The following is a 57,671-nucleotide window of genomic DNA, read 5'->3' as shown; positions in this document are numbered from 1 at the left end:
GCCCATCGAGTCGACGTAACCGCCCGGTGCGCAGAAATCGGTCTGCATGTCGATGACGACGAGGGCGGTGTTGTGCGGTCCCCAGTCGCCGTCGAACGGCCAGGGATAGGGATCGGCGGCGAGTGTCGTGCCGCCCGTAACCATTGCTGCTTCGATACGTTCGTCCATGCTTGCCATGTGCCTGATCTCATTTGTTGACGGAGAGTTCGCCCGGCACTTCGCGTGCCGCCGACTTCGACTGGGCCGAGGCGATCATGATGAAAAGCGTGAGGATATAGGGCGCTGCATTGAAGAAATAATAGCCCTGGGAAATGCCGATCGACTGCAGCGACGGGCCGAGGGCACCGGCGGCGCCGAAGAGAAGCGCCGCAAGCAGGCAACGCAGCGGCCCCCAACGGGCGAAGATCACCAGCGCCACGGCCATCAGGCCCTGGCCGGATGACAAGCCCTGATTCCAGGCGCCGGGATAATAGAGCGACAGGAAGGCGCCGCCGATGCCGGCCATGAAGCCGCCGATCGAGGTGGCGATGAAGCGGACGAGATCGACCGACACGCCCATGGCCTTGGCGGCCGGGGCGCTGTCGCCGGTCATGCGCACGATCAGGCCCCATTTGGTGTTTCTGAGGCCCCACCAGAGCAGGATTCCCAGCGCAATGCCGAGGAAGAACAGCGGATTGACCTGCAGCGCCTCGGCGAGACGCGAGTCGCCCGTCCATTCGCCGAGCGGGATTGCCTGCAGATGCGGTGCGGTCGGCTGGATGTAAGGCTTGCCGAAGAAGAAGGCGAGGCCGGTGCCAAAACTCATGATGGCGATGCCGATCGCCATGTCGTTGACCTTGGGCAGCTTGCAGATATAGCCGTGGATGGCGCCGAGCGCCATGCCGGCGAGGCCGCCGACAAGCACGCCGAACCAAGGGCTGCCGGTCTGGTAGGCGCCGGCATAGGCGACCATGGCACCGAGCACGAGCGAACCTTCGAGGCCGAGATTCACCCGGCCGGATTTCTCCGTCAGGCATTCGCCGAGCGCCACGAACATGAAGGGGGTGGAGACCCGGATCGCACCGCCGAGCATGGCGATCAGTGCAGTGACGAGCATCGATTCCTGCATCAGCGTGTCTCCCCGGATTTCGGTTGAAAGAAGGGAATGCGGCCGTAGAACGTATCGCTGGTCAACAGCACGACGAAAATCAGGCCTTGCAACACCAGCACCGTGGCGTCGGGCAGGCCCATGCGCCGCTGGATGACGCCGCCGGCCGCGGCCAGCGCGCCGAACAGCACCGCGACCGGAATGACCGCAAGCGGCACTTGCCGGGCGAGGAAAGCAACAAGGATGCCGGTGAAACCGTAGCCCGCCACCAGCGAGGCATTGGCCTGTCCATGGATCGCCGCGACCTCAAAGAAGCCGGCGAGCCCGGCGCAGGCGCCGGCAATGGCGCAACAGGAGACCAGCAGGAAGCCGACCGGCAGGCCCTGCGCTTGTGCAGCACGCGGATTGCCGCCGGTCATGCGGGCGGCAAAGCCGAAGGTGGTGCGGGTCATGAGGAAATGCAGGAGAATTGCAACGATGATGCCGACAAGCAGGCCCCAATGCACCTCGGTGCCCGGCATCGAGCCGATGCGATAGGCATCGCCGATCGGCATGGTCGACGGCTTGTTCGCCGACGAAGGATCGCGCAGTGCGCCTTCGACGAAGAAGTTCATGATGGCGATGGCGATGTAGGAGAGCAGCAACGAGGCGATCGTTTCGTTGACGCCGCGATAGTGCCTGAGCCAGCCTGTCAGGCCCAGCCAGAAGGCGCCCGCCGCCATGCCGAAAATCGCCATGACCGGCAGGGTGATGAACGGCCAGACCTGGTGGGTGACCAGCGGTATGGCGATGGCCGCTGACGCGAAGCCGCCGAGCACCAATGCCCCTTCGCCGCCGATCATGGTCAGACCGATGCGGGCGGGGATGGCGAAGGCAAGGCCGGTGAGGATCAAAGGCGCTGCACGCTGCAGCGTGTTCTGGAAGGAGAAGCTGGAGCCGAAGCCGCCGACCCAGATCAATTTGTAGAAGATGATCGGCGACTTGCCGAGCAGCAGAAGGAAGAGCGCGAACAGCACGGCGGAAACCAGCAACGCGGCCACCGGAATGATGATCGCCTCGGCGAATTTCAATCCCGTTACGGATTGGCTGCGGCGCATCATCCCCGCCGTTGTGGCATCGACAGTCATTGTCATGATCCTCTCCTGTCAGCGCTGTCGGAGTTCAATGGGCTTTTTAAGCGGCTGACGGCAGCCGGATGAGAGGCAGACACGGATGCCGACCCCTCAGTCAGCCGTCATCAAAAATCAGGTAATCGACCCCTGGACGCCCTCCAGCAGCCAGTTCATGCCGTCGAGATAGGGATCGTAATTGCCATAGGCCTTGTCGACCACGACCTTGCCCTTGTTGTCCTTGAGCGTGCCCTTGTAGATCGAGTCACCCTTGACCAGGCCGGCGATCGCGGCATCTGCCGCCTTCTTGGCCGCATCGGTGGCGCCGGCGCCGTAGGGGGTTGAGCGCAGCATGTCCTTGTCGTAGCCGCCGACGAGGAAATTCGGCAGTTCCTTACCGCCGGCGATATCAGCGGCATAGGATTTGTAAATCGTCTCCCATTTGTATTCGGCGCCGGTGATGAAGCCCTTGGGTGCGAGGCTTGCCTGCGAGGCATTGTGACCGCAGGTCTTGACGCCGCGGCCTTCGGCGGTCTGGATCACCACTTTCGGGCTGTCGACATGACAGGTGACGACTTCGCAGCCGGCATCGACCAGGGCGTTGGTGGCTTCCGCCTCGCGCACCGGCAGCGACCAGTCGCCGGTGAAGATTACATGCACGGTGGCGGCCGGATTGACGCTGCGGGCGCCAAGCAGCACCGAGTTGATATTGGAGAGCACCGAGGGGATCGGCTTGGCGGCGACGAAGCCGATCTTGCCCGTCTTCGACGACAGGCCGGCGGCGACGCCGTTCACATAATGCGCCTGGTTGAGATAGGGGAAGTAGGAGCCGGCATTCTTCGGATCCGTGTCCTTGTTCCACAGCGGCGCGGCATGGCGGAACTGCACATCCGGATATTTCTTGGCTATGTCGAGCACGAAGGGCTTATAATAGCCGAAGGACGTGGCGAGGATGAGGTTGGCGCCGTCGATGTTGATCATCGATTCCATCGACTTGGAAACGGCATCGGTTTCCGGCACGTTTTCTTCCTCGACGACCGTGACGCCGGAGACCTCCTTAAGCGCCTTGGCGGCGACGGCATGCGCCTGGTTCCAGCCGAAATCGTCACGTGGGCCGACATAGACGATGCCGAGAATGACATTCGTGTCGGCGCGGGCGATGGAGAGCGGCAGGGTGGAGGCGGCGATACCGGCAAGACCGGTTTTCAGCAGTGAGCGGCGGGAAATTTCAAATGACGACATGACAAGCTCCCTCGATAGGGGCGCGGAGGCGCGCCTTGAGGAGAGAGGAGCAAATTGCATGCCAGGACTTTTGCGGAGGAAAACTCTCGGCAACCGATTGATATGGTGAAGATATTTTCTTTTCTCTGGATTCTGCGAACGCAGCAATTGCGCGCTGCTGCGCAACTAAATTAATCATCTAAAAGTATTAGCATATTTTTTATGCAAATTTTCCGTATTGCATACAATGGGAAAAGTTCGCCAGATTTATGGAACAGTCGGATGAATAGCGTTCTCCGCGCATTGAGCATTGATTGCGCGCCGTCGCCGAGGATTTCTCCGGCATCATCCGCATGATCAGGCAGGAGGTCTCTGGCGGCACCTGCTGAAATGACGCGATCATGGGTACAAGACCTCCGGTTCGCCGCGCCGAAGGCATAGGGTCTCTGACGCGGCGGCGGGTTGGCGGCTGCGCTATGGCGAGGTCGATGAATGCGAAGAGCCGGACAAGCCTCTGACCGACGCGTCAATCGTCGATCCGGAAACCGACTTTCATGACCACCTGATAATGCGCGACTTCGCCATTCTCGATATGGCCCCTGATCTGCTCCACTTCAAACCATTCGAGATTTCTCATGGTTTTCGAGGCCCGAGAGATCGCGCCGTCAATCGCCTCGGTCACCGAGGTCTTGGAACTGCCGATAAGCTCCACTTTCTTATAGACATGATCGCTCATAGTAATCCTCCCAAGCTAAGGTTTGGTTGAAGACAATGTCCGTTCGTAGCGTTCGAGATTTGGGCGAAGAAATACGCAAAAGCTCGACGACAGCAACTGGCTGAGATAATTCAGCCGCTGCTCCCTGCGATCTACGTTCCGTCAGCAGATCGACATTGTCAAACGTTGGCTTCTTTTTGAGGCCGCTGACTTTCCTGCGCGAAAACAACTACGACGAGATGCAAGGCGACTATTTCAGCAAACCGGTCTCCGCTTTGGAATTCGGGGCGCCCATCGGCATCGGCAACGCAAGTACGGCTGCTAATGCTCGATGCGTGGGGTCCCGTGCGCCTTGACGATCGCGTCGGCCTCCTTGCCGTAGAGTTCTTCGAAATGATCGAAGCTCTTTGAGAAATAGCCGATGCCTTGCGTCGCCGAACGCAGTGAGCGTGCCAGTTCATCCAGTGCGCCGCCCGGAACCAGGGCGCGGAAAATATCCCATCCCCTGGCGGTCTCGTCCCGGTCGAAGCCGAGAACCTGACCCTTGAGCGCCGAGACGATCTGCACGAGCCCGCCCGAATAGACCGAGGGGACATGGATCTCGCTGCGGAAGATCGGCTGCATCAAAACGGTCGATGCCTCGGAAAGCGCCTGCCTGACGCCCATTTTCGAAGCTGTCCGGAAGGCATGTTCAGAACTGTCGACCGCGTGGTGCTGACCGTCCGAAAGCGTCACGCCGACATCGATGACCTCGAAGCCCAGCGGCCCCTTGTCCATCGCTTCGCGCGCGCCCGCTTCGACGGCGGGAATATAGTTGCGCGGCACGACGCCGCCCTTGACGACTTCGTTGAAGCTGAAGCCTTCGCCGCGCGCATTGGGGCGCACGGTGAGCTTGACGTCGGCAAATTGGCCGGCGCCGCCAGTCTGCTTGCGGTGACGGTAGTGAACGTCGGAGGGTTTCGAGATCGTCTCGCGGTAAATGGGATTGGGTGTGCGGTCCGAGACGGCGATGTGGAAGACATCGGACAGGATTTTGCAGAGATCGCGCAGATGCATAGGTCCTTGAGCGGAAACCAGAAGTGCTCCGGTGCCTTCCTCCTGCGCGACTTTCAGGCCGCGGTCCGCGTCGGAGAGCTTTGCCAGCGTCTCCGGCAATTTGGTCTCATCACGCTCGGTTGCCGGCACCAGGATCCGTTCCAGCATCGGTGTCGGCGGCTCGATCCAATCAGGCGCGGCGGCCACGGCGTCGACCATCAGCAGAGCTGGGACAGGCAGGTGGTCGGACTTGACCGTGGCGAAGATATCTCCCGCCGCCGGGGTGAGAGGCGCATTGGCACGGCCGTTTGCCGGGTCCTGCACGACGCCGAGATTGGCGCCGCCAAGCGGTACCCCCTGGCGCAGCCCGCCGCCGAAGGCGCGGACGAGAACGGTCTTGCCGACATTCTGGCGATAATAAGCGTGGAAGCTCACGGCTGCCAGCTTGGCTGCATCCATCCCGCTCGCCGCGGCCAAACGCTGCCGCAGTGCGTCGGCTTGTGGTGCTTCATGGCGTAGCGCCTTCATCAGCCGCATCATGCCGTTGCCATGGCTCGCCGAGCCGATCAGCACCGGAATGACCCTGTTTTCCCTGAGAACCCGTGTGGAAATAGCATAGAGTTCGTTGCTGGTCGGCTCGCGATCCTCGATCAGTTCTTCGAGAAGGTGGTCGTCGAATTCGGAGAGATGTTCCAGCAGTTCGGCGCGCGCTTCATGCTCGCGCTCGAGGGCACCGTCAGGAATCGCGATCAGGGCCGAGGGCTGGCCTTCGCGATAACGCCACGCCCGTTCCGAGATCAGATCGCAACTGCCGACGATCTTCTCGCCTTCCCGGATCGGCACCTGCCGCAGCAAAAGACTATGATTGGCATAGTCCTGGAGGGCGGCGATGACGTCCCTGAGCCGTCCGCGCGGTTCATCCATCCTGTTGACGAAGATGATGCAGGGCGTGCCGGACGCTTCGATGATCTTGAGATAGGGCGCTGAGAGCACGGCCTGGTCGGGAGCGGGCGAGACGCAGAGGATACAGGCGTCGCTGGCGAGCAATGCATGCTGCACATGCGCCAGCGCTTCATTCGGTCCCGGTGCGTCCAACGCGCACCACTCCTCGCTTCCGAAGGTGAATTCCGTGAGGTTCAGTCCGTAAGGAGAGACGGATTTTTTCGGTGCTCCCTCAAGGGAGCCCAATTTCTCCACGACGGTCGATTTTCCGGTTTGCGACGGTCCAAGTACGGTAAAGCAGCGCATCAGGCGTTCCTCCAACTACCATAAGCACGTTTTCCACCGCGACAGGATGCCTTGAACCGCGCCCGGACGCCAGAGGGGTGGCTTCTCAATAACACGGTCTCGCGCTTGGCAGGCCAACTGAGCGACAGAAAGCTCGCGAGCGTCTATCGGGCAGCACACAGATTGGTGGCAGTGTTTCGCAAGGAATACACCCATGCTGAACATAGACGCACCACTGGCCGTCTCGTGTTGCGAGAAAGATTGAGATTTGAACGATGCTGCTGCCGCTCCTGTTTCACCAGGGTCTATGCCCGGCAGTCGCCAAAGCACTGAACTCCTGGCCCGTTGACAATGGAAAATTTCATGACATGCTATTGAACAGGATTAAACAGGTTCATTGCATAGGTATGAAATGGCACGGCGCGCTGATCTGAAAACCCCATTGAAACCAGGCGCGCCGAAGCCTGAGCAGATCGCCTCGGTGCTGGAGCAGGAAATCCGCTCCGGCGTGCTCGCCTTCGGGGAGCGGCTGCAGAGCGAGAACAAACTGGTCCAGCGCTTCGCCGTCAGCCGCAACACACTTCGCAAGGGCCTCGAAGAGCTGAACAGCCGTGGTCTGATAACGACAAAAGTCGGTATCGGCTCCTTCGTCACCTTCAATGGCCAAACGATTTATGACGTCATGGGCTGGTCCAAGGCGCTGGCGGATGTCGGCGCCGACACCGAGACGCGGGTACTGCGGATCGAAATGATGCGAGACGCCGCGCTCGCCGAACAGCTCAAGATCAGTGACGACGCCTTCATTGCCATCGATCGCCTTCGCCTTTTGTCAAAGGATCAGAAACCGATTTCGATTGAACGCAGCCGGGTGCCGTTCCTGCCTGAACTCGAAGATGTGCCGCTCAAGGGCCTGCGCTCCGGCTCCCTGACCCAGACACTGCACACGGTGGGACTCCTCCCCGATCATGGCGAAGAATGGGCCGATATCGAGATGCTGGGCGAGACCGACGCGGAACTGCTCGGCTGTTCACCCGGCAGTGCTTTCCTTCGCACGCGACGCCTCACCCGAGAGGCCGACGGAAGACCGATCGAATTCGTGACCAGCCTGCTCAACCCCGCCTATTTCGCGCTTCACTTGGAATTTTGACGATGACGGCAGGGGAGGAGATCGCATTCAAGAGGGCTTTGGGCGCATTGATCGGCGGCGCGCTGGGCGACGCGATGGGCATGCCCACCCAGCTTCTGTCGCCAGCCGAGATCAAGGCAGATTATGACTTCGTCGATCATTTCGTCGACCCTTCGCCTGACCATCCGGTGTCGCAAGGTCTCAAGGCAGGCACCATCACCGACGATACGGAACAGACACTGTTGCTGGCCACCGTCCTGCTCAGTTCTGGCCACGGCTTCGACCATCATGCCTGGGTAAATGCCCTGATCGCCTGGGAGGAGGACATTAAGGCCCGGGGCGGCTACGACCTGCTCGGCCCGTCGACCAAGCGGGCGATTGATGCGATCAATGCCGGCACGCCGCCCGAGGAGGCAGGCCGCAATGGCGAGACCAACGGCGCGGCGATGAGGATCGCACCGGTCGGCATCCTCGTGCCACCGGGTAATGCGCTGATTGCGCGGGTCGCCGAGACTTGCCGCGCCACCCACAACACGACCATCGCGATCTCGTCCGCCGCGGCCGTCGCGGCCGTGATCAGCCACGGCATCGATGGCGCGGACTGGCGCGCGGCGATCAGCCATGCGGTCGCAGCAGCGCGCGCCGGCGAAAAGCAAGGCCATTGGGTGCCGGGTGGTACAGTCGCAGCGCGCATTGAATGGGCGCTCGACATGGTCGAGGACTGCTCAGTCGAGGAAGGCATTTCGCGGGTCTTCGACCGCCTCGGCACCAGCGTCATCTCACAGGAATCCGTGCCTGCAGCCTTTGCCGTGCTGAAGCTCGCCCAGGGCGATGCATGGAAAGCGGCTGTCATCGCCGCCAATCTCGGTGGCGACACTGACACGATCGGCGCCATTGCCGGTTCAATGGCCGGCGCCTGCGCCGGTTATGAGAGCCTGCCGATGGACAAAGTCGACGGCCTGGTCGGCATCGATCTCGATGCGGTGAAACAGCTGGCGCAGGCGTTGGTCCGCGCCCGTCTGGCCGGGCAAGGCGCCCCGGCATGACTGATCCTCGCCTCATCCATATCGGCAGTTCCGTGGTGGATTTCATCTACCGCATCGAAAGCCTGCCGGCGCCAGGGGACGATCTTACCGCATCCTCGTTCTCGGCGCTGCCGGGCGGCGGCTTCAACATGATGGTGGCGGCGCGCCGCAGCGGCATGCGCACGGCCTATGCCGGCAAGATCGGCGACGGACCGTTCGGCACGATGATCGCGGACGCACTGGCGGCCGAGGGCATCGAGCAGCTGCAGCCGGTCAGCTCCGGCATCGACAGCGGCACATGCGTGGTTTTCGTTACCGAGGCCGATGGCGAGCGCACATTCGTCTCGCGACCAGGCGCCGAGGGGATAATCACACCGGATGATTTTGTCTACATGATGCCCGCGTCGGGCGACTGGGTTTTCACGTCAGGCTACACGCTCGCCTATCCAGGCAGCCGGGACAGCCAGGCGCTTTTCATCGAGACCTTGCCCGATCATGCGACCTTCACCTTCGACCCGACCGGCATCGTCGGCGAGATTCCGCCCGAACTGCTGCAGCGGGTGCTCCGCCGGACGGATTGGCTGAGCCTTAACCGGAGCGAAGCGGCCGCGATCGTCGGGTCCGGCGAAGATAAGGAAATGGCCAGGCGGCTGTTCGAGCTCCACTGCCGGCAAGCCAGGGGTATCGTGCTGCGCGCTGGCGCAGCCGGCGCGCTGCTGGCGCTGCGCGACCAGGACCCGGTCTTCGTACCGGCCTTCAAGGTTGAGACGGTCGACACGAACGGCGCCGGCGACACTCATGATGGCGCCTTCGTCGCAGCGCTCAGCCGGGGGCTTAGCCCGCTTGATGCGCTTGTCTATGCCAATGCGGCGGCGGCGATTTCGACGACCCGCCACGGCGGCCCGACCGCGCCCGATGCCGACGCGATCAACGAATTCCTGAAACGTGCCCGGGAAGAGAAATCCGCATCAGCGGAGACAAAGGGAACATTGGCACTCTAGAAGAGAGGAATGGCTATGAACAAGACGAGCATGATTGCGAATACCATGGCCGCGGCGGCGATGACGGCCTTCATGGCCGGTTCAGCCATCGCCGCAGACCTGCATGTCCTGAACTGGAAGGGCTACGGCACCGATGAGCCTTGGGCGGTCGCTGCCTTCGAAAAGGCGACCGGCAACCACGTCATCAACGACTTCTTCAATTCCGAACAGGAAATGCTCACCAAGCTCAGGACCAATCCTGGTCTCTATGATGTCGTGATGATCAATGCCGCCTTTAACGATCAGGCCTTCAGCGAGGGCCTGATCCAGGCGGTCGACACGTCGAAGATCGCCAACTATGCCGATATCGGCACGGAAAAGGCGAAGTCGCCAATGCTCAACCATCAGGGCAAGGTCTATGGCGTGCCGTGGGTCTGGGGCGTAACCGCCATCGCTGTCAACGACAAGTCCTTTCCGACGCTGCCGACCTCGATCAACGTGATGTGGGACCCGGCGCATAAGGGCCGGGTGATCTTGCGCGACGACGCGGTAGAAGCCATCCAGTTCGGCGCCATTGCCACCGGCCAGGACATCAACGACATCAAGAACATGGATGCAGTGAAGGCCAAGCTCACCTCGCTCATGCCGCAGATCCGCACTTTCTGGAGCGCCGAGAACGACTGGAACCAGATGGTCGCGGCCAACCAGATCGATGTCGGCACCTACTGGAGCGGCTCGGCCAACCGCGCGAAGAAGAACTTCAAATTGCCCGTCAGCCTCGTCATTCCGGAGGAAGGCTGCGTCGGCTGGCTAGACGCCTTGTCGATCCCGAAGGACTCCAAGAACGTGGAGGGCGCCCAGGCCTTCATCAACTACATGACCGATCCCTCTTTCTACACTGAATGGGTCGCCAAGGTCGGCGCACCGGTTTCGGCCAACGACAAGGCGGTTGCAGCCCTTCCGGCAGACGCCTTCAACAGGGTGGTGATGGGCGATCCCAAGGTGGCTTCGCGCATCAAGTTCCAGGCGCCGATCACCGATGCCCAGCGCGAGAAATATCTGGCGCTTTGGCAAGAGATAAAGGTCAACGCGAAGTGACCTGACAGGACGACGGCGGGAGGGCAAACATGACGGATTTGGCAAGTGATCCAGCAGGGTCGGGATTGAGACGGGCGGTCCCGCTCCTCCTCCCCGCCTATGTCTGGCTCATCCTGGCGATCTTCCTGCCGCTGTCGGCCATGGTGTTTTTCAGCTTCATGAGCGGCATGCCGCTGAACGGCCGCGACTGGTCGTTCACGCTGGCCAACTACCGGGCCTTCTTCAGCAGCGATATCTATATAACGCTGCTCATCGCGTCGCTCAGGCTCGGGCTCGAAGTGACCTTCTGGTGCCTCGTGATCGGTTTTCCGGCCGCTTATGTACTGGCCAAGGTACTGCGGGGACGGAGCCGCGAGGCCGTGTTCCTGCTGGTCATCCTGCCCTTTTGGAGCAACGGCCTCGTGCGCATCTTCTCCTGGGCGATGGTGTTGCGCGAGGGCGGCATTCTCGACACCCTGCTCAATGCCATCCTGCCCTTCAAGATCAATATCGATCTGATGTATTCCTATCCGGCGGTGATCATCGGGCTTGTGCATTCCTACGTGCCCTACGTCGTGCTGACCTGCTATCTCAGCTTGCAGGCGATCGACGACAGCCTGATCGAGGCGGCGCGCTCGCTCGGCGCATCGCGTTTCACCGTGCTGCACCGGCTGATCCTGCCGCTTTCGCTTCCGGGCATCGTCGCCGGCGCGGTGCTGATCTTCGTGCCGGTAGTCGGTTCGTTCATGGAGCCACGCATCCTCGGTGGCCGCACCGGCACCTTCTACGGCACCGTCATCGAGGACCAGTTTGTCGCCGTGTTCAACTGGCCGCTGGGTGCCGCCCTTTCCTTCATCCTGCTCGCGGTCGTGCTGGCAATCCTCGCCGCCGCCTCGCCCATCATGCGGAGGGCGCAATGAACCCGGTAACACGTATGCTCAACGGCTTTGGCAGGCTCTATGTCGGGCTGCTGCTGCTTTTCCTCTACCTGCCGATCATCATCATGGCGCTGATGTCGTTCAACGCCTCGCCCTTCTACATGCTGCCGATCGAGTGGTCGACGGTCTGGTATCAGGCCTTCTTCGCCAACGAGCAGCTGATCGCGGCGACGTGGAACAGCCTGTTCATCGCCATCATCACCACGGTGATTTCAGCGATCCTCGGCACTGCCGCATCGCTTGCGCTCTATCGCTATGATTTTCCAGGAAAATCTCTGTTGCAGGCGGCGCTGCTGCCGCCGATCGCCATTCCCTGGCTGATCACCGGCACGGCAATGCTGATCTTCTTCTTCGGCGTCGGCATAGGCCGCGGCCTGCACGCCATCGTCCTCGGCCATGTAGCGCTGGCGCTGCCTTACGTGATCATCGTCGTCAATGCGCGGCTGAAGACGCTCGCGCCGGAACTAGAGGAGGCGGCACGCTCTCTCGGCGCCAATCAATGGCAGGTGACCCGGCGGGTGACACTGCCGTGGATCGCGCCCGGCGTCATCGCCGGCGCGCTCTTTGCCTTTGCCGTCTCGTTTGACCAGTTCGTCGTCTCCTATTTCCTTGCGACGCCCGGCCAGTCGACGCTGCCGGTGGAGATCTATGCGGCGATCCGCAAGGGCTTCACTCCCGAGATCAACGCAGTCTCGACCATCATCATCGTGGTGTCGATGGCGATCATGCTGCTCACCGCGCGCTTCTATAAATTCGGGGGAGAACAATAATGGCCAGCGTCGAGGTGAAAAATCTCTCTCGCAGCTTCGGCATCCACAAGGCGCTGGACAACATCTCCGTGCGTTTCGACGATGGTGGCTTCTATGCGCTGCTCGGCCCTTCGGGCTCCGGCAAGACGACGCTGCTCCGGATGATCGCCGGCTTCGATTTCCCCAATAGCGGCCATATCGAGATGGACGGCGAGAGCGTGGAGCGTGTGCCGCTGGAAAAACGCCAGATCGGCATGATGTTCCAGAATTATGCGCTGTTTCCCAACATGACCGTGACCGACAACATCGCCTTCGGGCTCGAAGTGCGCAGCCTGCCGAAGACCGAGATCCGGGACAAAGTCAGGGCAGCGCTCGACCTCGTCAAACTCAGTACACTTGGAGACCGCAAGCCGCACCAGCTCTCGGGCGGCCAGCGCCAGCGCGTGGCCCTCGCCCGCGCCTTTGTCATCAATCCGCGCGTGCTGCTTCTCGATGAGCCGCTTGGTGCACTGGACAAGGCACTGCGCGTCGACATGCAGGCCGAACTCAAGCGCATCCAGCGCGAGATCGGCATCACCACCATCTTCGTCACCCACGACCAGGAAGAAGCGCTGACGATGGCCGACCGCATCGGCATCCTCAGGGATGGGCGGCTGGTTGAAGAGGGCGAACCTGAGGCGATCTACAATCGCCCGCAGACCCTGTTTGCCGCGACGTTCCTGGGTGATGCGAACATTCTTTCCGGCACGTGGGCGGGCGATGCGATGGTCATGTCTGACGGAACGAGGATCCTGGTATCCGGCGCAGAGAACCGCAAACCGGGCGAGGCGATGCAGAGCGCCGTTCGCCCGGAGCGCATGCATCTTATGCAGCAAACAGCGCCATCATCCGAAAACGGGCTCACCGGCCGCGTGATCAGGAAGATGTTCTCGGGGGTCAATTCCACATTCCATATCGAGGCGCTGGATCGCGAAATCCGCGTCGTCGTGCCGAGCTCGGGCGACACCCGTTTTGATGCCGGCGATCAGGTCACGGTGACCTGGTCGGCGAATAGCACCTTTTCAGTTACCTGAAGCGCACGCGGGACGATATTGCAGTGTGAGTCGAGCAAGCCAGTCGTCGACGACCTGTTCGACGCTTTCTTCAAATCGAACCATCGCAACCTCGACATCGCGCTGGGCCATTTCGGGTTGGATCACGCCGACTTTGATCGGCGATCAACCTGACCCGCTTTCGGATAACGCGTTCACGTCGAAAATCGCGGCATCGTCCTGCCGCTCTCGCCGTCCCTCACAGGAGGCATGGCGAGTTTCGTCATCGCCATGCCCAACCGCGGAAACTCGATCTCGGCGATCAGGGCTGAACGAAGACAAGGTTCTCCCCTGAGCGGCACGACCGGCCTGGATGTCCAGAGTTCGTGGAGTTGGCGCTTGAGATCAGCGGCGGCCTTCAGCCGAATCCTGTCCCGACCGACCTGACATAGTCCATTTCGATGCCGCATAGGATAGAAGGCGGCCTTGGCCCATGCCCTCGGCCTGCAGCTTCATCCGTTCGAGAGACGTCTCAAGCGTTCACCGTGTTCCCCGGAGTAGCCCAAGGCGGGGGCGATCCTGTTGCGGAAATCGCTGAGGATCTGGATATATTCGTCCTCCTCGAATTCATAAGGCAGATCGAGGCGCAGCTCGTCGACTTCGGCAAGCACGGGATCGTTGCTGAGCGCTTCGATGATCTCCTCCGATGAACCGACGAGATCGACAGGAAAGAGTGTCCGTCGGTCGCCATTGGGCTGGAGGGTGCGCGGGAAACGCGCCGCCTTATAGGCCGCGTATTTTTCCCCGCGCGCCTTGTCGGCGCCGTCGGTCGGCACGATGACGCGTCCGACCTCGACCGGCCGCCCCTCTCCGCCGCTCTTTCGGTATAGGCGAAGCTGGTTGAGCTGCGCTTCGTGGAAATCGTCGGTGCCCTCGCCCGTTGTCACATTGCTCAGAAGCAGGTTGAAGCCGTTGCGGCCCGCCCATTCCGCCGATCTCAGTGAGCCGCCGCCATACCATAGCCGGTCCGCCAGCCCCCTGGCATGAGGTTGGAGCCGCGGCTGCTGGCGGCCGAATGGCGTATCGATGAAACTGTCCTCGCCGCCGATAGGGCGGCTCGCGAGGTTTTCCTTGAGTTTGAGGACACGATCATGCGTGAAGTCGATCGACGAAGGGTCCCCGTCATGCACGCGATCGCCGATGAGCTGATAATGCGGCGGCTTGCCGGTGCTCAGCCCCGCCTTCAGCCGGCCGCGCGACAGCACATCCACGGTCGCAAGGTCCTCGGCCAAGCGGAACGGGCTCTCATATCCCAGGGGAATCACGGCGACACCGAGATCGATCGCCTCAGTCCGCTGGCTGGCCGCCGCCAGAAACACGGCAGCGGACGATATGCCATGCTCCAGATGCCGCTGGCGAACCCAGGCGGTATCAAAGCCCAGCGTCTMGCCGAATTCGATCAGCTTGAGCGTTTTCTCGATACCGTCCCCGGGATTGTCGTCCGAATAGTTGCCCGGGGTCAGAAATCCGATTTTCCGCAGCGAAAGGCCACCTGTCGCCATTGTCATTCACCTTTTGTCAGCGTTCAAAATTTCGGCAAGCCGGGCGGATTGACCTTGGAAGCCTCCACCGATTCCGGCAACAGGTTCCAACGTGCGAGCGTCGCCTTGTATTTGCCGCTGGCGATCAGGCCGTTGATGGCAATCGAGATCGGCTTTGCCAGGCCGGAATCCTTGCGCGTGACGACGCCGACATCGGCGGTCAGCGGCCAGCCGGCATTCACCGTTCCCACCAGCCTTTTCTTTCCGAGCGTTGCCGCCTGGTAGGCCTGAACGGCATTCGGATCGAACTTGGCATCGGCGCGTCCCGATTCCAGTGCGATATCGGCCTGCGCCTCGTCGTCGAAATAGAGGAGCTCCGCCGGCTTCAGGCCCCTGGCTTTGTTCTGCCTGTCCCATTCGAGCAGGATCCGCTCCTGGATGGTTCCCGAGGAGGTGATGATGCGCAGGCCGGCAATATCCTTCGGTTCCTTGATCGATCTGATCGGGCTCGACGTCTTCACGTAAAAGCCGTGCAGGCCCTGGCGATAGGTCGAGAAGTCGAATTTCAGCTTGCGTTCCTCGGTGACGCCGACATTGGAAATCACCGCGTCATATTTGCCGGAGGCGACGCCGAGCGGCCAATCCGGCCAGGCGACCGGCACGAGCTTGTATTTCAGGCCAAGGCTGTCGGCGATCAGCTGGCCGACATCGGGGTCAGCTCCGACGACGGTGCGAGCATCAGTGGCATAGGTGGCGATCGGCGGCAGAAATGCCGACACCGCGACGCTCAGCGTACCATCCTCGGCAAAGTGAAAGTTCTTCGGCAGGGCGGCTATCGCCTCCTGATTGCGCTCCGCGTGCAGCCGGTGCGGCTGCTCGGGGCTGAGGTCGAACTCTTCTGCCAGCGCCGGCGTGGCGACGAGAAGACTGACGGCCAGGCAAAGCGCCGCGAGCGGCCGGGCTTGGGAAAACAAGGACATGCAAACCTCTCAATTGGGGATCGGGAGGCGGCAGCGCCGCCTCCCTGGACGACGTTGGCGATCAGGAACCGCTCTTCGGCAGACCCGGAGGATTGGTGCGGGATTCAGTGATGGCTTCCGCCTCAAGATTCCAGTGCTTGAGGACTTCCTGATATTTGCCGTTCTTGATCAGGTCGTTGATGGCGATGGTCACGGCTTTGGCAAGGCCTGCATCCTTGCGCGTGGTCACGGCGATCTCGGCGGTCAGCGGCCAGCCGCCATTGACGACGCCCACCAGCTTGGTCTGACCCTTGACGGCGGCTTCATAGGCAAGGGTCGCATTCGGGTTGAATTCCACATCGGCGCGGCCCGATTGGATGGCCAGATTGGCGGCCGCATGGTCATCGTAATACTGCGTTTCGATGGGAGCGAGGCCGGCCGCCTTGTTCTGGCGGTCCCATTCGAGGATGATCTTTTCCTGGTTGGTGCCCGAGCCGGTGATCACCTTGAGGCCCGCGACATCCTTCGGCGCCTTGATCGCAGTGATCTTGCTGTCGGCCTTGACATAGAAACCAAGCACGTCCTGCCGGTAGGTGGAGAAATCGAACTTCTCCTTGCGCTCCTCGGTGACGGTGACGTTGCTGATCACCGCATCATATTTTCCCGAAGCGACGCCGAGCGGCCAGTCCGCCCAGGCGACAGGTACAATCTCCAGCTCGAGGCCGAGAGAATCCGCCACCAGTTGCGCAAGGTCCGGATCGGCGCCGACCACGGTCTTGGCATCGGAAGCATAGGTTCCGATCGGCGGCTCCCAGGGCGAAATGGCGACCGTGAACTTGCCGGGCTGGGCGAATTTGAATTCGGACGCGATTGCCGCGATCGCAGCCGGGTCCTTCTCGGCACGGACGCGCTTGCTGGTATCCGGGCTGAGATCGAATTTTTCGGCGGCATGCGCGGCACCGATGCCAAGGGCGGCAAAGGCGATGATCGCAGCGGAACGATACTTATTTTTAATTGACATTTCCGATTTCCTTTTCTCAGGGTTGCAGCAGAGATTGTATGTCAGCCTTCGTCACGTTCGGTTCAGAGAACCTTGGCGAGGAATTCCTGTGTGCGGGGGTGGGCATCGCCGCTGAAAATATGCTGCGGCGTGCCGCTGTCGACGACGCGGCCGGCCTCCATGAAGATGATGCGGTCGGCCACTTCGCGGGCGAAGCCCACTTCATGGGTGACGATGACGAGCGTCGTTCCCGTGCGGGCGAGATCCTTGATGACATCGAGCACTTCCCCGACCAGTTCCGGATCGAGCGCCGATGTCGGCTCATCGAACAATATGACCTTCGGCTTCAGCGCCAGTGCCCGGGCAATCGCCACGCGCTGCTGCTGCCCGCCCGACAATTGCCGCGGATAGGCATGCACCTTGTCGGACAGCCCGACCCGCGCCAGCAGATCGAGCGACAGCGCCACGGCCTCGTCGCGCGGCAGCTTGCGCACCTGGACCGGCGCCTCGATCAGGTTTTCGAGCACGGTGAGATGCGGAAAGAGGTTGAAGTTCTGGAACACCATGCCGATATCGGCGCGCCGCTCGAGAATGTCGTGCTCCTTGAGCTCGAACAGCGTATTGCCCTTGCGACGATAGCCGACCAGTTGGCCGTCAACCGACACGAAGCCCTGATCGACGCGTTCGAGATGGTTGATGGTGCGCAGCAAGGTGGATTTGCCGGAACCCGACGGCCCGAGGATGGCGGTGACGCTGCCCGGCGCAAGACGGAGATCCACGGTATCCAGCACTTTGAGCGGACCGAAACTCTTGCTGACGCGCTCGACATGGATGGCGGCGCCCGGCCGGAGGTGGAACGTGTCGGTGCGCTTGGCGGAAGCAATCGCACTGATCCTGTTCTGCCGCTCGACCTGACGGCGCGCGAAATAGGCCTGGAAGGGCAGCCTTGGCGGATTGCGGAGGGCGCCGCGGGCGAAATAGCGCTCGATATAATACTGCATGACCGACAGCACGGTCATGATGACGAGGTACCAGACGGTCGCCACCATCAGCAGCGGAATGACCTCGAGATTACGGCGATAGATCACCTGCACGGTGTAGAACAGCTCGGGTAGCGCGAGCACGTAGACGATGGACGTGGCCTTGGCGAGGCCGATGACTTCATTGAAACCGGTGGGAAGGATCGACCGCATGGCCTGCGGCAGCACGATCCGGAGCGCCTGCCGGAAACGCGGCAGGCCCAGGGCCGCTGCGGCCTCGAGCTGCCCCTGCTCGACGGAAAGAATGCCGCCGCGCACGACTTCGGCAAAGAAGGCCGACTGGTTGAGCGTCAGCCCCAGGAAAGCGGCCGCGAACGGCGTGAGCAAGTCAACCATCGGATAGGCGACAAGGACTTGCCCGGACAGTGGATTGGAAATCGAAATGGTTTCGTAGAGATAGCCGAGATTGTTGAGCACGAGCAGCAGCACGATCATCGGGATCGAGCGCAGCAGTCAAACATAACCCCAGGACAGACCGGCCAGCAGCGGCGAGCGGGAAACCCGGGCAAGCGCCAAGGCCACGCCGAGTAGCGAGCCGGCTATGGTCGCAAGCAGGGTCAACAGCAAGGTCCGGCCGAGGCCGGCAAGCACCGGTTCGGCGAAAAACCACTGCGCAAACACGTTCCAGCCCCAGCGTGGATTGGTAAAGGTCGAGTAGAGAACGAGCCCGATGACGACAGCCGAAAAGACGGTCCCGATCGTCCGCGCCGGATAGCGCGCCGGAACCACTTTGAGCCTGGAGTAATCGCTGACGTCGCCGTCAAGAACGTGTTGGTTGGAATAGTCGGTTGCCAAGGTCATCGCCGTTCTCCCCCCGAAGTCATGCATGTGTCGGATGATGCGGCGGCACGGCGTGAACCGCCGGCGACGGCATGTCCGGATCGCTGGCCAGATGGCTGATGTCCTTCTCGAACGGCAGGGTCTTGTGCACTTCGGGATCGACCGTGCGATCGAAGAGCGCCGTATAGCCATAGCCGAGATAGAGGCCGACGGCTTCGGGCTGGCGGAAGCCCGTCGTCAGATAGACGCGGCTATAGCCCTGCCTGGCGGCCTGCACTTCCAGCTTGACGAGAACCTTGCGCGCCAGTCCCTGGCGGCGCAGGTCGGATCGCGTCCAGATCCGTTTGAACTCGGCGGTACGCTCGTCATAGTGCTTGAATGCTCCGCCGCCGATTGTCTCGCCATTGCGGAAGAGAAGCAGAAAATTGCCGTAGGGCGGCGCGAATGCCTCGGCCGGATAGCGGTTCAATTCCTCCGCAGCACCGCCGGCGCTGAAGAAATCGCCGTACCGGCCGTCATATTCGCGGATCAGGTCGTCGATAAGCGGCTTGGCGCGCGGATCCAGCGGGCTGGTGAAGATGAAGATGTCGCTCATGGTTTTGCTCCAGGCTATCTATCCGAGAAATGTCTCCGCCAGCCGCACCCAGTAGCGGGCGGCGGGAAGCAGGATGTCGTCATTGAAATCGTAGCGGGCGCTGTGCAGCGGTGCGGTGTCGCCGTTGCCGACGAACAGGTAGCAGCCCGGCCGCTCCGCCAACATGAAGGCGAAGTCCTCGCTTGCCGTGCGCGGTTTGAAGTCGGGCTCGATCTCAGCCGGACCGAAGGCCTTGCGGGCGACGTCCTCGGCAAAGCGCGTCTCGGCCTCGTGGTTGACGAGCACGGGAAAGCCGAGCCGATAATCCACCGCCGCCGTCGCGCCGAAACTGTCGGCCTGGGCGCGGACGAGCGCCGGTATCCTCTCCTGCAACACATGCCTTACGGACTCGCTGAAAGCCCGCATGGTCAGCTTCAGGTCGACGCTTTCCGGAATGACGTTGGACGCGTGCCCGCCGTGAATGGAACCGACTGTGACCACCGCCATCTCGCGTGGATCGACGTTCCGCGATACCACGCTCTGCAGAGCCATGATCAGCGAGGCGGAGGCGAGAACCGGATCGACGCCGCGATGCGGTTCGGCGCCATGCCCGCCCTTGCCGAGGATGCGGATATTGGCCTGATCGACCGACGCCATGGCAGGCCCTGCGACGAAGCCGAACTGACCGGTCGCCACGCCCGGCCAATTGTGCAGGCCGAACACCGCGTCGACGGGAAACTTGTCGAACAATCCCTCGTCCAGCATGCGGCGCGCGCCGGCGCCGATCTCCTCGGCCGGCTGGAAGATCAGCGTCAGCGTGCCGTCGAAATCGCCGCGCGCTGCCAGCGCATGGGCGGCAGACAAGAGAATTGCCGTGTGACCGTCATGCCCGCAGGCATGCATGACGCCCTTTTTGCTGCTCGCATAGGCAAGCCCCGTCTCCTCCTCGATCGGGAGAGCATCCATATCGGCACGAATGCCGAGACGGCGGGTGCCGCGTCCCTTCGTCAGGGTCGCAACGACCCCGGTTCCGCCGATCCCGATGCTGACCGTGTAGCCCCATTCGGTCAGAAGAGCGGTGACGATGCCGCTCGTCCGGCGCTCCTGGAAAGCAAGTTCGGGGTTGAGGTGGATATCGCGCCTGAGATCGACGAACTGCGCGATGTGGTCGGCGACATGACGTTCGGCGGGTGACGGCGGCCTTTTCGGATCAAGCATAGGATGCTCCCGGGAACACGCGCCTCAGGCGCGTGCCGCCCTTTCCTGCCCCGCCGTGCCGGTTTCGGCGTAGCGGCTTTGCTTGAAGGGCAGACCGAGATGCGCCCGCAACGTGCTGCCCTCGAGCTCCTGGTCGAAGTAGCCGCGTGCCGTGAGGACCGGCAGGACATGCTCGACGAAGTCATCGAGACCTTCGCCCAGCACGGGGAAGCCGAGGATGAAGCCGTCGGCCGCATCCTCTTCGATCCAGCGGATGAGCTCGTCCGCCACATGCTCCGGCGTGCCGATGAAGTCGGTGCGCGGCGTCGTGACATCGAGCGCGATCTCGCGCAGGGTAAGACCCTTTTCGCGGGCGATGCGTTTGATACGATCGGTGGTGGCGCGAAAACTGTTCTTGCCGATATCGCCAAGTTCCGGAAATGGCGCGTCGAGCGGATAGGTCCGAAAATCGTGGTGGTCGAAGAAACGGCCGAGATAGAGCAGCGCCTCCTCGATGGTGACGAGATTGCGGATGACGTCGAACTTGGCATCGGCCTCTTCCTGCGTCCGGCCGATGACCGGACCTATGCCGGGGAAGATCTTGACATCATCGGCGCTACGGCCCTGGGCCACCGCGCTCTGCTTGACCTGCCGATAGAAGATCTTGCCTTCCTCGATCGTGCCGCCGCCGGTGAAGACGGCGTCGGCATGCTTGCCCGCCAGCCTGATGCCCGAGTCGGAAGACCCCGCCTGGAAGACCAGCGGCTGGCCCTGCTGCGAGCGGCCGGCATTGAGCGGCCCTTCGACCCGGAAGAAGCGGCCCTTGTGGTTGAGCGTATGAAGCTTGTCGCGGTCGAAGAAGCGGCCGGTCTCTCGATCGCGGACAAAGGCGTCGTCGTCCCAGGAATCCCAAAGGCCCTTGACGACGTCGATATATTCCTCGGCGATCTCGTAGCGCAGGCTGTGTTCGAGATGTTCGCGGCTATAGTTGCGCGCGGTGCCTTCGAGCGGCGTCGTCACCGCATTCCAGCCGCCGCGGCCGCCGCTGATCTGGTCGAGCGAGGCGAACTGGCGGGCGAGCGTGAAAGGATCGCTGTAGGACGTCGAGACCGTTCCCACCAGGCCGATCTTCGAGGTCGAGGCTGCAAGCGCCGAGAGGATGGAGATCGGCTCGAACCGGTTGAGGAAATGCGGAATGGATTTGTCGTTGATATAGAGCCCGTCCGCGACGAAGGCGAAGGCGATGCCGGCAGCTTCCGCCTGGCGCGCCTTGTCGACGAAGAAGCCGAAATTGATGCTGGCATCGACCGGCACACTCTCATGCCGCCAGGCATTCATATGTCCGCCGGGGCCCTGCAGCATGATACCGAAATTGATCTTGCGTTGTGTCATTGGAGTTCTCCCTTCACGCTGCTCAGGCGGCAAGCGCGACGCCCTGCTTGGCAATCAGTTCGATGGAGGCGAGGCGGTCGAGCGCATTGACGGCGGGCGTCTCGATGACGAATTCCTCGACACCGAATTCGCGATGCAGCGCATCCAGCCGGGCGCGCACGTCGTCCGACGACCCGGAGATGATGTCGGGCGTCTTTTCTTCGGTGCGGAACGTGTCGAAGCCAGATTGGCGCGCGAATTCGGCCGCCTGCTCTTCGGTCGTCACATTGACCGACTGGCCATCCGGCAGAAACACTTTGACGATGCGGAAAGCGTTGACCCGGCTCTTCGCGGCTTCCGCGGTTTCGGCTGCGAGGGCAGCAAGCGCAAGCAGAGGCGCCCGTCCGGTCAGCCGGCGATATGTCGCGAAGGTCTCACGGAGATTGACAACATCGCCGTTCATATGGCCGGCAAACACCAGCTGCCAGCCGTAGCGGGCCGCAAGCTCGGCGCTCTCGACACTGGCGCCGAGCAGGAATTTTTCCGCCGGAACCGGCGGCGTCGGCTGGGCAAGCGGTTCAGGCTGAGTCTTGCCTGACGGCAAGGCCAGGAATTTGGTCAGATCGGCGATCTGCGCCTCGAAGCTGGCCTTGCGCGAAGGATCGAAATAGGCCTGCAGCGCTTTGGTTGCGGCGGGAAAGCCACCCGGCGCCTTGCCGATGCCGAGATCGACCCGCCCGGGCGCCAGGCTCGCGAGCAGATTGAAGTTTTCGGCGACTTTGTAGGGGCTGTAATGCCGGAGCATGACGCCGCCGGAGCCAACCCGGATTTTGCTGGTCCTGGCGAGGATATAGGCGATCAAAACCTCCGGCGCCGAACTGGCAAGCACAGGGACGTTGTGATGTTCGGCCAGCCAGAAACGGTGATAGCCGAGCTCCTCCGCGCGCCGCGCATAAGTGATGGTGGCGATCAAAGCGTCGCTCGCATTCAACCCTGGCGCAACCGGGGATTTATCAAGCAAACTCAGTTTGTATGGCATCCGACACTCCCGCGTTCTCATATACATATTATCTATCGATTTTATGTACAAAAGGAACAGATTTGCGCGGAACGTGCAAGATGGAAAATAAGCGTGCCGGCAATATCAACCGGGGCGAGAAAACGATTTAGCTCTATCCAGCTGTTTCAAAAAGATTTTCTTGAATTGAACAGATGGAATCTCTAGGCAGCAGACAGCTTCCCCGCGAGAAATTCGAGGGGACAGCCCCACGGCTCGCACGCAATGATTCTTAGGCTGCGGGACCTGAAAGTGGCTTGATTTGGGTAAAGTCGATCGGGCGACCTGGTTGCAAACCTGGAAGACGACCTGCGCTTGAGGGGCATGTTCGGCTCACCGCACTCCTACCGGAAGATGCTGTTCATGACGAACCGATATCGCTCGGGGCGGACATAGAAGGTCGAGCGTTCCGCTGGCGTGCCGTCGGTGAACCACGACGTGCGCTCCATCACGAGCAGCGCTGCCCCTTTCGAAACGTCGAGGATTGCCTCGAGTTCAGGATCGGCAGTTTGCGCACCGATCATCACCTGCGCGCGCTCGACATCGAGCCCGAAAAACGCGGCGACGATCGCGTAGGCCGGGCGCGCTTCGATTTCCTCGCGCGACAAAGCCGCTAACCTCGCCGGCAGAAAAGTTCGCCCCAGAGCGATCGGTTCGCTGTCCACGAGATGAAGACGATCGAGAGCAAGGCAAGTCTCCCACCCGACGCCAAAGGCTACGGCGATCCTGTCGGGTGTTTTCACCTTGTCGAGAGAAAGGATCTTCATACTGGCGTTCAAGCCCTGCAGAATGAGGGATTCGTGGAAGCTTCGGAGCGTGTCGAGCTCATGCCGAACTTCCTTGCCGGCGACATAGGTGCCCTTGCCCTTGCGCCGCTCGATCAACCCATTTCTTGCAAGCTCGTCCAATGCCAGCCGAACGGTTACCCGGCTGACCGCGAACCGCGCCCCGATCTCCGCTTCTGACGGCAGCCTGCCGGAGGGCTCGAATCGGCCGCTCAGAATTTCATCGCGCAACGTGCCGGCGATCTGTCGGTAGAGCGAGGTGGCATTGTCCCTGACGATTGGCATTCGATGATTTCAATAGCGAGGATTTCAGTGGTCGGGCCGTTCATACCGGGGATTTTTGCCGCTGTCGATGCGGGCGCTTGCCATACTTGTATTAAAATGTATTATTCATCATGTCTTTGTCTATGGAATTAGTCGTCTATGCAGGCCATTACTCCTTTGCGCTCAACACCCGTCCTCTCGGCGGATGCCGTCAGCTTTGCCTACAACAATGGCCGCGACGTGTTCAGGAACTTTTCGCTGAAGGTGAAACGGGGCGAATTCCTTGCCTTGCTCGGGCCGTCCGGCTGCGGCAAGTCCACAATGCTCAATCTGCTCTCCGGCTTCCTCAAGCCGACATCGGGGACGATCTCCATCAATGGCCAGCCGGTCTTCCCGGAAATGCCGGCGCTTGGCTATGTCTTCCAGACCGCCAACCTCTTTCCCTGGCTGTCTGTCGAGGACAATGTGCGCTTCGGGCTCAAAATGGCCGGCAAGACAAGCGTAGCCGAACAGCGCCAGAAGGCCCTGCACTATCTCTCGCTCGTCGGGCTGGAGAAGAATGCCGCCGATCTCCCGCATCAATTGTCGGGTGGCATGCGCCAGAGGGTCGCGCTTGCCCGCACGCTGGCGCTCGAGCCCGATATTCTCCTGATGGATGAGCCGTTCGCGGCACTCGACGCCATCACCCGCATCCACATGAACGAGGAACTGCTGCGGCTCTGGTCGGAACTCGGCCAGACCATCGTCTTCATCACCCACGACATCGACGAGGCCATCTTCCTCGCCGATCGCGTCGTCGTTCTCGGCCTGCCGCCGGACGGTATCGATAGCGAATTCCCAATCGATCTGCCGCGCCCGCGAGACCGCAACAAAGTCCGCAGTTCGCCACGCTTTGCCGATTACGGCGATCAGCTCATGCGCCGGATCGGCGCCATCACCCAGACCGGAAGGCCCGCCCGCCTCGAACAATCAGGAGCACGTCAGCATGCAAACCTTTAAGACGATCCAGAAAGCCATCCTTGCCGCGACACTGGCCTTGCTGGCCGCCGCGCCGGCTCTGGCGGCGGGCTCGCCGCCGCTCCGCATCGGCTGGGTCTCAGCCATGGCCAATGCGCCCGTCCTGATCGCAGAGAAGAAGGGCTATTTCAAAGAAGAGGGATTGACCGTCGAGCTCAAGCAATTCGGCGACGGGCCGGTCATCCAGCAGGCCGTGGCCTCGGGCGATGTCGACATTGCCTATGTCGGCGCTCCACCGGTCTACCAATGGTTCGCACGCGGGCTCGACAGCGTTATTCTCGCCAAGGTCAATTACGGCCAGGCAGCACTCGTCGCCAAGGCATCCGGCCCGATCCGCAGCCTTGCCGACTTCAGGGGGCAACGGCTGGCCGGCGTCAATCGCGGCAGCGGCATGGATGTGCTGTTGCGTGGCTTTGTGCTCAAGGACGTCGCCAAGCTCGATCCGGATAAGGATCTGCAGCTTTCCAACATGCCGGTCGCCAACATGAACGCGGCGCTCGACACCGGCGTGGTCGACGCCGTCTTCGAATGGGAGCCCTTCGTCAGCCAGTCGGTGCTGCGCGGCACCGGACGGGTGGTCTTCGATGTCAACGAGGCCCTGCCGCACTATCCCTGGTACGTGATTGCGTCGACCCGCAAGGTCGCCAGCGAGCGGCCGGACGATATCGTCAAGTTGCTGCGCGCCCATCACAAGGCAATCGCTTTCCTGCACGATCACCCTGCAGAAGCCGACCGTATCATCGCCGAGGCTTTCAAGCTCGGAGCCGTGCAGTCAGCGGACGGCAAGACGGTGCCCGCCGAGCAAATCGTGGCGGAGGCGCGCAAGCGACTCGGCTGGTCCGATGCGATCGAAGATACCGATCGCGCCTTCATCCAGCGTCTCATGGACTATTCCCTGGCACTCGGCTTTCTCTCCAAGCCTTTGAAGGCCGAAGACGTCATCGACACGCGCCTTTGGGCTCGGGCAACCGGCGCACAGAACTGAGCAGGTTGATATGTCGGGATTAGTCACTTGGCCAAGACCCTCCTGGAGCTGGGCTTCGCTTCCGGCTCTCGGGCTCGTCTGGTGCCTGGCCGCCAGCCAGGTGCCATCCTATGTCCTGCCGCAACCTTGGGACGTAGCAATCGAGGCCGGCCACTGGATCGGTTCGGGAGATCTCTGGTGGCAATTGTATGCGAGCCTGCTGCGGGAGATCGGCGGCTTTGCGGCGGCAACGATCGTCGCTTTGGCCATCGGCACAGGTGCGGCGCTTTCATCCGGGTTCCGCGCCTTCATAGGACCGCTCAACAGCCTGTTCATGGCGATACCGCCAATCGCCTGGGCGCCGCTGTCGATGATCTTCTTTGGCCTGGGCTATCTGTCGATCGCCGTGGTGATCTTCATCGCCGCCGTATTTCCCATGGCTACGACGATCCAGGAAGGCGTGCTCACCATCCAGGGCGGAGAAATACGCGCGGCCAGGACATTGGGCGCCAACAGGCTTCAGCTTCTGCGCCATGTCTATCTCCCGGCCTCCCTTCCCTTCGTCACGACCGCGCTCCGGATCGGCTTTTCGCAGGCGTGGCGGGCGTTGGTCGCCGCCGAGATGATCGGCGCCTCCCAGGGCATCGGTTGGATGGTGGCAACGGGTGGCCAGACGGGAAATTCCAGCGAAGTGCTTCTCGGCGTATCGCTGATTGGACTGATCGCCTGGCTCATGGAAAGCCTGGTGTTCCGACGTATCGAGCGCCGCTACGAAAGCTGGCGCGGACAATAAGAGGTCATTGCAATGTTGACGAATTCGAACCGCCGGCCGGCGGCTGGGCAGACTGTTGCGCCTGATGGCCTCTATGATCACATCAAATCCCTGCCGTTCCTCGGCCGGCTGACCTGCGACCGCAAGATATTGACGGCAGGCGAATGGACCGAGCTGACCCTGATCTATGAAATCGGTGCAGTCGGGCTCGCCGATGGCGGCTGGCTCAAGCTCGCCTTCAAATTCTATTCCGATTGGGCTCTGTTCCAGACGTCCGATCCGGCCGCTGCCAACTATGTCTCCGCAGAATATCACGCTGGCGCTCTATTTCCTGGCCAGAGCTCATCGACAGTGCGCGCATTAAAGGTGCGCTTCGATCAAAAGGGCCATGAGCGCCCCTTCCAGAAGGCCGTCATCATCGACGTCGTCGACGGCTATCTCAATACCGGCGACCGCATCGTCATCCGGCTCGGCGACCGCCGGCAGGGCGGAGCGGGCACGCGTGTGCAGACTTTCGTCGAGAAATCCTTCCGCTTCCGCATGTTCATCGACCCGCTCGGCAGTTCGAAATTCGCCGAAGTCCCCGGCGATTGCATGCTTGAGATCGTGCCCGGCGCGCCGCACGCGGTCAGCCTGATTGCACCGCGCCTCAGCGAACCGAATGCGTCCATCCGGGTTCTTGCCCGCGTCGACGATATCTGGGGCAATACCTGCCGCGACCGGCAGATCGATGGACAGCTCGTTCTGACCGGCCCCGATGCTTCCGCCGGGACGGAACCCCTGGCATTCGCCTCCAATGGCTGGACGATGGCGCAATTGCCCTTGTCGCTCGCACAAAACGGCGAATGGCAGCTGCAGGCAAAGGTGCATGGCGTTCCGGTCGAGCCGGCAACGGCCTTTGTTCAGGTCGAGCCGTCCACCGACGGCTATCGTCCCTATTACGCCGATCTCCATGTCCATTCAGAGGACACCGTCGGCACCAACGATACTTATTACAATCTGAGCTACGGCCGCGACATCGCCGGCCTCGACATCGTCGGCTATACGGTCAACGACTTCAACATCACCGAAGCCAAATGGAACGAGGCCGTCGCCCTGATCGGTGAATTGAACGAGCCCGGCCGGTTCGTCTGCTATCCCGGCACCGAATGGTGCGGCAATTCCGCCGCCGGCGGCGACCGCAACGTCATCTTCCTGCGTGACGGCAAACCCCGCTTCCCGTTCGACGATGAGGGCCACAGCGTGCGTTCCTTCGAATGGAACGAATTCACTGCCGGCGCGATCCGCCCGGGCGTCTGGCCGGTCGATGACCTCTGGACAGCCTATGCCGACGATCCGGAGGGGCATCTGATGATCCCGCATGTCGGTGGTCGGCGCTGCATTTTCGACTGGCATCATCCCGAACTGGAACGCCTGACGGAAATCACCTCGGCCTGGGGCCAGTTTCATTGGAACTATGTCGACGCGCTTCGCCGCGGCCATCGGCTGGGCGCCTCCGCCGCCAGCGACGAACACCAGGGCCGCTGCGGTGGCGGCGCACCGGCCACGGCCGTGTTCGGCTCGCGCGGCGGCCTGACCGGTGTATTCGCAGAATCCTTGGACCGGGCTTCGGTCGGCACGGCACTCCGCGCCCGGCGCACATTCGCCACCACGGGCGAGCGCAGCTTTGCCAGCCTGCGGCTTGGTGAACACTGGATGGGAGAGGTCGCTGAAGTTGATCCCGATCAGCCGCTTGTCTACCGCCTGCTGGGCGACAAGGGATGGGAAGAGATCAGCCTCTATGATGCGGATCGCCGACTCTGGACGCGGAACCTGCATCAGGAAGCAGGCTTCTCCAACCGGCGCCTGCGTCTCCGGTTCGGGGGCGCGCGCATCAAAGACCGTTATCGCGCCGCCTATTGGCAGGGGGAGATCGAAGTAACCGGCGCCGCCTTGCTCGGCCATCGCGGCATCGGTTTCGATCACCCCGAACAATGCGCCTGGCGCAAGGATGCGACGACGATCGGCTTCCAATCCGCGACCCATGGCGATGTTGATGGCGTCGAACTTTCAATCTCCGATCTTGCCGGTGCGCGGATCGCGGTGCATGCCAATCTCTACGGCTATGTGAAAGTCGGCGACCCGCTCGACCCGCCGCCGCATATCGACCTGCCGGCGGCCCATCTCGCCGTGTTGGGAGACGAATTGCTTTCCAAAGGCGAGATCGTGCTCGATCTGCCCGGCGTGGAGCTTCGACTTACCCTGGACTGCATCACGGAAAGTGCTCTGCCGCGCGACGCAAGCGGCGCCATCGACATTTCAACGCTAGGTCTTGAAGAAGGGCGCGAGCATCCGCTGTTCATCACCGCCCGGCAGGTCGATCAGTCGCGTATCTGGACGTCACCGCTCTTCCTGAGAACATAGGCATGTCATCAGAAAGACGCCACAAGGCCCGTCGCCACTGACTTCGCATCCATCTTCTTAGGCGCCATCCTTCGCCTCCAGTTCGAGGCCATGGGCGGCGCCGAGCAGCCAGTAGCGCTCGGCGTCGATGAACTTGGCGACGATTTCGTCCTTCGGTCGAATTGCGAGGTGACGAGATAGAGGCTGGCAGTCGGCACGCTGGCGCCGAGTTCGACCAGCAGCGCCGCAAACCGTGGTTCGATGCGAGCGAATGGTCGAGCGCGCCGCCGATGAAGACGGGGATCGCCACGGCACCCTTGAGCCCACCCCCGTATCGTAGCGGTCGAGAAAGGCCTTGAGCAGGCCGAGATAGCTCGCCATGTCGGAGGGCGTGGCAAAGACGACGAAGCCAGGTTCCACCGCTCTTTTGTTGAGCGCCTTGACGCTCTACGGATCTCGGGAAAACAGGCCGGCCGCGTGCTGCGATAGTTCGACCACCTCGACCTTCAGTAAGGCGACTCCTCTTCGTTCGCACGATCCCGCTCAACCACGAAAAATATTCGTCTGCCAAAAAAGCTCTAGGCAAAGCGTTTTCTATAAATATAGTAGGAAAGGAACGACCTGTCTTTCTCTCGGCGATCTAAGTCATTAGATTGGGATTCCGGATGTTGGTGGGTTCCGACGTGAGCGGAGCGAACGGCGCGAATTGGAAGGGAGCAAGAAGCAAATGGCTTGATAACAACGGAAACAAATCGCCTGGCGCACCCCGTATCGCGAGCGTACCGGAACGACCTCTCGTCCATTCGATGCCGCTGTCGTTCAACAATGTATCGCATCCGTCAGGATTCAGGCCATACGAATCTCCCGCCGATTCTGAAAAGCATTCCCAACCCAAAGCAATCAGATGAAAGAACCCATATCAGATCAGATCCTTTCAGCCGCCAGCGCGCTCTTTTATCGCGAAGGCATCCGTGCCGTCGGCATAGATCGCATCATCGAGGTGGCGAATGTCGCTAAGGCGACGCTCTATCGCCACTTCCCTTCCAAGGATCATCTCGTCGCCGCCTATCTCCAGGATCGCCACGACCGGGTTATTCATTCCCTTCAAGAGGCATTGGAGAGGGAAGAAACCCCGAGAAACCAGCTCAAGCTGATTTTCGAGCGCCTGTACGAGAAAGCCGACAGCCCGGAATTCCGCGGCTGCGCGTTTGCGCTCGCCGTTGCCGAACACGGCGATTCAGAGCGGGTCGTGTCCGTAGCGCGAACGCATAAGAAGATGGTCGGAGACATTTTCCGCGACATCATGTCGAGGGTCGGCGTCAAGACGGACCAGGCCGCGGCGCATCTTGCTTTGCTTTACGAGGGAGCGCTGGCGACGGTGGCGGTGGGACGCGACCCGCAGGCGGTCCTCCTCGCCCGCGATTGTGCACTCTCCGTGTTCGACGCGGCAATCCATTCGACCAAATCTTTCGAGACTGTTTCAGCATGACGAAAACCATCGATTACTTCTTTGGCATAGGCTCGCCCTGGGCCTTCATCGGCCTCGAACCGTTCGTGGCCCTCGCCCGACAGCATGGGGCATCCGTTCGCCCCTATGTGATCCCGCTGATCGAGGACAATGGGGCGATCTATTCACGCAACCGGCCGGAGGCGCGCCGTGCCTATTGGCTGAAGGACCTCACGCGCTGGGCAGCGCTGCGCGGCAAGACGCTGAACTTCCAGAACCGTACCCAACTTTCGGACCCGACGCCGGCGGGCCTCATGGTCATCGCCGCCGTCGATGCGGGCGACGACTGGCTCAAACTGTCTGGTGCCCTGCAGGAGGCCTTCTGGGCGCGTGCCGAAGACATCGGCAATGCCGATGTCCGCCGCGCGATCGCCGATGATGTCGGCTTCGATGGCGCCGCACTGGAGCGAAAAGCCCAGAGCGAGGCCGTGCAATCGATCTGGAAAGCCAATTACGAGATCGCCAGGAGTGCCGGCGTCTTCGGTCTCCCGACGTTCCGCTACGAAGACGAGCTCTATTGGGGACAGGACAGCCTGCCCTTCCTCGAACGCCATCTCAAGGGTGAAAAACTCGTCGCCTGATCCAACGACAGACCGGACTGCATGCGTCGCCCACAGCCCGGTTTGCCGCACCCCAGACCGTTGCTCCGGAGTTTCTCATGTCTCTCCTTCTCGCGAACGCCCTCGTCTCCACCGAATGGCTGGCGGCTCATCTCGCCGATCCCGATCTCGTCATTCTCGACGGTTCCTTCAAGCTGCCGGGGGTAACGCCGATCGCGGCCGAGGATTTTGCTCAGCGTCATATCCCCGGCGCGCGTTTCTTCGATATCGACGCGATTGCCGATCACGAGACGACGTTGCCGCACATGCTGCCATCAGCCGCAGCCTTCGAGCACCATGCCGCCGAACTGGGCATTTCGAATGACAGTCTGGTCGTGGTCTATGACACGCCGGGCCTGATGTCGGCCGGCCGCGTCTGGTGGACCCTGCGCACCTTCGGCCATGACAAGGTCGCGATCCTCGATGGCGGGCTGAAGAAATGGCTGGCCGAGGGCCGTCCGGTGACCGCCGAAATTGCCGTGCCCGTCAACGCACGTTTCCGCGCCACGTTCGACCCGGCCGCGGTACGATCGAAGGCAGAGGTCCTCGCCAATCTGCAAAGCCGCACCGAGCAGGTCATCGACGCACGCTCGGCCGGCCGTTTCACGGCGGAGGAAAAGGAGGCGCGGCCGGGCCTGCGTTCAGGCCATATTCCCGGCAGCCTCAATCTTCCCTTCAATGCCCTCACCGACCCGGCGACTGGTGCGCTTCTCGGCGTGGCGGAGATCCGCAAGGCGTTCGAAACGGCCGGCCTCGATTTCTCGAAGCCGGTCATCGCCAGTTGCGGCTCGGGCGTCACCGCCGCGGCATTGGCTTTCGGACTGCATCTGGCCGGCAAGGATGATGTTGCGATCTATGACGGCGCCTGGACCGAATGGGGCCAGCCGGGCGATACGCCCGTCGATATCGGCACCGGCAAAAGTGCGGATGGCCGATGAGCGCGCTTTCACCCGCTCTTGCCGAGGCGCTTCGCAGCCGCTTCGGCGACCGATTCTCCGCCGCTGAGGCGCTGCGCGAACAGCATGGCCGCGGTGAATCGCATCACACGCCCGAAATCCCCGATGCCGTGGTCTTTGCCGAGAGCACCGAAGAGGTGGCCGAGGTGGTTCGCCTCTGCGCAGCGGAGAACACGCCGGTCATTGCCTATGGCGCCGGCACATCGCTCGAAGGCCATCTGGCGGCGGTGCGTGGTGGCGTCTCCATCGATCTCACGCGCCTGTCCAAGATTCTCCGCGTCAGCGCCGAGGATCTCGATTGCACAGTCCAGGCCGGCGTGACCCGCGAACAGCTCAACACTCACCTGCGGGATATGGGACTGTTCTTTCCCATCGATCCCGGCGCCAATGCTTCGCTGGGTGGCATGGCCTCGACGCGCGCTTCCGGCACCAATGCGGTGCGCTACGGCACCATGCGCGAGAACGTGCTGGCGCTCACCGTAGTGCTTCCGACCGGCAAGATCATCCGCACCGGCGGCCGGGCGCGAAAATCGTCGGCCGGCTATGACCTCACCCGACTATTCGTGGGGTCTGAAGGAACGCTCGGCATCATCACCGAAGTGACGGTCAGGCTTTACGGCATTCCGGAGACGATTTCGGCAGCGCTCTGCTCGTTCGAAACCGTCGAGCAGGCCGTCAATGCGGCGATTGCGGTCGTGCAGCTCGGAATTCCCGTGGCCCGCATGGAATTGATGGATCGCGGCCTGATCGCAGCCGTCAATGCCTATTCCAATCTTTCATTGAAGATTGAGGATACGCTCGCGTTCGAGTTCCACGGCTCTCCTGCCGGTGTGCAGGAACAGGTCGAGATGGTGGCAGCGATCGTCGAGGAGCATGGTGGTAAGGATTTCGAATGGGCCACCACGCCGGAAGAGCGCAACCGGCTGTGGAAGGCGCGCCATAACGCATTTTACGCCGTGGTCTCCCAGCGGCCGAATGCCAAGGGCTGGTCCTCGGATGTCTGCGTGCCGGTCTCCGAGCTCAGTGGCTGTATCGTCAAGACGCGCGAACTCCTCTTGGGTTGCCCCGTTCCGGCGGCTATCCTCGGCCATGTCGGCGACGGCAATTATCACGTCGTCTTTGCCGTCGATCCAGCGAATGCGCAGGAAATCGAAGAGGTCGCGGCCATCAATAAAAAGATGGTGCAATATGCGATCTCGGCTGGCGGCACTTCGACCGGAGAGCATGGCGTCGGCACCGGCAAGATTGCCTATCTCCGCCAGGAGCACGGCGATGCCGTCGACCTTATGGCCGTGATCAAGAACGCCATCGATCCTAGGGGGATCATGAATCCGGGTAAGATCTTGCCCGGCTAGGATTTTGTGTCCGGAAACCGCGCCATGACTATGTTCAAGACCCATAGCTCACATTGGGGAGCGTTCTCCGGCCGCCATCGGGACGGAAAACTGGAGATCCGCGCCCATCCCGACGATCCGAATCCCTCGCCTTTGCTGGGCAACCTGCCTGCGATTGCCGACAGCCCTGTGCGCATCCGGCGGCCGGCGGTCAGGCGCGGCTGGCTTGAAGGAAAGCTCGGCAATGCGCAGAAGCGCGGGGAAGACGACTTTGTGGAAATCGGCTGGCCGCAAGCGCTCGACCTTGTCGCCAATGAACTTCGGCGCGTCTATCGGGACTTTGGACCCCGATCCGTGTTCGGAGGGTCCTATGGCTGGGCCAGCGCCGGACGGTTCCATCATGCGCAAAGCCAGGTTCACCGCTTCCTGAACCTGCTGGGCGGCTATGTGAAATCCGTCAACACCTATAGTTCCGGTGCGGCGATGGTGATCATTCCGCATGTGCTCGGACCCTACGACCATTTCGAGCGCAAGAGCGTTACCTGGGACGCGATCGAGCGGAGCACCCAACTGGTCGTCGCCTTCGGGGGCATGGCGATCAAGAATGCGGATGTGCATGGCGGGGGCAACAGCCAGCATATCGTGCCGGACAGGCTCAAGGGTGCCCGCGCGCGGCGCGCGCTTCGTCCTCGTCAGCCCGTTGCGCGATGATTTCCTCCCAGAGGCAAATGCCGAATGGCTGGCGATCCTGCCCGGCACCGATGTCGCGCTGATGCTCGGGCTGGCGCATGTGCTGGTCAGCGAAGGCTTGCACGATCGCGGTTTTCTCGACCGCTATACAGTCGGCTATGAGCGTTTCGAGGACTATCTCCTCGGCCGATCCGATGGCGTGGAAAAGCGGCCGGAATGGGCATCCGGCATCTGCGGCATCGGCTCCGACGTCATCAAGGATCTGGCGCGAGCCATGGCAGGCTCCCGGACGCTGGTCACCGTCAGCCATTCGCTGCAACGCGCCGACCATGGCGAGCAGCCGGTCTGGATGGGCATCACGCTGGCCGCCATGCTCGGACAGATGGGGCTGGACGGCGGCGGCTATTCGTATTCTCTGGGAGCCTTGGGCAATACCGGCAAACGGCAGCTCGCCGTTCCCCTGCCCACCTTCGGGCAATTCCGGAACTCAGTTTCGGATTTCATTCCTGTCGCACGTATTGCCGATATGCTGCTCAATCCTGGCCAGGCATTCAACTATAACGGCCAAGCGCTCCACTATCCCGATATCCGGCTCGTCTATTGGGCGGGCGGCAATCCGTTTCACCACCACCAGGATCTCAACCGGCTGCGGGCGGCATTCAGGCGGCCCGATACGATCATCGTCCATGAATCAGCCTGGACGTCTTCGGCACGCCACGCCGACATCGTCCTGCCTGCCACGACGACGCTCGAGCGCGACGATATCGGCGCGGCCCAGGGCGACCCGCTGATGATCGCGATGAAGAAGCTGATCGAGCCGGTCGGCGAAGCGCGGGACGATTATGAGATCTTCTCGGCAATAGCGCAGGGTCTTGGCACATTCGAGGCATTCACCGAAAATCGGACAAGCAGGGAATGGCTTGCTCTGCTCTACGAGCCGACGCGCCAGGCGCTCGCGGCAAGCGGGCACGAGGCGCCCGACTTTGAGACATTCTGGGAACGCGGAGAGCTGCTGCTGCCGCTTCAACCCGACGATGGCGGCCCGGCGAGCGCCTTTCGAGAGGACCCGGTCGGAGCCTCGCTGCCAACCCCGTCCGGCAAGATCGAGATCTTTTCGCAGGTGATCGACAGCTTCGGCTATGACGATTGCCGTGGTCATCCGCGATGGTACCCGCCTAGGGCGGAAGCAGCGGCCGATGAAAACGCCTATCCGCTCCATCTGGTCTGCAATCAGCCGTACCAGCGGCTGCACAGTCAACTGGACTACGGCGAGTTCAGCCGCTCGACCAAGATCAAAGGGCGGGAACCCATTCGCATCAACCCGGCCGATGCTGCCGAACGGGGCATCTCGGATGGCGACATTGTCAGGCTGTTCAACGCGCGCGGCGCCTGCCTGGCGGCGGCTATCCTCAGCGAAAGCGTCCGGCGGGGGGTGATGCAGCTCGCCACGGGGGCATGGTTCGAACCGGACGATCCGAGCGCCGGCAAGGCCATGTGCATCCACGGTAACCCGAACATCCTCACCCGCGATATCGGAACTTCCCAGCTGGCGCAGGCCTGCACCGGACAGCTTACCCGGGTCGAGGTCGAGCGGTTCGATGGCGAGCTGCCGCCGGTACGGATTCTCCAGGAAATGCGGTTCGCGGATGATCACCAACCCTCTAGCCAGGGGAGCGAGAGCATGAATGATCCGGCGGCTTCCCAATCGGTCAATCGACCTTAGAGTTGTAGCAAACCGCATTGTCCAGATCCCACCAGCCCGGAAAAGTCGATTCCCCACATCATCCGGGCCTTGAAAATAAAATCTATAAATTTAGTGTAAAAAGAATAACCTGTCTTTCTCTTCCGATTTTCCATGCTAGGGTGTGCATCATGATCCGCTCGGCAACCAAGACAGGACCGCATCATGACCGACTGCAATTTTACGCTTTCTCTTTCACGGCGCCGCCTGCTGGCTGCCACCTCCGCGCTGGCAGCCGCCTCTGTGGTCAGCTCAGTGGGGTTCAGCCCGGTCCTGGCCGCAGACAACCCGGCCGAGGGCGGCGACATCATCTTCCTGATTGATTCGCTGGGCGATACCTGGGTGCCGAACAACAGCGCCATCTCCAGCTTCCAGGGCCATATCTGGGGCCATGTGACCGATAAGCTCATCTATGTCGATGCCGAGGGCAAGGTCAGCCCCTGGATCACCGAGCGCTGGGAACAGAACGACAAGGCGACCGAATTTACGCTTCACCTCAAGCCGGGCGTGACTTTCTCCGACGGAACCCCGCTCGATGCATCGGCGGTGGTCGCCAATCTCGACATCTGGTATGCCGGCCGCAAGAAGGAGGGCATCAACCCGATCGGCTTGTTCCCGAAGACCTATGATCATTCCCAGGCGGTTGATGCGGCCACGGTGAAGGTCTTCTTCAAGAAGCCGACGCTCGGCTTCATCCCGACGCTCGGCTACCATGGCTCGATCCTGATTTCTCCCAAAACCATCGCGCAGCCCGCCACAGACCAGGCGGACCTGAGCAAAACATCCGGCAGCGGTCCCTATGTGGTCGATTCCTGGAAGGACGGCGATTTCGTCAAACTGGTCAAGCGCAAGGACTACAATTGGGGGCCGGCGGCCGTCGGGCATACTGGACCGGCCCATCTCGACACGATCACCTATAAGCTGGTCAACGAGCCCTCACTGCGCGTCGCCGCCGTCCAGTCCGGTCAGGCCGATATCGCCTACAACGCCTCGCCGCAAGAGCTGCAGTCCCTCAAGGAGGCGGGCTTCGTCATCGCGACGCCGCGCTATCTCGGTTTCGTCAACGGTTGGGCAATCAATACCAAGCTCGCGCCCTATGACGACCTGAAAGTACGTCAGGCTCTGCAGGCCGCCATCAATCGCCAGGAGATTATCGACACCGTCTATACACCCGACTGGAAACTGGCGACGTCGCTCATTCAGAGCAACGTGCCTGGCGCGACCGACCATAGCGATCTCTTGGCTTACAACCCCAGCAAGGCGGAAAAACTCCTTGATGAGGCCGRCTGGGTCAAGGGCGCCGACGGCATCCGCGCCAAGGACGGCAAGCCGCTGGAGCTGGCTCTCAACTCCAATCCCTACCTGGCAACGTCGAAATCGGTCGATGAGCTCATCGCCCAGCAGCTCGGCAAGATCGGCTGGAAAGTCAGCATCCGGGCCTACGACGTCGTCACGTTCGGCGAGAAGGTCAAGTATGGCGGCCCGGCCGTGCCGGCCTACGAGGTGACGCGCAGCTTCATCGACGCCGGCACCGTCGCCGGCATCCTGACCAATGCCAATAACGGCGAGAACTGGTTCGCCCTCGATGAGCGGGACAAGACGCTCAACGACCTGCGCGACAAGATTGCCGGCGCGGGCTCCGTCGAAATCCGCAAGCCGCTTCTCGACGAGCTGCAGAAATACGTCCTCGAACAGGGTTACTTCATCCCGCGAACGCAGATCGTCCAGCGCATCTACGTGCAGTCTCCGAACCTCAAGGGCGTGACCTATAACGGCGTCGCCTATGCCAGCTACTACACGGCCACGAAAACCACCGTGTAATGTGAGGAGGGCGACCGGCATGAACAGTGCCTACCGAAGCTACGCCGCAAAGCGTTTCGTCCAGGCGGTCATCGTGATCCTGCTGGCCTATGTCTTCACCTTCGTCGTCGTCAGTATCCTGCCGGGCGACCCGATCACCAACGTCCTCCGCAACCCCCAGAGCGGGTTTACGGAGGACGAGATCAAGGAGATCATCGCCGCCCAGGGCCTGGACAAGCCGGTGCTTGTCCAGCTCTGGTCGTCCCTGTCCAGCTTCCTGACCGGTGACCTCGGCATATCCATGCGATCGCATCGGCCGGTCGCGACATTGATAGGCGAAGTATTGCCCTCGACGCTGGTCCTGGCGGTTTCGGGCCTCCTCGTCGCACTGGTGCTGGCGGTGACGATCTCCTACGGAACCCGGTTCGTCCCCAAGCGCTTCGGCCAGGGCCTGCTACGGGGCTTTCCGTCACTGTTCCTGTCGGTCCCCAATTTCGTGTTGGGCCTGATTTTGATTCACGTCTTCGGCTTCCAGCTCGGCTTCTTCCGGGTGATCGAGCCGGACAGCTTCTGGGCCACCGTTTTCGCGGCAATCACGCTCGGCATCCCGATCTCCGCCCAGATCGCCGAGGTGCTGATTGCCAATCTAGATCATGAATCGGGGCAGGAATATGCTGCCGTCGCGCGTAGTCGCGGGCTGAGCAAGATGCGCCTTTTCACCAGGCATCTGCTCAAGCCATCCTCCCTTCCCGTCGTCACCGTGATCGCGCTGACCATCGGCGAACTGCTCGGCGGCTCACTGATCACCGAGACGGTGTTTGGACGCACGGGCATCGGCAGCCTCGTGCAGCGCTCGGTGAGCAGCCAGGACCTGCCCGTCCTGCAAGCCATCGTCTCGCTGGCGGCCGTGGTTTTTGTGGTCGTCAACCTGATTGCGGACCTGACCTACCCGCTGCTTGATCCGCGCGTGAAGCTTGTCGGCGCACCCGGGCGTACCCCAACCACCGCTGACGAAAGCTCCGCCGGCGTTTCCGGGGCGGTGACGTCATGAGCATGGCTTCCGACTATTTTAACGCCCGCATCACGGCGACCAAAAGACTGACGGCTTTGCGCGTGCCGGTGAGCGTGGCGTTGTCGTTTGCGGTCGTGGCGCTTGTGATCGCCTGGTCCCTGGCGCCGGGCCTATTCACCAGCCATGATCCCATCAACGGCGTGCCGGCGCACAAGCTCATGGCGCCCAGTTTTGCTTACTGGTTCGGAACCGACCATCTGGGGCGCGACCTCTATACCCGCGTCGTCTATGGCACGGCCTCTTCGGTGTCGAGCGCGCTGATTGCCGTTGCCATCGGTGTTGTCGCCGGCGGCATTATCGGCCTCCTGGCTGGATTTCTCGGCGGCCGGGTGGACACCACACTCGCCCGGCTCGTCGACGTCCTGCTGGCGATCCCCAAATTCCTGCTTGCCGTCATCGTCGTCACCGCGATCGGCTTCGCCACCACCAATGCCGCCATCGCAACCGGGGTCTCGGCGGTCGCCGTCTTCGCCCGCGTCATGCGTTCAGAGGTCATCAAGACGCGGGCTGCGACGTTCGTCGAGTCTTCGTACCTTCTGGGCGGCTCGCGTTGGCATATCCTTTGGCGTCACGTCCTGCCGAATGCGTCGCTCTCGGTGCTGCCGCTCGCCGTGCTTTATTTCGGCGATTCGATCCTGGTGATCGCCAGCCTTGCCTTCCTCGGTTACGGCGACCCGCCGCCTGCCTCCGACTGGGGCCTGCTGATCTCGATCGGCAAGGATTATCCCAAATGGCCATGGCTGGTCTACGCACCCGCCTTCGTCACGATCGCCACCGTCCTCTCTGTGAACAGGATCAGCCGATGGTTACGCAAGACAGACTGAGCACGACCCTTTTCCGCGCCGGCACCGCCGGACCGAAGCCGCAGCCACCCGCCAGCCTTCTCCGGGTCGACGGCCTGTCCGTCTCCTATGGGCCGAACGAGGTCGTCAGGAATGTCGGCTTCGAATTGGGCCGTGGCAAAAGCCTCGCACTCATCGGCGAGTCCGGATCGGGCAAGTCGACCATCGCCCGCGCGCTGTTGCGGCTACTGCCGGGCCGCGGGCATGCGGCTGGCCGCGTAGAGTTTGACGGCCAGGAGCTGCTGGCGCTTCCCGAGCGCCGTTTCCGGCCGCTGCGGGGGCGGGCCATCGGCTTTGTTCCGCAGGACCCCGGCAATGCGCTCAACCCGGTGCGGACGATCGGCGCCCAGGCGATGGAAGCCGCTGCACTCCTCGACGAGCCCGACAAGGCGATCCGCAAGGAGCGCATTCTGGAGGCCTTTGCCCAAGTCGGGCTCGACAATCCCCGGCGCGTCTATGACTCCTATCCGCATCAATTGTCCGGCGGCATGCTGCAACGCGTGCTGATCGGGCTTGCCGTTCTCCCCCGTCCGTCGCTGTTGGTCGCCGATGAGCCGACCTCGGCGCTCGACGTCACGATCCAGAAACGCATTCTCGACCTGCTGTCGCGATTGCAGCATGAGCTGGATATCAGCCTGCTGCTTATCACCCACGACCTGGCGATTGCCGCCGAGCGGGCGGATTCGCTGGTCGTGCTGAAGGACGGCGTGGTGCAGGAGGCGGGCAGTACGGCGACCGTCTTTTCCTCGCCCGCCTCTGCCTATGCGAGGAAGCTGCATGCCGACGTTCCGGCCCTGAACCCGGACCGCTATGCCCGCCTGCGCGATCTCGGTTTCCGTTTGCTCGACGCCGGCACGGGCAAGGCTCCGAAGATAGAGGTCAGCGCCATCACCAAGACTTTTGCGGTCGACGGAAGGGCCGTAACGGCCGTCGACGACGTGTCGTTCAGCGTTCCGGCCGGCACCACGCATGCGCTCGTCGGCGAGTCGGGCTCGGGCAAGACGACGACCATCCGGCTGTTGCTCGGGCTGGACCAGCCCGACAGCGGCAAGATCTCGGTGGCGGGAGAACAGCTCACCGGCCGCTCGCAGGGGTCGCTGCGCGCGGTCTGGCGCCAGCTTCAGTTCGTCTACCAGAATCCCTTCACCTCGCTCGACCCGACCTGGAAGATCGAGCAACTGGTGCGCGAGCCGCTCGACCGGTTCGGGATCGGAACCCGCGAAGAGCGGGCCGAGCAGGTCCGCCGGGCGCTCGCCGATGTCGGGCTCGGGGAGCATCTGCTCTCCCGCAAGCCCGAAGCCTTGTCGGGCGGCCAGCGCCAGCGCGTGGCGATTGCCCGGGCGCTGGTCCTCAAGCCCGATGTGATCGTGCTCGACGAACCCACCTCCGCGCTCGATGTCAGCGTCCAGGCCGATATCGTCGAGGTGCTGCTGTCGCTGCAGGCCAATCTCGGCCTGACCTATATCTTCGTGTCCCATGACCTGGCGCTGGTGCGCCAGCTCGCGCACACCGTCTCCGTGATGTATCGCGGACGCGTGGTCGAACAGGGGCGCGTCAGCGACATCTTCGACAACCCGCAGCAGCCCTATACCGTATCGCTGCTGAAATCGATCCCGTCGGGCGCCGCCCCGGTCGCCGGCGTACCAAGGCCGCAACCCCGGCGGACCGTCAATCAGGTACAGATCGCATGAACATGACCGCACCTGCCAGAACCGAGCCCCAGCCGTTCCGTCCGAAAAGGCGGCTCGGCTTCAACACCCGGGTGTCCTTCAACGACGACGCCGGCGCAGCCCAAGGGCTACGCGACGGCATCGAACTGTACAAGGCCGCCGAGCATCTGGGCTACCAGTCGGGCTGGGCCTATCAACGGCATTTCGATCATTACCTGTCTTCGCCGCTGCCCTTCTTCGCCGCGGCCGGCCAGCATGCCAGGCGCATCACGCTTGGGTCAGCGGTCATTCCGATGCGCTACCAGGACCCGATCCTGCTCGCCGAGGCGGCGGGTACGACGGACCTGCTGATCGACGACCGCCTGGAGCTCGCCATCTCGACCGGCGCCAATGCGGCCTTCGACGCCGTCTTCGGCACGGTCGACACCGATGCCCGCACGGAGGCGAAACACCGTCAGGCGCGTTTCCTCGCCGCGATCTCGGGCGAGGTCCTGCATACCGTCACCGAACCGGGTCAGGGTGCGCCGAAGGGCGCCGAACTGCGGGTGACGCCACACAGCCCTACCCTGCGCTCCCGCATCCGGCAGGGCTCGGCCAGCCTTGGCTCAGGGATACAGGCCGCCGAACTCGGGATCGGGCTGATCTCGGGCACCGTCCAGCACGACCACGCGGAAGACGAGAGCTTCGGGCAATACCAGGCCCGCATCATCGAGGCCTATCGCAGCACCTGGCGCAGGATATGGGACAGCGAGCCGCCACCGGTCGTGGTCGCCGCCTCGATCCTGGTTGGCACGACCGCAGAGCTCCGCGAGAAATATGCCGCCTATGACCTTGAGCGCCGCACGCTCGGCATTGCCGCTTCCCGTCCGAAGGGTGCGCTTGCCCCGCCGGCGCAGCCCGCCGGGGCGCAGATTTCGCCGGTCTTCCAGGGCACGCCGGATCAGGTGATCGAGGACATGTTCGCCGATCCGGGCCTGGCGGCAGCCGACGAGGTCGTCCTGTTCCTGCCACCCGCCTTCGGTCTGGCCGAAAACCTGCGCCTGCTGGGCGATCTAACCGAGACCGTTGCGCCCGCACTGGGATGGTCTCCGTCATGGTGAGCGTGCTGCAGAATTGTCAGACACAACCAATTTAGGGGTGGCAATCAAGGATCATTTTCTATAGTTTTGCTAAATAAAGAAAGACCAGTCTTCCTCTCTGCGCTGCCGCGCAGCAATGTCGCAACAAATATACGGCAACCCATAGGAGCCCACGATGACCGCGGAATTCATCAGCGTCAGCTTTCCCAACGCATCGAACGACCTCAACCCAATTCCCGACGCGCCTGTGGATCCCCGCTATCTGGAGCGGTATTCGCGCGCGCTCGACGACTATGGCTTCCATTATACCCTGCTGCCCTATTCCTCGTCATCGTTCGACCCCTTCACGCTCGGCGCCACTGTGCTGGCGCATACGAAGAACCTGAAAATCATCGTCGCGCTGCGGCCGAACACCGTCTATCCGACGGTCGCGGCCAAATCGCTGGCAACGCTTGACCAGCTGAGCGGCGGGCGTGTCGTGGTCCACTTCATTGCCGGCGGCAATGACGAAGAGCAGGCGCGCGAAGGCGATTTCCTCAGTAAGGAGGAGCGCTATGAACGCCAGGAAGAATATATCCGCATCCTGCGCCTGGCCTGGACGTCGAAAGAACCCTTCGATTTCGATGGCAAGCACTATCAGTTCAAGCAGTTCCGCAGCGCGGTGCGCCCCACGCATGGAACCATCCCGATTTCGCTCGGCGGCTCGTCTGATGCCGCCTACCGGATCGGCGGCGCGCTCGGCGATATTTTCGGCCTCTGGGGCGAACCCCTCAAGGAGACGAAGGAACAGATCGACCGGGTCTATGCCGAAGCTGCCAAAGCGGGCCGGACGGATCGCCCGCGCATCTGGGTTACCTTCCGCCCGATCGTGGCCGAGACCGACGAACTGGCATGGCAAAAGGCCCATAAGGTCGTGGACCAGCTGAAGGACAACCGAGAGAAGGGCCTCTCGCGCTCGCCACTTTCAGCAGCGCGCCCTGCCAATGTCGGATCGCAGCGGCTGCTCGACATAGCCGCGCGCGGCGATGTGCATGACCGCGCCCTGTGGTATCCGACGGTCACCGCGACCAACGCCGCCGGCGCCACCACCGCGCTGGTCGGATCGCCGCGCACCATCGCGGACTCGATCCTCGATTACATCGATCTCGGCGCCGATCTCATCTCTATCCGCGGCTATGACAATTTCAACGACGCGGTCGATTACGGCCGCTACATCCTGCCGCTGGTGCGGGAGGGCATTCGCGAGCGGGAAGCGCTCAAGAAATCGGCGGCCGCCTGATCCTCCCGGCTGGACCGCCGACAAGGGAGCGGCGCGGGTCCCGACCACGCCGACACGCTGCTGGAATAATCAGAAGGCTTGAACGACATGCCCTACGACAAAAGCGCGCTCGACGCGGCTCAACAGGTACTTTCGGACAACGCTCCCGAGGCGGATCGCACAGGTCAGTTTCCCTGGGCAGGTATCAATGCCGTTCATGAATATGGCCTGCTCTCAAGCACTGTCGCCACCCGCCACGGCGGCGATGGAGGCACGCTTTACGACGCCGCCGAGATCCTGGCGGCCCTGGGACGGGGCGACCCGTCGGTCGCGCTGATCAGCGCCATGACCATCTTCAGCCATCTTGTCCAGGCGGAGAAAGGCCATTTGCCGGAGGGCCTCTACAATCGCCTGCTGGCGGAAGGCAGGCAGCGGCCGCTCTTGCTCAATGCCGCCCGGGTCGAGCCCGAACTCGGCTCGCCCGCGCGCGGCGGCCTGCCGGCAACCCGCGCCCGTCGCACCGCAAACGGCTGGTCGATCACGGGTCGCAAGCGTTTCGTCACCGGCGCCTACGGCCTGACTCATTTTCTGGTCTGGGCCCATACCGACGAAACGCCGGCCCGGGTCGGAACCTTCGTCGTGCCGAACGGACTGCCCGGCATTCACGTGATCGAGAACTGGAACAGCCTCGGCATGCGCGCCACGGGTTCGCATGACGTCGAATATACGGACGTGGCGATTCCGGCGGAAAACGTGCTGGAACTCGTCGATCCGTCTGTTGCCCAGCAGGACAATCGGGCGCATGCGGCGATGACTTTGGCCTTGACGGCGATCTATCTCGGTGTGGCCGAAGCCGCGCAGGAGGCGTTCATCCGCTTCGCGCATGAACGGGTTCCGACCAATCTGGGCCACCCGATCGCCCGCACGGAGCGCTTCGTCACGCTCTCGGGCGAAATCGACCTCCTCGTCTCCGGTGCCCGGGAGATCATTTTCGACACCCTCAGAACCGGCTTGGGCAATCCGGAAAGACTTGTGCGGGCGCGCCTGACTGCCGGGCGGCAGTTGCGCGATGCGGTCCAGATTGCTGTGCGCGGCCTTGGCAATCCCGGCCTGGGCTCCGACCTGGGGCTCGAACGGCATTTTCGCGACATTCAGGCCGTGCTCGTCCACGCTCCACAGGAGGACACATGCATATCGATGCTCGGCCGCGCCGCCTTCGACCGGTGGAATCGAGAGAAGGCTGCCGTGGTACGGCATCCGGCAGAACTGCAAATCCTGAAGTCCGCGTGAAGCGCTGGCAACCGCCTGCAATCAATCTCGATCCTGGCAGACACATATGACACGCTACATCATCATTGGCGCAGGCGCGGTGGGCGCAAGCCTCGCCGCCGAGTTCGAGACCGCGGATATCCCCTATATTCTGGTGGGACGTGGCGCGCAGATCGCTCACATCGCTCGAAACGGCCTGTCCTATCGCCGCCCGAACGAGACGCGCATCGTTCGGCTCAACGCGATCGACACCGGAACCCCACCGGCGCTCAGGCCAGACGACATCCTCATCCTGACGGTCAAAGCGCAGGATGTCGAAGCCGCCACCGACTTCTGGGCTTGGCGCGACGTCGAAGGCGCAGACCCCGCGGGCCTCGCTGGCCTCGCATCGGAACTGCCGCTGGTGACGCTTCAGAACGGGCTGGCGGCCGAGGATATCGCGCTCCGGCGCTTCGCCCGCGTCTATGCCGCCAGCATCCTCGTCCCCGCGCGATACACCGTGACCGGCGAGGTCGCCGTGGATGCCGCGCCGAATGTCGGCGTCGTCACGCTCGGACGCTACCCTGAAGGCCTCGATGATACGGCAACGGCGATCGTTTCCGACCTGACGAAGGCGGGATACCTCGCCGAAGCCCGCCCGGACATTCGCCGCTGGAAGGCCGCCAAGCTGCAGCACAATGTCGCCAACGCCATCGAGCTTTTCGCCGGCCCACCGGAGGCCCGCGCACAAGCCGCAACCGAGCTGGCGGTCGAAGCGCGACATGTCCTGCTTGCCGCCGGCTACGACCCTGCAGCCCCTTCGGAGCGTGGGATCGACATTTCCGGCTGGCAGGTCAGGCGTAGCGGACCCGGTCCCGGCCAGCAATCGACATGGCAAAGCTTCGTACGCGGCACATCGAGCGAAGTCGACTATCTGAACGGCGAGATCGTGCGTCTCGGGCGGCTTCACGGCGTCGCGACGCCGCTCAATGCCGCCTTTCAGCGGGCAGCGGCGAGGCTTGCGCGCGATGGCGGCAAGCCAGGCTCGCAAGATATTCCCACGGTCGAACAGCCAGCTTGACGACCAACGATCCTGGACGCAGGTTGGCGTGAACATGAGCAGTCATTCCGAATTCCTCTGGTACATCCCCAACGACGTCAAAGCGGGCCATCGCGGAGACGTTGCAGCGGAAGACCATAACAGCCTCGACACCCTGACGGCGCATGCCAGGACCATAGAGGAGCATGGCTGGAAGGGTGCCCTGATCGGCACCGGCTGGGGTCGCCCCGATACATTCACCATCGCGACCGCGCTTCTCGCGCGAACCACCACGTTCGAGCCCTTGATCGCCATCCGTCCCGGCTACTGGAAGCCTGCACACTTTGCCGCTTCTGCCGCCACGCTTGACCAGTTGAGCGGCGGGCGCGTGCGGGTCAACGTTGTGTCCGGCCAGGACGAGCTGGCCGCCTACGGTGACAACGAAGGCGACCAGGCACACCGCTACGCCCGGACGAAGGAGTTCATGCGCCTGATCCGCCGTCTTTGGACCGAGGAGAATGTCACCTTCACCGGCGAGCATTTCCAAGTCGCCGGGTCCACGGTCGCGCCGAGGCTGGAACGCCGCGGCGAGCGGCTGCATCCGAAACTCTATTTCGGCGGCGCCTCGGACGCGGCCGAGCGGGTGGCTGCCACGGAGGCTGACGTCCAGCTTTTCTGGGGCGAACCTCTCGACGGTATCCGGGAGCGGATAGAGCGGTTGAAGACACTCGCCAAGACGCTCGACCGCGACATCGCGCCACTGGAATTTGGCCTCAGGATCACGACCCTGTTGCGGGACACGACGAGCGAGGCCTGGGCGGATGCGGAAGCAAAGGTCGCCAGGATGGCCGAAGGCAAAGCCGGCAGCTGGCAGGACCATCGTCAGTCGGTAGCGGTTGGCCAGCGCCGCCTTCTGGATCTTGCCGCGCGCGGAGACGTGCTGGACGACAATCTCTACACCGCACCGGGGAAGTTCGGTGGCGGCGGCGCGGGCACAACATGGCTGGTCGGTTCAGCCGAAGACGTCGCCCGCTCACTGCGCAAATATCAGGACGCCGGCATCACACATTTCGTGCTGTCCGATACGCCTTACCTTGCGGAGATTGAGCGTCAGGGCGATCGATTGCTGCCACTGATCCGGAACACAAGCATATCGACATGATGGTCATCAAAGCCCCGACATGTCCGGAGTGATCACCAGACTCTGGCTTGTGAAAATTTCGGAAGTGCCGTTGCAATATGAACGCGACATGCATGCCGGCTATTCACCGAATGCCGGGTTGGTGCTGACGCCGATGGAGGTGCGCTCATAAGGGCCTGCTGATCCGCTGGGGCAGCAGCTGCGCTCCCGCTTGGGCGAATGACGGGTAGCCGGGCTCATCGAGGATAATGAAGTCGAGACGGGTGCGATGATCGGCAATGCGTCCCCGCTTGCCGCCGTGTGCCTACACATCCAGCCGATTGACGAGATCGATGACGTTGAAGAACCGACCGCGTATTGCGTTGCGGATAAGTGCCCGGGCCGGACATGATTTGGTCGACTTTACCCGAGACCATACGGGCTCGCGGCGATGGCCGCGCCTTCCTGGAGTCATTGCATGTTCCGCTTGTTCTCCTTTGTCGCTGCCGCCTGCCTCTTCATGCTCTCGGTGCTTGGCGCCGAGGCATTGAGCGCTGAGAAGCAAAGCCTGCCTCAGACGATTCATTTTCCCGGACCGAACGGCCAGGACCTGGTCGGATACTTGTTCCTTCCCCCAAAATTTACCGGCCGCATCCCGGCGATGGTCCTGATGCACGGCCGCGCCGGCCCCTATTCCAGCGCCGCCCACGGGATTTACGATGCAACGACCCTGTCCAAGCGGCACGTGTTCTGGGGCCGCTTCTGGGCGGATCACGGTTATGCAGCACTGCTGGTAGACAGTTTCGGACCGCGCGGTTTTGCCAGCGGCTTTCCAATTCATTCCTATGACGACCGTCCCGAGGCTGTGAACGAGGTTACAGTACGTCCGCTCGATGCCTATGCCGCGCTCGCCTATCTGCGCACCCGGCCCGATATCGACGGACAGCACATCGCCCTTCAGGGCTGGTCCAATGGCGGCAGCGCCACGCTTGCCAGCATGGCCGATGTAACGCTGAAGTCTGTCGGACTGGAGGCGAAGAACGGCTTTCTCGGCGGCATCGCCTTCTATCCGGCCTGCGGCCTGCATGGCGTGTTCGACAATCGCTTCGTGACCTATGCGCCTGTGCGAGTCTTCAGCGGCGACAATGACGAAGAGGTCTCGGCCGCCCATTGCAGGCGGCTCGTCGATGCCGCTCATGCGCTCGGCGCCGATACTGCGATTACGATCTATCCCGGGGCCACCCATGATTTCGACGATCCCGGCAAGAAGCGCCAGAGCGTCGAGGCCAATGCGGATGCCAAAGCCGATGCGGTGCCAAAGGCGTTGGCGTTTGTGCGCGGCCTGTTCGGAACCAGCGCGCCGGCCAACTGAGGCGGCGAAGATAAGACGGTGGCGTCTGGACGGCCGAGGAACAGGGGACGGTCTACACCTCGAAAGCCAACCGAAAAAGATGGTGGCAGAGGGGATCAAGCACATCAGCTTGGAACAAAAGAGCACTGAAATCAATCAGTCGGCGCCCACGCTATTCACGCCCACGCGGAGTTACAGTTCCACGCTTCGCAGGTTTCGATGTGGAAGGGCTCGGCCGGCACCAGCTCGAGCGAAGTGAGCCCTGTGATCTTGTAGGTACGACGTGTGCCGCAGACCGCGCCGCCGTTCGCAAAAACCTCGACGACTCCGCGGTCGAAAAACAGCGTCAGCTGTTCGAGCGTTAGTGGTGCTGAACGGTACCTGATATCACCTGTATCCTCGGCGACCGTTAGTTCGAGTCTGCCCGAGATGTGCGTCAGCCTGAAGCTCTCTCCACCTACGCTCTGCCCGGTGATCTGAATTCCATCCAGATTGCCTGCCAACGATAATTCAATCGGACGATCGGGTTCGCATGCGAATTGATAGGGCGCGGTCTGCGTAAGCGCGCGTGAGCGCAGGCGCTGATAGCCCTCTTCCGGCATCATTGTCAGGTGCGATTGGGCATCGAGGCCGAGGACGCGCGGCAGGGACATTTCGCCGCTGTAAGGCGAACCGGCGGGCTTGCGGAATTCCCAATTGAAGAGCCAGGCAAATGCAATCTGGCGCTCCTTTGCCCGAAAACTCTGCATCGCATAAAAATCCGTACCGAAGTCCAGTTCCTGTAGCTCCTCGGATAGGGGCTTAAAGCGGTCGTCTGCAAAATTGCCGACTTGAGCGTAGAGGAGATTGTGGCGTCCAGTCTCCGGCTCGGTGTAGCCGACGAAACCCATCACAAGCACAAACCGGCCGTCGAGTTCGAAGAAGTCCGGGCACTCGACGCAACGCGCGCCGTGCCGCCGGAAATGTTCGGGGGCGCGATAGAGGACCGACAGGAATTGCCAATCATTGCCGTCCTCGGAACCATATAGCAACACCGCGGGGTCGCCGTCGATCGCGGCTCCAAGCACCATTCGGTATGCTTGGCGTTGGACGTCGTACCAGACCTTGGGATCGCGGAAGTCATGAGCGCTCCCAGGAGCACCGTCGACGAGCACCAAACGGTTGGCGTCGGGGCRAAGCATGTCGTTAGACGGCGCGACCTTCTTCTGCACTTCCTTGTAGTCCTTGAAGAGGTCGTACGCTGGCAGGCGCTCCGTGTAATAGAAGCTTGGAGCGCCATCTTTGTCGACAAAGGCACTGCCGGAGAATGCTCCACCTGTGGCACCGAGCGACCAAAGATTTTGTTCCGGATGCAGGAACACCGGGAGATGGGTCCAACGATAGAGATCGTCACTGACGGCATGACCCCAGTGCATCGGCCCCCATTCGGACTCGACGGTATGGAATTGGTAAAACAGATGATAACGACCATCGATGAAACACAGTCCATTGGGATCGTTCATCCACGCCTGAAACGGTGAGAACCGCAACTGTGGCCGGTTGGGATCGCTTTCGTACCAATCCGGCCAGCCAGCCTTTGGCCGGGCGATGACGCCACCCTCGCGAACTTCCAAGAAAGTTACGCCCTTCTCGGCCACCTGCGCAGGATCGAAACTGTAGAACAGCGGTATTTCGATCGCGTTATCGTCCCATTCCAGCGTCAGCGGGCCGTCGGCATGATGCGTATAGGAATAGAACTGGAAATAGGGCGGCAGCGACGCGATCCGGTAAACGACCCAATCGCCGACACACAGAACGAACGTCTCCTCGCCCTTCTCGACGCCAGCTTCCCCGGGCTTTTGCCGAGCCCAGATTTCGAACCGCGATCCCCGCCCTGCATCCAATTCCACCCTGTTCTTCATTCGCTCCTCCTGTTGCGGACAGCGCCTCGCTAACCGCGCTTGACAAAATGTCGACGTCGATATTTACTGTCGACGTCGACATTTGGCAAGCCCGCAGTTGGAGCACTGCATCACCTGACCGGTCGAGGAGGAGAACATGGCTGATTTACACCTTGAGAGCGTCTCGAAATCCTATGGCGCGGCGACCGTGATCCGCGGCATCGATCTCGAAATCCCGTTCGGCGAATTCGTCGTTTTCGTCGGACCGTCCGGCTGCGGGAAATCCACCCTGCTGCGCATGATCGCCGGGCTTGAACCGATCTCTGGCGGCGTGATCCGCATCGGCGGAACAGTGGCAAACCTTCTTGAGCCCGCCGAGCGCGGCGTCGCGATGGTTTTTCAGTCCTATGCCCTCTATCCGCATATGACGGCCTATAAGAACATGGCCTTTGGTCTGAAGATCGCCGGGCTCGACAGGAACGAGATCGATGAGCGCGTTACCCGTGCCGCCAAAATGCTCCAGATCGAGGAATTGCTGCACCGTATCCCCAAGGATATGTCGGGCGGCCAGCGCCAGCGGGTCGCGATCGGCCGCTCGATCGTGCGCGAACCCCGCCTCTTCCTCTTTGATGAACCGCTGTCCAACCTTGATGCGGCGCTGCGCGTTCAGACGCGCATCGAGATCGCCAAGCTGCATAAGATTGTCGATGCGACGATGATCTACGTGACCCACGATCAGGTCGAGGCGATGACGCTGGCCGATCGGATCGTGGTGCTCAATCAGGGCATGATCGAGCAGGTCGGCTCCCCTCTCGAACTGTACCGCACGCCGGCAAATCTGTTTGTCGCCGGTTTCATCGGCAGCCCGAAGATGAATTTCCTTCCGGTGACCATCCAGCGCGACGGCGAGCAATCGGTGGCGCGCGGTATGCTCGGCGCAGCCACACCGGCACCTGCCGGCACTTCCGGGCCTGCAACATTGGGCGTGCGACCGGAAGGTCTTGTCTTGTGCGAACCGCAACAGGGTTTTCTTCGGGCGCGCCTGCAGTTCGAGGAGCATCTCGGCGAGCATCGCCTGATCTATGCGCAGACGAGCGAGGGCATCGATCTGATCGCCAAGGAGGCCGATGGGCCGGCTCTCGCCGAGGATGCCTTGCTTCACTTCCGGTTTGCGCCAGAGAGCGCTCATTTCTTCGGGCCGGACGGAAATCGTCTCGGTCACTCAACCAAGGGGACCCATTAATGACGACTAGCAATCCAGGACATTCGATGCTTGCCGACCTCGCGCGCGTCAAGGACGCGCGGACAGGCCGCCTCTCCAGCTGGGATCAGGAGGGCAAGAACCAGGACTATTGGCTCATCCCGCCCAACTCGACCGTTCGCCTCGCCGAAATCGAGGGGCCTGGCTGCATCACGCATATTTGGATGACGCAATTCTGCCGTCGCGTGCTCGGCGCGGGTCTGATTGATCCGACTGCAGGCAATTGGGTCGCGCCGGTGTTCGAAATTCACAACGCGCTCGGCCTCAACTGGGAGGTCGCCGATCCGCACTATTATCGCAAGGTATTGCTCAAGATCTATTGGGACGGCCAGGAAATCCCCTCGGTCCTCGTTCCGCTCGGCGACTTCTTCTGCACCGGTCATTCGATGCCAGGCAACTTTTCCTCGCTGCCGATCTCGGTCTCGTGCAAGCCGGAGGAACGCTACCGCTTCGGCGGCAGTGCCGCATTCAACAGTTACTTCCAGATGCCCTTCGGCAAGCGTGCGATTATCGAAATCGAAAACCAGAACGATGTCCCCTATGGCCAGTATTTCTACATCGACTTTGAGCGCTACGAAGCGCCGCTCGCCGACGACATCGCCTATTTCCATGCTTCCTGGCGACGTGAGAACCCGTGTGGTGGTTGGGGCCCCAACCTGCAGACCAACAGTCCCGAAACCAACATTCCCAATCTCGACGGCAAGGAAAACTATGTCATCCTCGAGACCGAGGGGCACGGCCAATATGTCGGCTGCAATCTCTCGGTCGCGCATTTCCAGGGTTCATGGTGGGGTGAAGGCGACGAAATGATCTTCGTCGACGAGGACACCTGGCCGCCGTCGATCCATGGCACCGGCACCGAGGACTATTTCAACCACGCCTGGGGAATGCAGAATAACGCCTTTCTGATGAATGGCTCGGTGATCCATGAAAGCATCGTGCCCGGCTATCAGGTTTCCTATCGTTTCCATCTCACCGATCCCGTCCGGTTCAAGAACCGCATTCGCGTGACGATCGAGCATGGCCATGCCAACCACCTCAGCGACGACTGGGCTTCGACCGCCTATTGGTACCAGACCCTTCCCTCTCCCAAACTCACCATCCTGCCTGTCGAGCAAAGGCTGCCGACGCCCCCGGGCGATCGCGCGCCCGAACGGATGGCACGCGAACGTCTCACCGCCGAGCAAGCTGCACAGATCGACGCCGCCGATCAGCGGTTCCGAACCTATAGCGAACTGCGTGAAGTCGAGATCGAAAAGAAGCTGGAGACGACACGCCGGCGCTCGGCCGCGAATGTTTCAACACGTTGAGTAACAGGCCGTCATCGGCTCTTTGGAGGAGGAGAAAATGAGCATGAACAGACGAGACTTTCTTGCCAGGACAACGGCTCTTGCGACGGGCGCACTGATGCCGGCCATGTTCCCGATCAGGGCGCTGGCCGGTGTTCCGGCCAAGGACACCACTGCGCACCTTTCGACCTATAACTGGGGCAATCCGTCGGAGGCGAAGGCCTATGGCCAAGCCTTCGAACGGTTCCGCAAGGCCTATCCGAACGTCACCGTGCAGGATAACATCGCGCCGATCTCGTCATGGTCTGATTATGCCGACAAGCTGGTGACCCAGATTGCCGGCGGCAATCCCCCCGACATCATCAATATCGCCATCGAGGGCGTACGGCTGGCCGTCGACAAGCAGCTGCTAAGGCCGCTTGACGATCTTATCGCCGCAGACCCGGACGCCACGGCGCTGGTGGACAAGATACCCGCCAAGCTGAAGGACGCCCTGACCGTCAATGGCAAACTCTACGAGATTCCCAATGGCGCACAGACCATGGTCATCCACTACAACACCCGGATCTTCAAGGAGGCGGGCGTCGAGCCGCCCCGCCCGGACTGGACATGGGATGACTTCGTTGCCATTGCCAAGAAGCTGACGACTGGGCAAGGGGACAAGAAGGTCTATGGCTATGGCCTGCCGTGGTTCAATTTCGCGATCCATCCCTGGTACCTGACCAACGGCACTTATCCGGTCACGCCGGATTTCAAGCATTCCAACCTGAACAACCCCAAGGTTCTCGAAGTCGCGAAGTTCATCCATTCGCTGGTCTACGAGCATGGCGTTTCGCCGGACCCGATCGGGCTCAATGTCTATGATCAGTTCGCCGCCGGGCGGTTCGCCATGGTCGGCGCTGGCCGCTGGCCGGTGACCGGCTGGGTCGCAAACGGCTTCACCGATTTCGACATCGTGCCCTGGCCGCGCAAGGAGACCGCGGCAACCGTGTTCGGCTGCGGCGGCTGGGGCATCAGCCCGCAATCCAAAAACCCTGAATTGGCTTTCGAAGCGATCAAGCAGTTGATATCGCTCGAAACCGTGACGGCGCTGATGGAAATCGGCCAGCAAATTCCGATCTACGAGGAAGCGGCGAAGAAGGAGAGTTTCCTGTCGGCACCGAAGAGCGCGCCGGTCTTCTTCGAGGCGTTGAAGACGGCAAAGCCAGTGGCGGCACCGGCTTTCTTCAACACGCTCGATCGCATTCTCGGCCGCACCTTCGATCAGATCATCACCGAGGAACTGTCGCCCGAGGATGCGTTGGCCGCGGCCCATGAGGAGCTCGAAGCCGAGATCCAACGGAGTTGATCATGAGCAAGATCGCAAACGATCAGGCGGCGGGTTGGTTCTCGCCGCAAAACCGCAAGGAGACGATCGCGGGTCTTCTATTCATCGCCCCGGCCTTGATCGGCTTTGCGGTATTCGTCGCAGGGCCGATGGTCGCCACGGTGGTTCTGAGTTTCATGAAATATGATCTGTTCAGCAGTCCACGTTTCGTTGGGCTGGACAATTTCAAAGCGATGGTCGCCGACAGGCGGCTTTGGAAGGTCTTCGGCAATACGGCCTTTTTCGCTGTTTTCGCAGTGGCCGGCAACGTCGGCCTCGGCATCGTGCTTGCGGTTCTGCTCAATCGCAATATGTCGAAGACGGTGCAATATGCCTACCGCGCGGCCTATTTCTTCCCGTCGCTGGTGGGTCTGATCTTCGTTGCCGTCATCTGGCAGTTTCTGTTTCAGCGCGACATCGGCGTCATCAACTACTATCTCGGTCTCGTTGGCATCGCACCCGTGCGTTGGCTCTCGAGCGCGCGCAATGCGGTATGGTCAGTCATCATCCTCGACATCTGGAAGAATGTCGGCTTTGCCATGCTGATCGCGACTGCGGGACTGCAGAGCATATCGAAGGACTACTACGACGCCGCACGCGTGGATGGATCGAGCAGCTTCAGGACCTTCTGGCAGATCACCGTGCCGCTGCTCTCGCCAACCATCCTGTTCCTGGCGACGATGAATACGATCGGTGCCTTCAAAGTCTTCGAGTCTATCGTGGTGCTGACCAATGGCGGGCCGGGCGACGCGTCCCGCAGTCTGGTCATGTACATTTACGAGCAGGGCTTCAAATCCTTCAACATGGGTTACGCCTCGGCAGTTTCACTGCTGCTGGTCGCAGTGACGGTCATCGTTACCGCCATCCAGTTCGGCGCTTCCAAGCGGTGGGCTTTCTATGAATAGACCGATGACCATCTCATGGGACCTGGCTCCTTCTGGTCAGCTGGCCAGTAAACTTTCGCCGGAAACACGTGCGCTGCTTGCAAGGCTGCGTACAATAATGGTCTACGTCGTGCTCGGGCTCGGCGCATTGCTGATGGTGGCACCCTTGCTGTGGATGTTCACCACCAGCTTTCGTCCGGTGTCAGAAGCCTTCTCGCTTCCGCCGCGCTGGCTGCCGGGCTTCAATTCCAGCTTGGAAAGCTATCGCCGGCTGCTAGCCTCCGACGTGCCGATTGGCCGCTTCTTCTGGAACTCGACCGTACTCGCCACATCGGTGACGCTCGGCTATGTCGCAACGACGACCATCGCCGGCTACSCCTTCGCGCGGCTCCGATTTCCATTCAAGAACGCGCTCTTCGTCCTGCTATTGGTCTCCCTGATGGTGCCAATCCAAACCATGTTGGTGCCGCTGTTTCTGCTGATGCGCGGTCTCGGCCTCGTCGACAGCCAATGGTCGATCATCGTTCCCGGCCTCACCGGAGCATTCGCACCCGGCATGTCGGGCGTGTTCGGCATCTTCATGATGCGGCAGTTCTTCCTGACGCTTCCCAAGGAACTGTTCGAGGCGGCACGCGTCGACAATGCCGGACATTTCCGGACATTCTGGGCGATCGCCGTGCCGCTGGCAGGACCGCAGATTGCGGCGCTTTCGGTGATCATCTTCACCATGACGTGGAACGACTATTTCATGCCGCTGGTTTTCCTGAGCTCGGTCGACCAGATGGTGCTGCCCGTCGGCATCATGTCGATCCGTGATCCCGTCGGCAACTCGTCGGCCACTTCGGAAGTGATCGCGGCGGTGTCGCTGTCGATCCTGCCGGTTCTCATCGTCTTTCTAGTCGCACAACGTTGGATCGTCGATTCCTTCGTCCGCGCGGGTGTGAAAGGCTAACAGGGGTATGCGTGAACCGCTGGAGCCCATGGTCGCAGGCGCTGCTAAGATGCTATCTGTGCATCTGAGCAGCGTTTTGCGCGCAGAGACTTGAGGGAACAGAATGGTCAGCATCAAAGACGTTGCCGCACTCGCCGGCGTGTCGGATCGAACGGTATCGCGCGTGGTCAACGGCGAGGCCTTGATCCGACCGAAAACCAAGAAAAAAGTGCAGAAGGCGATCGAGACACTGGGCTACGTCCCGAACCAGGCGGCGCGATTGATGCGCACCAGCCGTTCTAATGTGCTTGGCTTGATCACCGATGTCGTTTCGACGACGCCGTTTTCAACCGACATCGTCCGCGGTATTCAAGATGCGTTGGATGGCACGTCCTATACTTTGCTGACGGTGAACACTTCCGCCAATCCGATAAAGGAGCAGCGTGCCTGGCAGATTTTCCGCGAGCATGGCATTGGCGGTGTATTCTACGTGACGATGTTTCATCGCCACGTACCGCCGGAGACGGAATTTCCGAATACGCCGACCGTCCTGGTAAACTGCAGCGCCCCCGACCAGGCTTTGCCTTCGATCGTGCCAGACGACTATCAAGGCGGTCTCGATGCTGTGCGCCATCTCGTCGAGCAGGGGCACCGAAAGATTGCCTATGTGGTGCTGAATGAACTGATCCTGGCGGCCGACCTTCGCGGCCGCGCATTCTTCGATGGGTTGGCGGCGGCCGGCATCGACGTGCGAAAGGAATGGATCGTCCCCGGGCGCGTGGGTGCCATATTTGCCGACAAGCTTGTGGCCTTCGAGAACGCACGACGCATTCTCAGCAATCCAGACCGACCGACGGCGGTTGTTTGCGGCAATGACGAAATCGCGCTGCAGGTCTATTGCGCCGCCACGGATCTCGGGTTGCGCGTGCCCGATGATGTCTCCATTATCGGATTTGACGATTTCCAAGTCATCACGACGGGCCTCCAGCCGCCCCTGACGACCATGGCATTGCCCTATCGCGATATGGGCGCTCTGGCCGTTCGAATGCTGCTCGACATCATCGCGGGCCAGCCCCCGAAAAAGAAACATGTCGAGTATCGCTGCGATCTTGTCGTTCGCAACTCGGTTTCCGCGCCAAAATAGCTGACGCTCGATCCGCTGACCAGCTCCTGATCCCGGCGGTCCCCAGCAGCGTGCTCCCGCGGCTCAAGCCGATGGCGTCTCCGGCCCCCGGCTTGACGGCGACATCGAAGCCGAGAAGGACCGCATCGCCCAGCAGATGGAACTGTTCAAGGCGGTGAACGCCCCCTGCATCGTCTACGGTGAGACCGCTGGTACAATTCGGGGTGACCGCAATGCGCCGCTGTCGACGAAGCACAAACTCTCCCAAGACGAGGTCCGGGTCTGCGGTCACAAGATGAATCAGTTCGGCGAATAGTACGCGGAACAGAGCATTGGCCGATGCGGTGCCATCGTTGGCACCCGATGATCACATCTTCGACTCACACCAAAATCATGGTCCATCGCCAGAGAACCATGGTGAGGCGATCGCCAGGACTCTGCACCCCGATCAAGTCGCTCACTGAACCGCGCCGGATTTGCCGGAGACCCCAACTCGTGAGAAGTAGGGTCTATGACAAGCAAGACGACGAACAAATTTTCCCCTGAAGTCCGCGCCCGCGCCGTTCGAATGGTGTCGGAACATGAGGCCGAACATTCTTCGCGATGGG

The 57,671-nt window shown here is 61.8% G+C and carries 51 protein-coding genes and 2 pseudogenes (1 of these 53 running past the window's edge); 34 read left to right on the top strand and 19 right to left on the bottom strand.

Annotation, left to right across the window (positions count from 1 at the left end; translation table 11 throughout):
- The 6 genes from biuH to AC1DYF_RS14605 all read right to left on the bottom strand — a co-directional run.
- On the bottom strand, positions 1–168 hold the 5' end (the start) of the coding sequence (gene biuH, locus AC1DYF_RS14630) for a biuret amidohydrolase (protein WP_477877618.1). It extends 558 nt beyond the left edge of the window; only the first 168 of its 726 coding nucleotides appear in the window; it begins with the start codon at positions 166–168; its stop codon lies beyond the left edge, outside the window.
- 19 nt (positions 169–187) lie between these two features.
- Positions 188–1,108, bottom strand: coding sequence for an ABC transporter permease (locus AC1DYF_RS14625; protein ID WP_477877453.1), 921 nt, complete (start codon positions 1,106–1,108; stop codon positions 188–190).
- On the bottom strand, positions 1,108–2,187 hold the full coding sequence (locus tag AC1DYF_RS14620) for an ABC transporter permease (RefSeq protein ID WP_477877617.1): 1,080 nt from the start codon (positions 2,185–2,187) through the stop codon (positions 1,108–1,110). Before AC1DYF_RS14620 ends, AC1DYF_RS14625 begins: the two co-directional genes overlap by 1 nt.
- Before the next feature lie 144 nt (positions 2,188–2,331).
- A complete protein-coding gene (locus AC1DYF_RS14615; RefSeq protein ID WP_477877452.1) occupies positions 2,332–3,438 on the bottom strand; it encodes a BMP family ABC transporter substrate-binding protein in 1,107 nt (368 codons plus the stop codon).
- Between the two features lie 505 nt (positions 3,439–3,943).
- Positions 3,944–4,153, bottom strand: a complete 210-nt coding sequence (locus AC1DYF_RS14610; protein WP_477877451.1) for a dodecin — start codon at positions 4,151–4,153, stop codon at positions 3,944–3,946.
- A gap of 300 nt (positions 4,154–4,453) precedes the next feature.
- Positions 4,454–6,415: an elongation factor G gene (locus AC1DYF_RS14605; RefSeq protein WP_477877450.1), complete on the bottom strand. Its 1,962-nt coding sequence runs from the start codon at positions 6,413–6,415 to the stop codon at positions 4,454–4,456.
- Between the two features lie 391 nt (positions 6,416–6,806).
- Here AC1DYF_RS14605 and AC1DYF_RS14600 point away from each other — a divergent pair, with 391 nt between their 5' ends.
- Genes AC1DYF_RS14600 through AC1DYF_RS14570 form a run of 7 tightly spaced genes read left to right on the top strand, consistent with a single transcriptional unit; the run spans position 6,807 to position 13,362 of the window.
- A complete protein-coding gene (locus AC1DYF_RS14600; RefSeq protein WP_477877449.1) occupies positions 6,807–7,541 on the top strand; it encodes a GntR family transcriptional regulator in 735 nt (244 codons plus the stop codon).
- Positions 7,542–7,543: 2 nt separating this feature from the next.
- Complete coding sequence (locus AC1DYF_RS14595; RefSeq protein WP_477877448.1) at positions 7,544–8,566, top strand: ADP-ribosylglycohydrolase family protein; 1,023 nt, start codon at positions 7,544–7,546, stop codon at positions 8,564–8,566.
- A complete protein-coding gene (locus tag AC1DYF_RS14590) occupies positions 8,563–9,546 on the top strand; it encodes a PfkB family carbohydrate kinase (protein WP_477877447.1) in 984 nt (327 codons plus the stop codon). The genes AC1DYF_RS14595 and AC1DYF_RS14590 overlap by 4 nt, the downstream gene beginning before the upstream one ends.
- Positions 9,547–9,576: 30 nt before the next feature.
- Positions 9,577–10,623, top strand: a complete 1,047-nt coding sequence (locus tag AC1DYF_RS14585; RefSeq protein ID WP_477877616.1) for an ABC transporter substrate-binding protein — start codon at positions 9,577–9,579, stop codon at positions 10,621–10,623.
- A gap of 29 nt (positions 10,624–10,652) precedes the next feature.
- Positions 10,653–11,522, top strand: coding sequence for an ABC transporter permease (locus AC1DYF_RS14580; RefSeq protein WP_477877446.1), 870 nt, complete (start codon positions 10,653–10,655; stop codon positions 11,520–11,522).
- The gene (locus tag AC1DYF_RS14575) at positions 11,519–12,310 is read left to right on the top strand and encodes an ABC transporter permease (RefSeq protein WP_477877445.1); all 792 of its coding nucleotides are present in this window, start codon (positions 11,519–11,521) and stop codon (positions 12,308–12,310) included. The genes AC1DYF_RS14580 and AC1DYF_RS14575 overlap by 4 nt, the downstream gene beginning before the upstream one ends.
- Positions 12,310–13,362: an ABC transporter ATP-binding protein gene (locus tag AC1DYF_RS14570; RefSeq protein WP_477877444.1), complete on the top strand. Its 1,053-nt coding sequence runs from the start codon at positions 12,310–12,312 to the stop codon at positions 13,360–13,362. The genes AC1DYF_RS14575 and AC1DYF_RS14570 overlap by 1 nt, the downstream gene beginning before the upstream one ends.
- A gap of 470 nt (positions 13,363–13,832) precedes the next feature.
- Here AC1DYF_RS14570 and AC1DYF_RS14565 read toward each other — a convergent pair whose 3' ends face one another.
- The 10 genes from AC1DYF_RS14565 to AC1DYF_RS14520 form a co-directional block, all read right to left on the bottom strand.
- A complete protein-coding gene (locus AC1DYF_RS14565) occupies positions 13,833–14,882 on the bottom strand; it encodes an LLM class flavin-dependent oxidoreductase (RefSeq protein ID WP_477877443.1) in 1,050 nt (349 codons plus the stop codon).
- A 23-nt stretch (positions 14,883–14,905) separates the two neighbouring features.
- Positions 14,906–15,841, bottom strand: coding sequence for an ABC transporter substrate-binding protein (locus AC1DYF_RS14560; RefSeq protein WP_477877442.1), 936 nt, complete (start codon positions 15,839–15,841; stop codon positions 14,906–14,908).
- 61 nt (positions 15,842–15,902) lie between these two features.
- Entirely contained in the window at positions 15,903–16,841 is a 939-nt protein-coding gene (locus tag AC1DYF_RS14555; RefSeq protein WP_477877441.1) for an ABC transporter substrate-binding protein, read from the bottom strand.
- A gap of 62 nt (positions 16,842–16,903) precedes the next feature.
- On the bottom strand, positions 16,904–18,295 hold the full coding sequence (locus AC1DYF_RS14550; RefSeq protein ID WP_477877440.1) for an amino acid ABC transporter permease/ATP-binding protein: 1,392 nt from the start codon (positions 18,293–18,295) through the stop codon (positions 16,904–16,906).
- Between the two features lie 18 nt (positions 18,296–18,313).
- A complete protein-coding gene (locus AC1DYF_RS14545; protein WP_477877439.1) occupies positions 18,314–18,661 on the bottom strand; it encodes a hypothetical protein in 348 nt (115 codons plus the stop codon).
- Positions 18,662–18,680: 19 nt separating this feature from the next.
- Complete coding sequence (locus tag AC1DYF_RS14540; protein WP_477877438.1) at positions 18,681–19,235, bottom strand: GNAT family N-acetyltransferase; 555 nt, start codon at positions 19,233–19,235, stop codon at positions 18,681–18,683.
- An 18-nt stretch (positions 19,236–19,253) separates the two neighbouring features.
- On the bottom strand, positions 19,254–20,432 hold the full coding sequence (locus AC1DYF_RS14535) for a M20 aminoacylase family protein (protein WP_477877437.1): 1,179 nt from the start codon (positions 20,430–20,432) through the stop codon (positions 19,254–19,256).
- A 24-nt stretch (positions 20,433–20,456) separates the two neighbouring features.
- A complete protein-coding gene (locus tag AC1DYF_RS14530) occupies positions 20,457–21,803 on the bottom strand; it encodes an LLM class flavin-dependent oxidoreductase (protein WP_477877436.1) in 1,347 nt (448 codons plus the stop codon).
- 22 nt (positions 21,804–21,825) lie between these two features.
- Positions 21,826–22,821: an MsnO8 family LLM class oxidoreductase gene (locus AC1DYF_RS14525; protein ID WP_477877435.1), complete on the bottom strand. Its 996-nt coding sequence runs from the start codon at positions 22,819–22,821 to the stop codon at positions 21,826–21,828.
- A gap of 362 nt (positions 22,822–23,183) precedes the next feature.
- The gene (locus AC1DYF_RS14520; protein ID WP_477877434.1) at positions 23,184–23,909 is read right to left on the bottom strand and encodes a GntR family transcriptional regulator; all 726 of its coding nucleotides are present in this window, start codon (positions 23,907–23,909) and stop codon (positions 23,184–23,186) included.
- Positions 23,910–24,047: 138 nt separating this feature from the next.
- Between AC1DYF_RS14520 and AC1DYF_RS14515 the strand changes: the two genes are divergently transcribed.
- From AC1DYF_RS14515 to AC1DYF_RS14500, 4 genes are read left to right on the top strand one after another with little or no spacing between them, the layout of a single operon-like run.
- Positions 24,048–24,887 carry an ABC transporter ATP-binding protein gene (locus AC1DYF_RS14515; RefSeq protein WP_477877433.1) on the top strand — a complete coding sequence of 280 codons (840 nt, stop codon included), beginning with the start codon at positions 24,048–24,050 and terminating at the stop codon, positions 24,885–24,887.
- Positions 24,874–25,890, top strand: a complete 1,017-nt coding sequence (locus AC1DYF_RS14510; protein WP_477877432.1) for an ABC transporter substrate-binding protein — start codon at positions 24,874–24,876, stop codon at positions 25,888–25,890. Before AC1DYF_RS14515 ends, AC1DYF_RS14510 begins: the two co-directional genes overlap by 14 nt.
- A gap of 10 nt (positions 25,891–25,900) precedes the next feature.
- Positions 25,901–26,662 carry an ABC transporter permease gene (locus AC1DYF_RS14505; RefSeq protein WP_477877431.1) on the top strand — a complete coding sequence of 254 codons (762 nt, stop codon included), beginning with the start codon at positions 25,901–25,903 and terminating at the stop codon, positions 26,660–26,662.
- A 12-nt stretch (positions 26,663–26,674) separates the two neighbouring features.
- Positions 26,675–29,044 (top strand): hypothetical protein, encoded by a 2,370-nt coding sequence (locus AC1DYF_RS14500; protein WP_477877430.1) that lies wholly within the window; start codon positions 26,675–26,677, stop codon positions 29,042–29,044.
- 57 nt (positions 29,045–29,101) lie between these two features.
- Here the strand turns inward: AC1DYF_RS14500 and AC1DYF_RS14495 are convergent, their stop codons facing one another.
- Positions 29,102–29,443: a hypothetical protein gene (locus tag AC1DYF_RS14495; protein WP_477877429.1), complete on the bottom strand. Its 342-nt coding sequence runs from the start codon at positions 29,441–29,443 to the stop codon at positions 29,102–29,104.
- Positions 29,444–29,927: 484 nt separating this feature from the next.
- On the opposite strand from AC1DYF_RS14495, the gene AC1DYF_RS14490 reads away from it, so the two are divergent.
- From AC1DYF_RS14490 to AC1DYF_RS14420, 15 genes and pseudogenes are all read left to right on the top strand, one after another.
- Positions 29,928–30,512: a TetR/AcrR family transcriptional regulator gene (locus tag AC1DYF_RS14490; RefSeq protein WP_477877428.1), complete on the top strand. Its 585-nt coding sequence runs from the start codon at positions 29,928–29,930 to the stop codon at positions 30,510–30,512.
- Positions 30,509–31,111, top strand: coding sequence for a DsbA family protein (locus tag AC1DYF_RS14485; RefSeq protein ID WP_477877427.1), 603 nt, complete (start codon positions 30,509–30,511; stop codon positions 31,109–31,111). The genes AC1DYF_RS14490 and AC1DYF_RS14485 overlap by 4 nt, the downstream gene beginning before the upstream one ends.
- Before the next feature lie 77 nt (positions 31,112–31,188).
- A complete protein-coding gene (sseA, locus tag AC1DYF_RS14480) occupies positions 31,189–32,067 on the top strand; it encodes a 3-mercaptopyruvate sulfurtransferase (protein ID WP_477877426.1) in 879 nt (292 codons plus the stop codon).
- The gene (locus tag AC1DYF_RS14475) at positions 32,064–33,440 is read left to right on the top strand and encodes an FAD-binding oxidoreductase (RefSeq protein WP_477877425.1); all 1,377 of its coding nucleotides are present in this window, start codon (positions 32,064–32,066) and stop codon (positions 33,438–33,440) included. The genes sseA and AC1DYF_RS14475 overlap by 4 nt, the downstream gene beginning before the upstream one ends.
- A gap of 24 nt (positions 33,441–33,464) precedes the next feature.
- A pseudogene (locus AC1DYF_RS14470) lies at positions 33,465–35,832 on the top strand (molybdopterin guanine dinucleotide-containing S/N-oxide reductase).
- Positions 35,833–36,015: 183 nt separating this feature from the next.
- Positions 36,016–37,671, top strand: a complete 1,656-nt coding sequence (locus tag AC1DYF_RS14465; RefSeq protein ID WP_477877424.1) for an ABC transporter substrate-binding protein — start codon at positions 36,016–36,018, stop codon at positions 37,669–37,671.
- A 19-nt stretch (positions 37,672–37,690) separates the two neighbouring features.
- Positions 37,691–38,701 (top strand): ABC transporter permease, encoded by a 1,011-nt coding sequence (locus AC1DYF_RS14460; protein WP_477877423.1) that lies wholly within the window; start codon positions 37,691–37,693, stop codon positions 38,699–38,701.
- Complete coding sequence (locus AC1DYF_RS14455) at positions 38,698–39,546, top strand: ABC transporter permease (RefSeq protein WP_477877422.1); 849 nt, start codon at positions 38,698–38,700, stop codon at positions 39,544–39,546. The genes AC1DYF_RS14460 and AC1DYF_RS14455 overlap by 4 nt, the downstream gene beginning before the upstream one ends.
- Complete coding sequence (locus AC1DYF_RS14450) at positions 39,525–41,255, top strand: dipeptide ABC transporter ATP-binding protein (protein ID WP_477877421.1); 1,731 nt, start codon at positions 39,525–39,527, stop codon at positions 41,253–41,255. The genes AC1DYF_RS14455 and AC1DYF_RS14450 overlap by 22 nt, the downstream gene beginning before the upstream one ends.
- A complete protein-coding gene (locus AC1DYF_RS14445) occupies positions 41,252–42,334 on the top strand; it encodes an LLM class flavin-dependent oxidoreductase (RefSeq protein ID WP_477877420.1) in 1,083 nt (360 codons plus the stop codon). Before AC1DYF_RS14450 ends, AC1DYF_RS14445 begins: the two co-directional genes overlap by 4 nt.
- A 154-nt stretch (positions 42,335–42,488) precedes the next feature.
- Positions 42,489–43,592, top strand: coding sequence for an LLM class flavin-dependent oxidoreductase (locus tag AC1DYF_RS14440; RefSeq protein WP_477877419.1), 1,104 nt, complete (start codon positions 42,489–42,491; stop codon positions 43,590–43,592).
- A gap of 87 nt (positions 43,593–43,679) precedes the next feature.
- Positions 43,680–44,861 (top strand): acyl-CoA dehydrogenase family protein, encoded by a 1,182-nt coding sequence (locus AC1DYF_RS14435; RefSeq protein ID WP_477877418.1) that lies wholly within the window; start codon positions 43,680–43,682, stop codon positions 44,859–44,861.
- A 46-nt stretch (positions 44,862–44,907) separates the two neighbouring features.
- Positions 44,908–45,900, top strand: coding sequence for a ketopantoate reductase family protein (locus AC1DYF_RS14430; protein ID WP_477877417.1), 993 nt, complete (start codon positions 44,908–44,910; stop codon positions 45,898–45,900).
- A gap of 34 nt (positions 45,901–45,934) precedes the next feature.
- Positions 45,935–47,020, top strand: a complete 1,086-nt coding sequence (locus AC1DYF_RS14425; RefSeq protein WP_477877416.1) for an LLM class flavin-dependent oxidoreductase — start codon at positions 45,935–45,937, stop codon at positions 47,018–47,020.
- 19 nt (positions 47,021–47,039) lie between these two features.
- Positions 47,040–47,171, top strand: a complete 132-nt coding sequence (locus AC1DYF_RS14420) for a hypothetical protein (RefSeq protein WP_477877627.1) — start codon at positions 47,040–47,042, stop codon at positions 47,169–47,171.
- Here AC1DYF_RS14420 and AC1DYF_RS14415 read toward each other — a convergent pair.
- Positions 47,123–47,381, bottom strand: a pseudogene (locus AC1DYF_RS14415) (ATP-binding protein); the annotation flags it as partial. The gene AC1DYF_RS14420 and the pseudogene AC1DYF_RS14415 overlap by 49 nt on opposite strands.
- Positions 47,382–47,456: 75 nt before the next feature.
- Between AC1DYF_RS14415 and AC1DYF_RS14410 the strand changes: the two are divergent.
- Complete coding sequence (locus AC1DYF_RS14410; protein ID WP_477877415.1) at positions 47,457–48,350, top strand: dienelactone hydrolase family protein; 894 nt, start codon at positions 47,457–47,459, stop codon at positions 48,348–48,350.
- A 155-nt stretch (positions 48,351–48,505) separates the two neighbouring features.
- Here the strand turns inward: AC1DYF_RS14410 and AC1DYF_RS14405 are convergent, their stop codons facing one another.
- On the bottom strand, positions 48,506–50,230 hold the full coding sequence (locus tag AC1DYF_RS14405) for a GH32 C-terminal domain-containing protein (RefSeq protein ID WP_477877414.1): 1,725 nt from the start codon (positions 50,228–50,230) through the stop codon (positions 48,506–48,508).
- A 136-nt stretch (positions 50,231–50,366) separates the two neighbouring features.
- On the opposite strand from AC1DYF_RS14405, the gene AC1DYF_RS14400 reads away from it, so the two are divergent.
- From AC1DYF_RS14400 to AC1DYF_RS14370, 7 genes are all read left to right on the top strand, one after another.
- Positions 50,367–51,452 carry an ABC transporter ATP-binding protein gene (locus AC1DYF_RS14400; RefSeq protein ID WP_477877413.1) on the top strand — a complete coding sequence of 362 codons (1,086 nt, stop codon included), beginning with the start codon at positions 50,367–50,369 and terminating at the stop codon, positions 51,450–51,452.
- Positions 51,452–52,780, top strand: a complete 1,329-nt coding sequence (locus AC1DYF_RS14395; RefSeq protein WP_477877412.1) for a glycoside hydrolase family 172 protein — start codon at positions 51,452–51,454, stop codon at positions 52,778–52,780. The genes AC1DYF_RS14400 and AC1DYF_RS14395 overlap by 1 nt, the downstream gene beginning before the upstream one ends.
- Before the next feature lie 37 nt (positions 52,781–52,817).
- Positions 52,818–54,107: an ABC transporter substrate-binding protein gene (locus AC1DYF_RS14390; RefSeq protein ID WP_477877411.1), complete on the top strand. Its 1,290-nt coding sequence runs from the start codon at positions 52,818–52,820 to the stop codon at positions 54,105–54,107.
- A gap of 2 nt (positions 54,108–54,109) precedes the next feature.
- Positions 54,110–55,030: a carbohydrate ABC transporter permease gene (locus tag AC1DYF_RS14385; protein ID WP_477877410.1), complete on the top strand. Its 921-nt coding sequence runs from the start codon at positions 54,110–54,112 to the stop codon at positions 55,028–55,030.
- A 4-nt stretch (positions 55,031–55,034) separates the two neighbouring features.
- Positions 55,035–55,961: a carbohydrate ABC transporter permease gene (locus AC1DYF_RS14380; protein WP_477877409.1), complete on the top strand. Its 927-nt coding sequence runs from the start codon at positions 55,035–55,037 to the stop codon at positions 55,959–55,961.
- Positions 55,962–56,064: 103 nt separating this feature from the next.
- Positions 56,065–57,084 carry a LacI family DNA-binding transcriptional regulator gene (locus AC1DYF_RS14375; protein WP_477877408.1) on the top strand — a complete coding sequence of 340 codons (1,020 nt, stop codon included), beginning with the start codon at positions 56,065–56,067 and terminating at the stop codon, positions 57,082–57,084.
- A gap of 136 nt (positions 57,085–57,220) precedes the next feature.
- Complete coding sequence (locus AC1DYF_RS14370) at positions 57,221–57,379, top strand: hypothetical protein (RefSeq protein ID WP_477877407.1); 159 nt, start codon at positions 57,221–57,223, stop codon at positions 57,377–57,379.
- The last annotated feature ends 292 nt before the right edge of the window (positions 57,380–57,671 follow it).

Source organism: Rhizobium sp. P2_G9, assembly GCF_056403475.1.
Note: the sequence above shows the minus strand (reverse complement) of the source record. Positions and strands in the feature narration are given on the sequence as shown.

Coding starts and splice junctions, on each gene's coding strand:
- AC1DYF_RS14370 (WP_477877407.1), top strand. CDS start 57,221: ATGGAACTGTTCAAGGCGGTGAACGCCCCCTGCATCGTCTACGGTGAG.
- AC1DYF_RS14435 (WP_477877418.1), top strand. CDS start 43,680: ATGCCCTACGACAAAAGCGCGCTCGACGCGGCTCAACAGGTACTTTCG.
- AC1DYF_RS14620 (WP_477877617.1), bottom strand. CDS start 2,187: ATGATGCGCCGCAGCCAATCCGTAACGGGATTGAAATTCGCCGAGGCG.
- AC1DYF_RS14385 (WP_477877410.1), top strand. CDS start 54,110: ATGAGCAAGATCGCAAACGATCAGGCGGCGGGTTGGTTCTCGCCGCAA.
- AC1DYF_RS14615 (WP_477877452.1), bottom strand. CDS start 3,438: ATGTCGTCATTTGAAATTTCCCGCCGCTCACTGCTGAAAACCGGTCTT.
- sseA (WP_477877426.1), top strand. CDS start 31,189: ATGTCTCTCCTTCTCGCGAACGCCCTCGTCTCCACCGAATGGCTGGCG.
- AC1DYF_RS14550 (WP_477877440.1), bottom strand. CDS start 18,295: ATGATCGTGCTGCTGCTCGTGCTCAACAATCTCGGCTATCTCTACGAA.
- AC1DYF_RS14585 (WP_477877616.1), top strand. CDS start 9,577: ATGATTGCGAATACCATGGCCGCGGCGGCGATGACGGCCTTCATGGCC.
- AC1DYF_RS14560 (WP_477877442.1), bottom strand. CDS start 15,841: ATGTCCTTGTTTTCCCAAGCCCGGCCGCTCGCGGCGCTTTGCCTGGCC.
- AC1DYF_RS14485 (WP_477877427.1), top strand. CDS start 30,509: ATGACGAAAACCATCGATTACTTCTTTGGCATAGGCTCGCCCTGGGCC.
- AC1DYF_RS14410 (WP_477877415.1), top strand. CDS start 47,457: ATGTTCCGCTTGTTCTCCTTTGTCGCTGCCGCCTGCCTCTTCATGCTC.
- AC1DYF_RS14420 (WP_477877627.1), top strand. CDS start 47,040: ATGTCCGGAGTGATCACCAGACTCTGGCTTGTGAAAATTTCGGAAGTG.
- AC1DYF_RS14605 (WP_477877450.1), bottom strand. CDS start 6,415: ATGCGCTGCTTTACCGTACTTGGACCGTCGCAAACCGGAAAATCGACC.
- AC1DYF_RS14545 (WP_477877439.1), bottom strand. CDS start 18,661: ATGACCTTGGCAACCGACTATTCCAACCAACACGTTCTTGACGGCGAC.
- AC1DYF_RS14590 (WP_477877447.1), top strand. CDS start 8,563: ATGACTGATCCTCGCCTCATCCATATCGGCAGTTCCGTGGTGGATTTC.
- AC1DYF_RS14540 (WP_477877438.1), bottom strand. CDS start 19,235: ATGAGCGACATCTTCATCTTCACCAGCCCGCTGGATCCGCGCGCCAAG.
- AC1DYF_RS14600 (WP_477877449.1), top strand. CDS start 6,807: ATGGCACGGCGCGCTGATCTGAAAACCCCATTGAAACCAGGCGCGCCG.
- AC1DYF_RS14475 (WP_477877425.1), top strand. CDS start 32,064: ATGAGCGCGCTTTCACCCGCTCTTGCCGAGGCGCTTCGCAGCCGCTTC.
- AC1DYF_RS14460 (WP_477877423.1), top strand. CDS start 37,691: ATGAACAGTGCCTACCGAAGCTACGCCGCAAAGCGTTTCGTCCAGGCG.
- AC1DYF_RS14430 (WP_477877417.1), top strand. CDS start 44,908: ATGACACGCTACATCATCATTGGCGCAGGCGCGGTGGGCGCAAGCCTC.
- AC1DYF_RS14440 (WP_477877419.1), top strand. CDS start 42,489: ATGACCGCGGAATTCATCAGCGTCAGCTTTCCCAACGCATCGAACGAC.
- AC1DYF_RS14375 (WP_477877408.1), top strand. CDS start 56,065: ATGGTCAGCATCAAAGACGTTGCCGCACTCGCCGGCGTGTCGGATCGA.
- AC1DYF_RS14505 (WP_477877431.1), top strand. CDS start 25,901: ATGTCGGGATTAGTCACTTGGCCAAGACCCTCCTGGAGCTGGGCTTCG.
- AC1DYF_RS14510 (WP_477877432.1), top strand. CDS start 24,874: ATGCAAACCTTTAAGACGATCCAGAAAGCCATCCTTGCCGCGACACTG.
- AC1DYF_RS14520 (WP_477877434.1), bottom strand. CDS start 23,909: ATGCCAATCGTCAGGGACAATGCCACCTCGCTCTACCGACAGATCGCC.
- AC1DYF_RS14425 (WP_477877416.1), top strand. CDS start 45,935: ATGAGCAGTCATTCCGAATTCCTCTGGTACATCCCCAACGACGTCAAA.
- AC1DYF_RS14570 (WP_477877444.1), top strand. CDS start 12,310: ATGGCCAGCGTCGAGGTGAAAAATCTCTCTCGCAGCTTCGGCATCCAC.
- AC1DYF_RS14535 (WP_477877437.1), bottom strand. CDS start 20,432: ATGCTTGATCCGAAAAGGCCGCCGTCACCCGCCGAACGTCATGTCGCC.
- AC1DYF_RS14575 (WP_477877445.1), top strand. CDS start 11,519: ATGAACCCGGTAACACGTATGCTCAACGGCTTTGGCAGGCTCTATGTC.
- AC1DYF_RS14625 (WP_477877453.1), bottom strand. CDS start 1,108: ATGCAGGAATCGATGCTCGTCACTGCACTGATCGCCATGCTCGGCGGT.
- AC1DYF_RS14445 (WP_477877420.1), top strand. CDS start 41,252: ATGAACATGACCGCACCTGCCAGAACCGAGCCCCAGCCGTTCCGTCCG.
- AC1DYF_RS14450 (WP_477877421.1), top strand. CDS start 39,525: ATGGTTACGCAAGACAGACTGAGCACGACCCTTTTCCGCGCCGGCACC.
- AC1DYF_RS14500 (WP_477877430.1), top strand. CDS start 26,675: ATGTTGACGAATTCGAACCGCCGGCCGGCGGCTGGGCAGACTGTTGCG.
- AC1DYF_RS14555 (WP_477877441.1), bottom strand. CDS start 16,841: ATGTCAATTAAAAATAAGTATCGTTCCGCTGCGATCATCGCCTTTGCC.
- AC1DYF_RS14610 (WP_477877451.1), bottom strand. CDS start 4,153: ATGAGCGATCATGTCTATAAGAAAGTGGAGCTTATCGGCAGTTCCAAG.
- AC1DYF_RS14400 (WP_477877413.1), top strand. CDS start 50,367: ATGGCTGATTTACACCTTGAGAGCGTCTCGAAATCCTATGGCGCGGCG.
- AC1DYF_RS14580 (WP_477877446.1), top strand. CDS start 10,653: ATGACGGATTTGGCAAGTGATCCAGCAGGGTCGGGATTGAGACGGGCG.
- AC1DYF_RS14525 (WP_477877435.1), bottom strand. CDS start 22,821: ATGCCATACAAACTGAGTTTGCTTGATAAATCCCCGGTTGCGCCAGGG.
- AC1DYF_RS14455 (WP_477877422.1), top strand. CDS start 38,698: ATGAGCATGGCTTCCGACTATTTTAACGCCCGCATCACGGCGACCAAA.
- AC1DYF_RS14515 (WP_477877433.1), top strand. CDS start 24,048: ATGCAGGCCATTACTCCTTTGCGCTCAACACCCGTCCTCTCGGCGGAT.
- AC1DYF_RS14390 (WP_477877411.1), top strand. CDS start 52,818: ATGAGCATGAACAGACGAGACTTTCTTGCCAGGACAACGGCTCTTGCG.
- AC1DYF_RS14395 (WP_477877412.1), top strand. CDS start 51,452: ATGACGACTAGCAATCCAGGACATTCGATGCTTGCCGACCTCGCGCGC.
- AC1DYF_RS14530 (WP_477877436.1), bottom strand. CDS start 21,803: ATGACACAACGCAAGATCAATTTCGGTATCATGCTGCAGGGCCCCGGC.
- AC1DYF_RS14490 (WP_477877428.1), top strand. CDS start 29,928: ATGAAAGAACCCATATCAGATCAGATCCTTTCAGCCGCCAGCGCGCTC.
- AC1DYF_RS14595 (WP_477877448.1), top strand. CDS start 7,544: ATGACGGCAGGGGAGGAGATCGCATTCAAGAGGGCTTTGGGCGCATTG.